At 69.6% G+C, this 57,671-nt stretch carries 46 protein-coding genes (1 of these 46 running past the window's edge); 15 read left to right on the forward strand and 31 right to left on the reverse strand.

Annotated elements, in window-relative coordinates; translation table 11 throughout:
* Positions 1 to 393: 393 nt before the first annotated feature.
* The 5 genes from Vau01_RS57160 (at position 394) to Vau01_RS57180 (ending at position 3,782) form a co-directional block, all read left to right on the forward strand.
* A complete protein-coding gene (locus Vau01_RS57160; RefSeq protein ID WP_204011545.1) occupies positions 394 to 891 on the forward strand; it encodes an RNA polymerase sigma factor in 498 nt (165 codons plus the stop codon).
* A gap of 20 nt (positions 892 to 911) precedes the next feature.
* Entirely contained in the window at positions 912 to 1,439 is a 528-nt protein-coding gene (locus tag Vau01_RS57165) for an STAS domain-containing protein (protein ID WP_204011548.1), read from the forward strand.
* A 288-nt stretch (positions 1,440 to 1,727) separates the two neighbouring features.
* Positions 1,728 to 2,078 carry a VOC family protein gene (locus tag Vau01_RS57170; RefSeq protein WP_204011551.1) on the forward strand — a complete coding sequence of 117 codons (351 nt, stop codon included), beginning with the start codon at positions 1,728 to 1,730 and terminating at the stop codon, positions 2,076 to 2,078.
* A 70-nt stretch (positions 2,079 to 2,148) separates the two neighbouring features.
* Positions 2,149 to 3,069: an NAD(P)H-binding protein gene (locus tag Vau01_RS57175; RefSeq protein ID WP_204011554.1), complete on the forward strand. Its 921-nt coding sequence runs from the start codon at positions 2,149 to 2,151 to the stop codon at positions 3,067 to 3,069.
* On the forward strand, positions 3,066 to 3,782 hold the full coding sequence (locus Vau01_RS57180; RefSeq protein ID WP_204011557.1) for a CPBP family intramembrane glutamic endopeptidase: 717 nt from the start codon (positions 3,066 to 3,068) through the stop codon (positions 3,780 to 3,782). The genes Vau01_RS57175 and Vau01_RS57180 overlap by 4 nt, the downstream gene beginning before the upstream one ends.
* Before the next feature lie 15 nt (positions 3,783 to 3,797).
* Here the strand turns inward: Vau01_RS57180 and Vau01_RS57185 are convergent, their stop codons facing one another.
* Positions 3,798 to 4,628 (reverse strand): alpha/beta hydrolase, encoded by an 831-nt coding sequence (locus Vau01_RS57185; protein ID WP_204011560.1) that lies wholly within the window; start codon positions 4,626 to 4,628, stop codon positions 3,798 to 3,800.
* A 386-nt stretch (positions 4,629 to 5,014) separates the two neighbouring features.
* Between Vau01_RS57185 and Vau01_RS57190 the strand changes: the two genes are divergently transcribed.
* Positions 5,015 to 5,521 carry a hypothetical protein gene (locus Vau01_RS57190; protein WP_204011562.1) on the forward strand — a complete coding sequence of 169 codons (507 nt, stop codon included), beginning with the start codon at positions 5,015 to 5,017 and terminating at the stop codon, positions 5,519 to 5,521.
* 43 nt (positions 5,522 to 5,564) lie between these two features.
* On the opposite strand, the gene Vau01_RS57195 is transcribed toward Vau01_RS57190, so the two are convergent.
* Entirely contained in the window at positions 5,565 to 8,159 is a 2,595-nt protein-coding gene (locus Vau01_RS57195) for an ATP-binding protein (protein ID WP_239152892.1), read from the reverse strand.
* Positions 8,160 to 8,330: 171 nt separating this feature from the next.
* Between Vau01_RS57195 and Vau01_RS57200 the strand changes: the two genes are divergently transcribed.
* Positions 8,331 to 10,091, forward strand: a complete 1,761-nt coding sequence (locus Vau01_RS57200; RefSeq protein ID WP_204011566.1) for an Hsp70 family protein — start codon at positions 8,331 to 8,333, stop codon at positions 10,089 to 10,091.
* Between the two features lie 38 nt (positions 10,092 to 10,129).
* On the opposite strand, the gene Vau01_RS57205 is transcribed toward Vau01_RS57200, so the two are convergent.
* The 13 genes from Vau01_RS57205 to Vau01_RS57265 all read right to left on the reverse strand — a co-directional run bounded on the left by Vau01_RS57205 (position 10,130) and on the right by Vau01_RS57265 (position 27,047).
* Positions 10,130 to 12,457, reverse strand: coding sequence for a RelA/SpoT family protein (locus Vau01_RS57205; protein ID WP_373320485.1), 2,328 nt, complete (start codon positions 12,455 to 12,457; stop codon positions 10,130 to 10,132).
* 941 nt (positions 12,458 to 13,398) lie between these two features.
* Positions 13,399 to 14,052, reverse strand: coding sequence for a hypothetical protein (locus Vau01_RS57210; RefSeq protein ID WP_204011569.1), 654 nt, complete (start codon positions 14,050 to 14,052; stop codon positions 13,399 to 13,401).
* Between the two features lie 301 nt (positions 14,053 to 14,353).
* Positions 14,354 to 15,334 (reverse strand): AAA family ATPase, encoded by a 981-nt coding sequence (locus Vau01_RS57215; protein ID WP_204011573.1) that lies wholly within the window; start codon positions 15,332 to 15,334, stop codon positions 14,354 to 14,356.
* Between the two features lie 9 nt (positions 15,335 to 15,343).
* Entirely contained in the window at positions 15,344 to 16,627 is a 1,284-nt protein-coding gene (locus Vau01_RS57220; RefSeq protein WP_204011576.1) for a toll/interleukin-1 receptor domain-containing protein, read from the reverse strand.
* A 158-nt stretch (positions 16,628 to 16,785) separates the two neighbouring features.
* Positions 16,786 to 18,123 (reverse strand): M16 family metallopeptidase, encoded by a 1,338-nt coding sequence (locus Vau01_RS57225; protein ID WP_204011580.1) that lies wholly within the window; start codon positions 18,121 to 18,123, stop codon positions 16,786 to 16,788.
* Positions 18,120 to 19,406, reverse strand: a complete 1,287-nt coding sequence (locus tag Vau01_RS57230) for a M16 family metallopeptidase (protein ID WP_239152893.1) — start codon at positions 19,404 to 19,406, stop codon at positions 18,120 to 18,122. The genes Vau01_RS57225 and Vau01_RS57230 overlap by 4 nt, the downstream gene beginning before the upstream one ends.
* On the reverse strand, positions 19,403 to 21,142 hold the full coding sequence (locus Vau01_RS57235) for an ABC transporter ATP-binding protein (RefSeq protein WP_204011586.1): 1,740 nt from the start codon (positions 21,140 to 21,142) through the stop codon (positions 19,403 to 19,405). Before Vau01_RS57235 ends, Vau01_RS57230 begins: the two co-directional genes overlap by 4 nt.
* On the reverse strand, positions 21,139 to 22,812 hold the full coding sequence (locus Vau01_RS57240; RefSeq protein ID WP_204011588.1) for an ABC transporter ATP-binding protein: 1,674 nt from the start codon (positions 22,810 to 22,812) through the stop codon (positions 21,139 to 21,141). The genes Vau01_RS57235 and Vau01_RS57240 overlap by 4 nt, the downstream gene beginning before the upstream one ends.
* Positions 22,809 to 22,949, reverse strand: a complete 141-nt coding sequence (locus tag Vau01_RS57245; RefSeq protein ID WP_204011590.1) for a hypothetical protein — start codon at positions 22,947 to 22,949, stop codon at positions 22,809 to 22,811. The genes Vau01_RS57240 and Vau01_RS57245 overlap by 4 nt, the downstream gene beginning before the upstream one ends.
* Positions 22,950 to 23,021: 72 nt before the next feature.
* A complete protein-coding gene (locus Vau01_RS57250; protein ID WP_204011602.1) occupies positions 23,022 to 23,162 on the reverse strand; it encodes a SapB/AmfS family lanthipeptide in 141 nt (46 codons plus the stop codon).
* A gap of 15 nt (positions 23,163 to 23,177) precedes the next feature.
* On the reverse strand, positions 23,178 to 23,315 hold the full coding sequence (locus Vau01_RS57255) for a SapB/AmfS family lanthipeptide (protein ID WP_204011608.1): 138 nt from the start codon (positions 23,313 to 23,315) through the stop codon (positions 23,178 to 23,180).
* A 159-nt stretch (positions 23,316 to 23,474) separates the two neighbouring features.
* Positions 23,475 to 26,135 carry a class III lanthionine synthetase LanKC gene (lanKC, locus tag Vau01_RS57260; RefSeq protein ID WP_204011610.1) on the reverse strand — a complete coding sequence of 887 codons (2,661 nt, stop codon included), beginning with the start codon at positions 26,133 to 26,135 and terminating at the stop codon, positions 23,475 to 23,477.
* 117 nt (positions 26,136 to 26,252) lie between these two features.
* On the reverse strand, positions 26,253 to 27,047 hold the full coding sequence (locus Vau01_RS57265) for an AfsR/SARP family transcriptional regulator (RefSeq protein ID WP_204011612.1): 795 nt from the start codon (positions 27,045 to 27,047) through the stop codon (positions 26,253 to 26,255).
* A gap of 393 nt (positions 27,048 to 27,440) precedes the next feature.
* Between Vau01_RS57265 and Vau01_RS57270 the strand changes: the two genes are divergently transcribed.
* Both Vau01_RS57270 and Vau01_RS57275 read left to right on the forward strand, forming a co-directional pair.
* Positions 27,441 to 28,451, forward strand: a complete 1,011-nt coding sequence (locus Vau01_RS57270) for a LacI family DNA-binding transcriptional regulator (protein ID WP_204011615.1) — start codon at positions 27,441 to 27,443, stop codon at positions 28,449 to 28,451.
* An 88-nt stretch (positions 28,452 to 28,539) separates the two neighbouring features.
* Positions 28,540 to 29,796: an enolase C-terminal domain-like protein gene (locus Vau01_RS57275; RefSeq protein ID WP_204011618.1), complete on the forward strand. Its 1,257-nt coding sequence runs from the start codon at positions 28,540 to 28,542 to the stop codon at positions 29,794 to 29,796.
* Positions 29,797 to 29,805: 9 nt separating this feature from the next.
* Here the strand turns inward: Vau01_RS57275 and Vau01_RS57280 are convergent, their stop codons facing one another.
* The 11 genes from Vau01_RS57280 to Vau01_RS57330 all read right to left on the reverse strand — a co-directional run bounded on the left by Vau01_RS57280 (position 29,806) and on the right by Vau01_RS57330 (position 43,696).
* Positions 29,806 to 30,642, reverse strand: a complete 837-nt coding sequence (locus tag Vau01_RS57280) for an NAD-dependent epimerase/dehydratase family protein (RefSeq protein ID WP_204011620.1) — start codon at positions 30,640 to 30,642, stop codon at positions 29,806 to 29,808.
* A gap of 10 nt (positions 30,643 to 30,652) precedes the next feature.
* Positions 30,653 to 34,576 carry a discoidin domain-containing protein gene (locus Vau01_RS57285; RefSeq protein WP_204011627.1) on the reverse strand — a complete coding sequence of 1,308 codons (3,924 nt, stop codon included), beginning with the start codon at positions 34,574 to 34,576 and terminating at the stop codon, positions 30,653 to 30,655.
* 22 nt (positions 34,577 to 34,598) lie between these two features.
* Entirely contained in the window at positions 34,599 to 35,459 is an 861-nt protein-coding gene (locus Vau01_RS57290; RefSeq protein ID WP_204011628.1) for a carbohydrate ABC transporter permease, read from the reverse strand.
* Positions 35,456 to 36,421: a carbohydrate ABC transporter permease gene (locus Vau01_RS57295; RefSeq protein ID WP_204011629.1), complete on the reverse strand. Its 966-nt coding sequence runs from the start codon at positions 36,419 to 36,421 to the stop codon at positions 35,456 to 35,458. Before Vau01_RS57295 ends, Vau01_RS57290 begins: the two co-directional genes overlap by 4 nt.
* Positions 36,421 to 37,764, reverse strand: a complete 1,344-nt coding sequence (locus Vau01_RS57300) for an ABC transporter substrate-binding protein (RefSeq protein WP_204011630.1) — start codon at positions 37,762 to 37,764, stop codon at positions 36,421 to 36,423. Before Vau01_RS57300 ends, Vau01_RS57295 begins: the two co-directional genes overlap by 1 nt.
* Before the next feature lie 195 nt (positions 37,765 to 37,959).
* Complete coding sequence (locus Vau01_RS57305) at positions 37,960 to 39,117, reverse strand: ROK family transcriptional regulator (protein ID WP_373320483.1); 1,158 nt, start codon at positions 39,115 to 39,117, stop codon at positions 37,960 to 37,962.
* Positions 39,118 to 39,307: 190 nt separating this feature from the next.
* Positions 39,308 to 39,775: a S26 family signal peptidase gene (locus Vau01_RS57310; protein ID WP_239152895.1), complete on the reverse strand. Its 468-nt coding sequence runs from the start codon at positions 39,773 to 39,775 to the stop codon at positions 39,308 to 39,310.
* A complete protein-coding gene (locus Vau01_RS57315) occupies positions 39,772 to 41,637 on the reverse strand; it encodes an ABC transporter ATP-binding protein (protein WP_239152897.1) in 1,866 nt (621 codons plus the stop codon). The genes Vau01_RS57310 and Vau01_RS57315 overlap by 4 nt, the downstream gene beginning before the upstream one ends.
* Positions 41,634 to 42,182, reverse strand: a complete 549-nt coding sequence (locus tag Vau01_RS57320) for a TlpA family protein disulfide reductase (protein ID WP_204011632.1) — start codon at positions 42,180 to 42,182, stop codon at positions 41,634 to 41,636. The genes Vau01_RS57315 and Vau01_RS57320 overlap by 4 nt, the downstream gene beginning before the upstream one ends.
* Positions 42,183 to 42,264: 82 nt before the next feature.
* Complete coding sequence (locus Vau01_RS57325; protein WP_204011635.1) at positions 42,265 to 42,456, reverse strand: hypothetical protein; 192 nt, start codon at positions 42,454 to 42,456, stop codon at positions 42,265 to 42,267.
* A gap of 145 nt (positions 42,457 to 42,601) precedes the next feature.
* On the reverse strand, positions 42,602 to 43,696 hold the full coding sequence (locus Vau01_RS57330) for a ParB/RepB/Spo0J family partition protein (RefSeq protein WP_506020709.1): 1,095 nt from the start codon (positions 43,694 to 43,696) through the stop codon (positions 42,602 to 42,604).
* A 206-nt stretch (positions 43,697 to 43,902) separates the two neighbouring features.
* Between Vau01_RS57330 and Vau01_RS57335 the strand changes: the two genes are divergently transcribed.
* A complete protein-coding gene (locus tag Vau01_RS57335; protein WP_204011641.1) occupies positions 43,903 to 45,216 on the forward strand; it encodes an AfsR/SARP family transcriptional regulator in 1,314 nt (437 codons plus the stop codon).
* Here the strand turns inward: Vau01_RS57335 and Vau01_RS57340 are convergent.
* Positions 45,211 to 47,304, reverse strand: a complete 2,094-nt coding sequence (locus Vau01_RS57340) for a tetratricopeptide repeat protein (RefSeq protein WP_204011643.1) — start codon at positions 47,302 to 47,304, stop codon at positions 45,211 to 45,213. The genes Vau01_RS57335 and Vau01_RS57340 overlap by 6 nt on opposite strands.
* A gap of 492 nt (positions 47,305 to 47,796) precedes the next feature.
* Here Vau01_RS57340 and Vau01_RS57345 point away from each other — a divergent pair, with 492 nt between their 5' ends.
* Complete coding sequence (locus Vau01_RS57345) at positions 47,797 to 48,357, forward strand: Hcp family type VI secretion system effector (RefSeq protein WP_204011645.1); 561 nt, start codon at positions 47,797 to 47,799, stop codon at positions 48,355 to 48,357.
* Between the two features lie 100 nt (positions 48,358 to 48,457).
* On the opposite strand, the gene Vau01_RS57350 is transcribed toward Vau01_RS57345, so the two are convergent.
* Entirely contained in the window at positions 48,458 to 48,904 is a 447-nt protein-coding gene (locus Vau01_RS57350) for a TetR/AcrR family transcriptional regulator (protein WP_239152899.1), read from the reverse strand.
* Between the two features lie 66 nt (positions 48,905 to 48,970).
* Positions 48,971 to 49,342 carry a winged helix-turn-helix transcriptional regulator gene (locus tag Vau01_RS57355; protein WP_204011650.1) on the reverse strand — a complete coding sequence of 124 codons (372 nt, stop codon included), beginning with the start codon at positions 49,340 to 49,342 and terminating at the stop codon, positions 48,971 to 48,973.
* A gap of 74 nt (positions 49,343 to 49,416) precedes the next feature.
* On the opposite strand from Vau01_RS57355, the gene Vau01_RS57360 reads away from it, so the two are divergent.
* Positions 49,417 to 50,424 (forward strand): zinc-binding alcohol dehydrogenase family protein, encoded by a 1,008-nt coding sequence (locus Vau01_RS57360; RefSeq protein WP_239152901.1) that lies wholly within the window; start codon positions 49,417 to 49,419, stop codon positions 50,422 to 50,424.
* Positions 50,425 to 50,526: 102 nt separating this feature from the next.
* Here the strand turns inward: Vau01_RS57360 and Vau01_RS57365 are convergent, their stop codons facing one another.
* Positions 50,527 to 51,525 carry an NADP-dependent oxidoreductase gene (locus tag Vau01_RS57365; RefSeq protein ID WP_204011652.1) on the reverse strand — a complete coding sequence of 333 codons (999 nt, stop codon included), beginning with the start codon at positions 51,523 to 51,525 and terminating at the stop codon, positions 50,527 to 50,529.
* Positions 51,526 to 51,545: 20 nt separating this feature from the next.
* On the opposite strand from Vau01_RS57365, the gene Vau01_RS57370 reads away from it, so the two are divergent.
* The 3 genes from Vau01_RS57370 to Vau01_RS57380 all read left to right on the forward strand — a co-directional run bounded on the left by Vau01_RS57370 (position 51,546) and on the right by Vau01_RS57380 (position 56,039).
* The gene (locus tag Vau01_RS57370) at positions 51,546 to 54,005 is read left to right on the forward strand and encodes an Hsp70 family protein (protein ID WP_204011655.1); all 2,460 of its coding nucleotides are present in this window, start codon (positions 51,546 to 51,548) and stop codon (positions 54,003 to 54,005) included.
* A gap of 90 nt (positions 54,006 to 54,095) precedes the next feature.
* Positions 54,096 to 55,112, forward strand: coding sequence for a 2OG-Fe(II) oxygenase family protein (locus Vau01_RS57375; RefSeq protein WP_204011656.1), 1,017 nt, complete (start codon positions 54,096 to 54,098; stop codon positions 55,110 to 55,112).
* Positions 55,113 to 55,154: 42 nt separating this feature from the next.
* Positions 55,155 to 56,039 (forward strand): PhzF family phenazine biosynthesis protein, encoded by an 885-nt coding sequence (locus tag Vau01_RS57380; RefSeq protein ID WP_204011658.1) that lies wholly within the window; start codon positions 55,155 to 55,157, stop codon positions 56,037 to 56,039.
* Positions 56,040 to 56,096: 57 nt separating this feature from the next.
* On the opposite strand, the gene Vau01_RS57385 is transcribed toward Vau01_RS57380, so the two are convergent.
* Positions 56,097 to 57,671: the 3' portion of an AfsR/SARP family transcriptional regulator gene (locus Vau01_RS57385; protein ID WP_204011660.1), read on the reverse strand. Its footprint extends 1,206 nt past the window's final position; the window shows 1,575 of its 2,781 coding nt (coding positions 1,207–2,781); the start codon falls outside the window, past its right edge — the gene reads right to left on this strand; the stop codon is at positions 56,097 to 56,099.

Genomic DNA, 57,671 nt, shown 5'->3' on the forward strand with positions numbered 1-57,671 from the left:
CCCGGCCGCGTACATCCGTGCGGATTGGCCGACCGCGGCGGCTACCACCAGCTCGAAAACCTGGTCGTCGGTGTAGCCGGCGACTCGGGCGGCGGCGAAGTCCGCGTTCTGGCTGCGCGGCTGGCGGTCATCTGGGCCGCCAGCATGTAGCAGTCACGGGCGGCGGGCAGATCGCCGGACTGTTCGAGCAGATGGGCGCGGACGCCGGGGTGGACGCCGACCGGCGTGCCACCAAACCGGCCAGCGTTTCCAGCCAGGGCGTTAGATACCAATCGACGCAATCTGGCGCCGGCAGGTGCAAGACCAAAGATCTGCCGTTACGGTGGCCAAGAGCAGCCCAGGACCCCGGCGGCAGGCCTGGTATCGCCCTCCATCGAACGTCCGGGGTGTCCAATGACGGTGCACGGAGTACGCCCCCCGATCCGGCAAGGCGTCACATCCGTTCACCGCGAGCGGGCCTTCGGTGTCGAACTGTGCCGTCGGCACGCCGAGGCGCTGGCGCTCGTGGCGTCGGTCATCCTCGCGAACAACGACGCCGCGGACGAGGTCGTGAGCGACACGATCGCGGCTGCGTGCCGCTTCGTCGACCGGCCCGACCCGCGCGAAGTCACCCACGCCCAGCTCGCCAGATCCGTGTATCACCGCTGCGTGGGACGCCTTGCCAGCCGTGAACGGTTCTTGTGGGCCTGGCCAGAACGTGACGCCGACGACTGCCCGAGCTTCGGCATGTCGGCACTGACGACGTTACCCATCAGCCATCGGGCAGCGGTTGCGCTTGTCCTGTTCGGAGATCACGATCTTGCGCAGACTGCGACGACTCTGAGTCTGCCGCTCACCGTCGTGACAGGTCACCTTCGGGACGCTCTGGTGAAGATCCATGCCCAACTGTGACCCGCTCCCGAGGTGACATCGTGGCCCTCTCATCCCAGCCACTTATCAGCATCGTGGCGCGGCCCAGCACTCCCTACGCATGGATCCGGCTGGTCGGTGATATCGACTCGGCGGCGAAGCCGGCGTTGGCCAAGGCCATCGAGCGGCTGAACCTCTTGCCGCTGCGCTACGTCGTCATCGACCTGACGGCCGTCGGGTTCGTATGTTCGACCTTCGCCAACTTCCTCGACGCCCTTCACCGCGCCCACCCGCACGCGGAACTGGTGCTACACCACCCGCCCCCAATGGCTGATCTCATCATCGCGGCGACAGACCTGCACAAGATCGTGACGACGAGTGGCCAGCAGGTGTCACCGGTGACATCTCCTGCCGTCGTTCCCCGCACGACGGGGATCGTGGTGTCCAACACCCAGCTCCCTGAGGCCGGTGGCAGCGCGGTACGAGGGCAACCGATCCACTGGGAAGCGATGAATCTGCAACCGAGCCGAACCCACGACTTCGGCAACACCGGCCGCACCGCGCCACCCGGTATGGGTCGTTGTCGATGAGATCCTGCGCCGCGGTGGGCTTCGCACGTGAGAGGCATCCGCGCTGACCAACTCGACGAGGGTTGGGGCGCCGTCCGTCGGTAGTGACGCCGGCTCGTACCCCAACGCCGTGGTTGAGGCACTCAGCGGCACGTTCAAAGCCGAACTGATCCACCGGCGCGGCCCCGATAGGGTACGAGCACAGGCACTACGATCAGACCAACACCTCGGCGTCGATCGGCGCCGTTACCCGGCTCCAAGGTCCTCCTGGATTGCTCACGGAGTTCGGCATCGGCTGAGGAGGCAGACGTGGCGGTAGGGATATTTGCAGGCATCCCGGTCCGCGACTATGGCACTGCCCTGGAGTGGTACAAACGGCTGCTGGGTGCCGAGCCGGCCTTCTATCCGAACGACATCGAGGCGGTTTGGCAGCTGGCCGAGGATCTGTACGTGTACATCATCCAGGACCCCGGCCGGGCCGGCGGTGCGGTCAGCATGATCTGGGTCGACGACCCGATCGCAGAGGTTGCGAAGATTTCTGGTCGTGGCCTGGAGCCGGTCGATGTCGAAAAGCACGGCTCGGTTCGGAAGTACGTGTTCCACGACAGCGACGGCAACGAGATCGGAGTCGGCGGAGAGGTCTCGACGCCCGAACAATAGCTGGCCACACCACCTCAACCTGATCGCCCAAGTTATGTCAATCTCGGCGGCAACGGGGTAGTGGGAGTCCGTGACGAAGACGGTTCTGGTAAGCGGTGCGTCCGGTTTCATCGGCTCCCACGTGGCGGCACGCTTGGTCGAGGAGGGTTACCGGGTGCGTGCCATGACCCGGCGCCCCCGGGACTACCACGGCGCGGGCGAGCCGGTCGAGGCCGACGTGTCCGATCCCGGCACCCTGGCGGCGGCGTTCGCCGGGGTCGACGTGGCCTACTACCTGATCCATTCCCTGGGGTCGGACGACTTCGAGCAACGCGACGCCGACGCCGCCCGCACTTTCGCCAAGGCGGCCGGCGTGGCCGGCGTGGAACGGATCATCTACCTCGGCGGTCTCGGCGCGAACGACGGCGAGCTGTCGGCGCATCTGCGCTCCCGTCGTGAGGTCGAGACGATCCTCAAAGCCGGCCCGGTGCCGGTGACCGTGCTGCGCGCCGCGGTGGTCATCGGCCACGGCGGCATCTCCTGGGAGATGACCCGGCAACTCGCCGACCGGCTACCGGCGATGGTGACCCCGCGCTGGGTACGCACCCGGACACAGCCGATCGCCCTGACTGACGCGGTCCGGTACCTCGTCGGGGTGCTGGAGCCGGCCGAGGCCCGGGGCCGGACCTACGAGATCGGCGGCCCGGAGGTGCTGCGGTACGTCGACATGTTGCAGCGAGTGGCAAAGATCCGTGGCAGTCGGCTGCCGAACCTCACCGTGCCGCTGCTGACACCGCGCCTGTCGTCGGCATGGCTGAAGTTCGTCACCGACGTCGACTCGGCAACCGCCCGCAACCTGGTCGACTCGATGACGACCGAGGTCGTCGTCCATGACGACGCCATCACCCGGCTCGTACCCGGACCGCCCGTCGGCTACGACGAGGCGGTGCGGCTCGCTCTGGCCGACCGGGAGCGCGCGGCTCGGCACGACCGGGCGCAGGCGGTGCGATGACCCCGACCTGGCTGGCGAGCGCCCGACGTGCCGTGGGACCGTCGCTGATCGACCGGGTCGAACGTGACCACCACCAGACGGACCGAGAGTTCCGCAGGCGCCGCATCGTGGTCGCGATCACCCTGGTGGCCGGGGCCGTGCTGCTGGGGATCTCATTGTCGGTACGCCCGGGCGATGACATCTTCTACCTGCTGACCGGGTTGGTCGCGCTCACCTGGGTCGGCGGAGCGCTGCTGTCCGGACCGCTGCATCTGGGACGGATACCGTTTCGTGACCGGCTGCGGCGCCCGATCGTCACGCCGATCGTCACCGGGCTCGTGTTGGCCGCCGTCTTCGTGGTCGGCTCCCTCATCGTCCGTGAGCTGCAGCCGCTGCGCGAGCTCGTCAACAACGTCCTGGCCCATGCCCGGTACGGCGCCATCGTGCCGATCGTGGCCGTCACGGTATTCAACGGCGTGGCCGAGGAGGTCTTCTTCCGCGGCGCGCTGTTCGCGGCGATCGGCCGGCGTCACGCCGTCCTCATCTCCACCGCGATCTACGCCGCGGCGACGGTCGCGACCGGCAATCTCATGCTGGTCTTCGCCGCGTTTCTGCTCGGCCTGATCCTGGGCCTGCAACGGCGCGCATCCGGTGGCATCCTCGCCCCGATTCTGACCCACATCACCTGGTCGACGACGATGGTGTTCGCGTTGCCTGCCCTGATCCGCCAGTAGAACGCCGGAGAAGCTTCAGCCCGTCGGTGCATACCTGGTCAGGAACGTGTCGATGGCGCTGTTCACCTCGACCGACGCTTCATCGGTGCCGCTGAAGAACGCGATGCCGTGTCGGCTGCCTGATACGACGAGTAGGTTGCGTACATTCCCGGGCGTGGCGTCGTGGAGCTGCCGGACGGCGTCGGCGGCGCCTCGATCGTCTTGTGCCGCGATGTACAGGACGGGCGCGGCGAGCGTCTTGACGGCCGCCTCGGCGTCTTCGCTCTGGAAGACCCGGCTGCTGGAGACGCTGATCACCCCAGCCACGGGTGGCTTGACCACCGAGGCCGCGATCAGCGCCGCTGTGCCGCCCCGCGACGTGCCGATGAGAGCGATCCGGCCGGCTCCGGCCTGTCGGAGATAGGCGATCGCAGCCACCACGTCACCGGAGTTGGTCGCGTCACCCGCGGAGGTCGAACCGCCCTCGCCAGCGAAATCGAACGCGAGAACCCGGTAGCCGCGACCGGCGAGGATCTTGGCGTACGTGGTGAAGCTGCACGAGTCCATTCGACGCTGGGGTACGAGCACGATCGCAGCGTTCCCCGTGCCGAGTACATAACCCACGAGCCGAGCGCCGCCGGAACCGGCGAAGGCCACCTGCCGGCCGGCGAGCGCCGCGTCGCCGCATGGCCCTGCGGGCGACGGGGGGAACCCGGATGGCGACCCGGTCCAGGTGGGCGACGCCGATGTCGGGCTGACGGCGCTGTCCCCCGCCTCAGGCCGGCCGTCTTCGCAGCCGGCCGCCAGCATGCTGGTCACCACCGCAAGCACGCCGAAGATCTTCCGAAGAGCGGAAAGCCTGACCACGATGTTCCTCCCCCGCGACGCACCCCTGCGTCTCAATGGGAGACCGACGAACGTCGAACACGGTTGCGCTGCCACCCACCAGAACGTCATGGACAGCAAAGTTCCGAGCTCAACTGCCCGCATGGACCCCGCATCGCCGCCATCGTCCGGAACCGCGCCCGCGACACCTCCCGCTGCGACCGAATCCCCAGCAGATCAAGGACCGCCAGCTGACACGGACTGTCGAAGTCGACCGCCTGCCACGGAGCTACTGACCGAGTTGGGTACTCCGCGCCGCCGTTCTCGGTAGTTTGCACGGATGTCGCTCCCGGCCGCGTTGCCGAGACTCGACCACCAGAACCGCCGGGCCGCATCATGGCCCGGCCCGACACTGGAGGTCCAGGATCGTGCCTCGAACGACATGGCGTGCCCGCCTCGTGGGTGCCGCCGCCGCGCTACTGATGTCCGCCGGCCTGCTCACCGCGACCGTCGCACCGGCCTCGGCCGCAATCACCATCGGTCCGGCCTGCGGCTACAAGGAGGGCGTCTACAACGTCTGCCTGACGATCACCCAGGTGAACCTCACCGGATACGACGTCACCGTCGGCTTCGACCGCTACATGTCCAAGGCCGACGCCGACGCCCTTCTCGGCTGCCCGGACGGCAGTGCCATGTTCGCCGCCATGTGGCGTGACGACAGCGCCCACTCGGGGAACTTCCGCGGGTACGTCCCGCTCCGGCCCGGCTCTCCCAGCAGCGGAACCAATCCCCCCGGGCTCTTCGCCGACTTCTTCCAGGCCAACATGTTCCTGAACCGGCATCGCGACAGCGAGAAAATATTCGCCGAGGTGACGTACCACGACTGCCGCAACGACATCTGGTACACCTACGCCACCGGTTCGATCTTCGTCTGATCAGCGGGGCGGCACCCGATCCGGGTGCCGCCCCCGGGACCGGTCACGGGCCGGGCGTAAGGCCCAGGTCGGCGGCGCGGGCCGCCACGTCGCGGCGGGTGCGGCTGCCGAGCTTGCCGAGCACCGCGGCCACGTGACTGTCGACGGTCCGGATGGAGAGGACCAGCGCGTCGGCGATCTCGGCGTTCGTCAGGCCCTCGATGAGCAGTCGCATGACCTGGGTCTGGCGTCCGGTCAGCCCGGCCGGATTGCGCCGCGTGCGCGGTGCGGGGCCGCGCGGGATCCGGCTGACCCCCAGGGTCTTCAGCCGGGCGCGGATCTGCCGGGCCAACGGGGCGGCGCCGATCGCGTCCAATGTGGACAGTGCGACCAGGTGGTCGGCGGGGTCGGGGCTCTCGGACAACGCCAACGCGTACTCGTACCGGAACCCGGCCGCGTGCCACACGTCGGCCGCCTCCCGCCACCGGCCGTCGGCGAGCAGGGCGTACGGGTGACGCAGGCCGTGGTGACGCACCGGGCGGCCGTACCGGCGCAGCCAGTACACCAACTCGGCCTGCCTGGCGAGGACGCCGAACTGACGGGCCTGCTCGTACGCCTCGACCATCTCCGCCTCGACCGACGTCGGGTCGCCGTCGAGCGCCAGCGCCTCGGCCAGCGCCGTCGTCGCCGGCGCGATCCACTGGCTCTCCCTCATTCGCAGCGCGATGTCGCGGGCCTCGCGCAGCAGGTCGACCGCGCCGGCGTCACCGCGCCGCGCCCGGGCGCGCCCGATCACGATCAGCGCGTTGCACCGTGAAATCGGCCAGCCGTGCGACTCGCTCGCGGCCTCCGGCTCGACCAGGGCCAGGTCACCGGCGGCGAGGTGCACCTTGGCCAGGGCCGCCCGCAGTGACCACAGATAGGTCGTGAACTCCACCCGCTCGGCGTACCCGATGGCCTCGGCCGCGTGCGCGCGGGCGTCGTCGAGCCGCAGTTGGACGACCTCGTGCTCGATCAGGTTGAGATAGGCCCGGCAGGCATTCTCCGGCTCGTCCGCGTCGAGCGCCACGCGCAGGCTCTCCCGCATCCGGGCGAACGCGTCCGGGTGCTCCATCCGGAACAGCGTGTTGGCGAGGCTGTTCAGCGCGTGCGAGAGTACGGCCGGGTTGTCGCGGCCCAGCGCGATGGCGCGTCCGGCCGCCGAGATGGCGTCGGCGTCACGGCCCGCGAGCGTCTGAAGCTGCGCCCTGTTGCTGAACGCCATCGCCAGCAGGTCGTCGTCGCCCGCCGGGCCCAGAACGGCGATCGCCTCGTCGGCGGCGGCATTCGCGCCGTCCGGGTCGCCGGCCCACCAGCACAGGCGGGACAGCCATCGCAGTGTCTGCCCGCGCGAGCGCGGGTCCGCACCCCGGCGGAGCGCGAGGGCCCGGCGGATCGCGGCAAGCGTTTCGTCGATGGCGGCCCCGATGACGTAGTCCTCGACGGCGAGCGCCTCCCAGAGGTCGGCCTCTGTCCCCGCGTCCCATTGCCGTGGCTGGGTGAGGACCAGCCGCAGGTGCGCGGCGGCCTCGCGGTGCGCGCCCGCCGCCACGGCCTCCCGCGCCGCAATTTGTCCATAGTGGACGATCGTGTCGGTGTCACCCGCCTGGACCGCGTGATGGACGACGCGCGACACCTCGACCTCCGGCTGGGCGAGCAGTGCCGCGAGAACGACGCGGTTCGCGACCACCCGTCGCGTCGCCGGCATGGAGTCGACCACCGCGCGCCGGGTCAGCTCGTGGCGAAAGGTCACGTGACTCGGCGTCACCGTCAACAGGCCGCGCCGCTCGGCGCCCTCGAGCAGCGGCAGGCCCGCGGGCGCGAGCGTCTCCAGCAACGGCAACGGAACCGCGGCCGGCACCACCGCCAACTGCTCGACGACGTCCAGCGCCGCCGGGCCCAACCGGGCCGTCCGGGCGCGGACCGAGTCGGCGATGGTGACCGGCACCGCGCTGACGTCTCCGGCGGCCAGGATCTCGGTGACGAAGTACGGATTGCCGGCCGTCACCGCGAACACCTCGTCGGCGTCGGTCCGGCTCCAGCGGGCCCGAGCGCCCAGCGCCCGCACGGCCTCGCGACTCAACGGCGCCAGATGCAGCCGCCGCGTCCGCTCCTGCCCCGCCGCGAGACCCAGTACGTGCCGCAACGGATGACCGGTCTCCACCTCGACGTCGCGGTAGGTCAGCACGAGTGCCAGCGGCAGCCCGGCGATCCGCCGCACCAGGTACCGCAGGGCGTCGAGCGTGCCCTCGTCGGCCCAATGCGCGTCCTCGATCACGAGCACCGTCGGGTTGGACGCCCACCCGAACTCGTCGCGCAGCGCCTGGAGCACCTCGTCCCGGTCGCCGCGGCGCAACGCCCGGGTCAGGGGCGCGCCCACCCGGCCGGCGAGGTCTCGCAGCGGCCCGAACACCCGGGGTGTGGCGAGGTCGTCGCAGTAGCCGACCAGGAGCCGGCCGCGCGACGGCAACAGGTCCGGGATCGTCCGCACGAGGCTGGACTTGCCGATCCCGGCCTCCCCGTGAACGAGCACCACCGACCCCGACCCGGCCCACGCCTCCCGGACGGCCGACCCGAGAGCCAGGCACTCGTCGTCACGCTCCACCATCGCGACGCTCACGAGGGGCATTCTCGTGCGAACCGGATCCGTCGACGCACATCGCTGTCGATGTTCCGATACGACGCATCTCGACGGTGCTGCCGGGCGTCCGGTTCGGTCGAAGCTGCCCCTTTTCACCGGCCCGATCGGGCAGCCGGTAGGGCGGGCGCGTGCCCACTACAGTCCTGCGGCGTGGGTGGGTTCCGGCTGGCCGTCGATTACGGCAGTTCGAACACGGTGGCGGTGCTCGGGTGGCCCGACGGCCGGGTCCGGCCGTTGCTGTTCGGCGGTTCGCCGGTGCTGCCGTCGGGCGTCCACGTCGACCAGGGCGGGCGCTTCCTGGTCGGGGCCGACGCGTACCGGGCCGCCCGCCTGGACCCGGCCCGATTCGAGGCGAACCCGAAGCGTCGCATCGACCAGGAGACGCTGCTGCTCGGCGACGCCGAGGTGCGCGTCGTCGACCTCATCGGGGCGACCCTGCACCTGGTTGCCACGGAGGCGACCCGCATCGCCGGAGTGCCCCCGGGACAGGTCACGGTGACATATCCGGTCGCGTGGGCGGGGCCGCGCCAGGCGAAACTGGTCGCGGCCGCCCAGGCGGCGGGACTGGGCGGGGTGACGCTGGTACCCGAACCGGTGGCCGCCGCGACGTACTTCGCGAGCCGCGGCGCACACGGGGACCTTGTGGTCTACGACCTGGGTGGCGGCACCTGCGACGTGTCGATCGTGCGTTCGTCCCCGGACGGTCTTCAGGTGTTGGAGTCCGGTGGCCTGGACGATCTCGGCGGCCTCGACCTGGACCAGATGATCCTGGAGCAGATCGGCGCGGCGGTCGCGCCGATCGCTCCGACGCAGTGGGCCCGCCTGACCGCGCCCGGCACGCAGGCCGACCGCCGCGAGGCGATGATCCTGCGCGACGACGTCCGCAACGCCAAGGAGGCGTTGTCGCGCCACCCGTCCGTCACCGTGTTCGTGCCGCTGATCGACCGTGACGTCGTGGTGTCGCGTGAGGCGTTCGAGCGTGCCGCGGTGGACCGCCTGAGCCCTTCGGCCGATCTCACGCTGGCCGTGATCCGGCGGGCCGGCCTGGACCCGGCCAACCTCGCCGGACTGTTCCTGGTGGGTGGCAGCACGCGCGTCCCGGCGGTGGCCACGCTGCTGCATCGCCGTACCGGCATCGCCCCCACCGTGCTGGAACAGCCGGAACTCGTGGTGGCGGAGGGCGCGCTGGCCCCACCGGCGCCGATCCCACACAGCGCGCCGCCCGTATCGCCACCGCCGCCACGATCGGTTACGCCGCAACAGGCTCAGCTCCCGCCAGCGCCCCACCGGCGACGTCGTATGTGGACGGCCACCGCGGCGGTCGGGCTGGTCGCGGTCGTCACGGCCGTCGTCGTCCTCCAGGCAAAGCTCGGGGACGACGGAGGTCGCCAGCCGCCACCGCAAACCTCCCAATCACAGTCCCAGTCTCAGCAACCAGCGTCGAAGGCGTCCGTCGTGGCCAGCCTCCCCGACCCCTGCACGATGGCCGCCGACCTGAAGCAAAGGCACCAGTTCACCGCACCCACCGCCACCTCCTCGCCCAGTAAGCGCAGCTGCGAGTGGCACTTCATCTACGAGGCCGGTGCCGGCGGCCTGCAGATCGACCTCTTCCTGGACACCGATGCGGGCAGCCGTGGGCTTTTCCGGAGCAAGCGGAGCCCTTCGCCGAGCTCGGACGAGGGCAGCCCGGAACCCATCTCCGGGCTGGGCGACGAGGCGGTCCTGTTGCGCGAGCAGATGGCCGAGCTACAGCAGGGCACGCGGCTCGTCATCCGCGACCGCAACGTGCTGATCGAAGTGATGTGGTACGGCTACGCCCCACCCGACCAGGACCAGCGCCGGTTCAGCTTCGAACAACTGCGCACCGATGTGGTCGCCGTCGCCCGGGAGATACTGTCCAAACTCGGCTGAGCCCCTCACTCCGAACCGACGGAACCGGACGATCGAGATCAATTGTCTGCCGTCACGCGGTAGGCGTCATAGATCCCCGACAACTGACGGACCGCGACCAACAATTCGCGGAGTCGGTCCGCGTCGGAGACCAGGAGTATGAATCGACAAACGGCTACGCGATCACGTGTGGTGACAGCCGTCGCGGAAAGAATCTCTGCCCCGCTCGACAGCACGGCACTGATCTCGTCCAGAATCCCGACCCGATCGAGGCATTCCACCTGAACCGTCGTGGCCGGGCCGGAGCCTCTCAGGCTCCACTGGACATCCACCGTCTGTTCCGGCCTGCGCTCCGCCGCGACGTTCGCACAGTCGGCCCGATGGACACGTACCACCCCCGTTTCGTCCAGGTACCCAATGATGCTGTCGGGTCGTTCCGGCGTGCAGCAGCGAGCCAGTTCAATCTCGGGTTCATCTCCGTCGGCGACCACGCCCGCATCCGACGCCGGGCCACGTGCAGGCGGGCGACGCGTCGGCGTAACGGTCTCGGCGACGTCCTCAACGATGCCCTCCTCGCCGCCGTAGGCTGCGACCAGCAGATCGACCACTGACTGCGGCGTCACCTGGCCCTCACCCACGGCCGCATAGACCGCGGCCTCGTCGGCGAGGTTCAAGGCGCGCGCGATGGCGTTCAGGGCATCGGACGTGAGGAGGCGCTGCATCGGCAGCCCTCGCTCGCGCACCGCGGTCAGAAGCGTGTCCTTGCCCACCTCGATGGCCTCTTCGCGGCGCTCCTTGTTGAAGTGCTGCCGGATCTTGGTGCGCGCCCGCGGGCTCTTGACGAACCCCAGCCAGTCCCGCGTCGGGCCGGCGGTGTCCGATCTCGAGGTGAAGATCTCGATGACGTCGCTGTTGCCGAGCACTGTCTCCAACGGCACCAGCTTGCCGTTGACCTTCGCGCCGATGCACTTGTGCCCGACCTCGGTGTGCACCGCGTACGCGAAGTCGACCGGCGTCGACCCCGACGGCAACGCGATCACGTCACCCTTCGGCGTGAAGACGTACACCTCCTGGCTCGACAGGTCGAACCGCAACGCATCGAGGAACTCCGACGGATCGGCCGCCTCCCGCTGCCAGTCGAGCAACTGCCGCAGCCACGTCATCTCGTCGATGCCCGCGGGCGGGCCAGCGGTCGTGGTGGCGTTCCTGGTCTCCATGTACCGCCAGTGCGCCGCGATGCCGTACTCCGCCGTACGGTGCATCACGTACGACCGGATCTGCATCTCCACCGGCTTACCGGTCGGACCGATCACGGTGGTGTGCAACGACTGGTACATGTTGAACTTCGGCATCGCGATGTAGTCCTTGAACCGGCCCGGAACGGGCTGCCAGTTCGCGTGGATCACACCGAGGGCGGCGTAGCAGTCGCGCACGCTGTCGACCAGGATCCGCACGCCGACCAGGTCGTAGATGTCGGCGAACTCCCGCCCACGCACGATCATCTTCTGGTAGACGGAGTACAGGTGCTTCGGCCGCCCGCTCACCTCCGCCTTGATCTTCGCCGTGCGCAGGTCGTTGCCGACCTTCTGCGTCACCTGGCGAAGCACCGCGTCCCGCACCGGCGAGTGCTCGTTGATCAGACGGTGGATCTCCTCGTACCGCTTCGGGAACAGCGTTCCGAAGGCAAGATCCTCCAACTCCCACTTGAGTGTATTGATGCCGAGCCGGTGCGCCAGCGGCGCCAGGATCTCCAGCGTCTCCTTGGCCTTCTGCTCCTGCTTCTCGCGCGGCAGGAACCTCAGGGTGCGCATGTTGTGCAGCCGATCGGCCAGCTTGATCACCAGCACCCGCGGGTCCTTGGCCATCGCGACGACCATCTTGCGGATCGTCTCGGCCTTCGCCGCATCGCCCAGCTTCACCTTGTCGACCCTGGTGACGCCGTCGACCAGCAGCGCGACCTCGCCGCCGAACTCCGACCGCACCGACTCCAGCGGGTACCCGCACTCCCCGATCGTGTCGTGCAGCAGGGCGGCGGCCAGCGTCGTGGAGTCCATGCCGAGGTCCGCCAGGATCGTGGCGACGGCCAACGGATGCGTGATGTACGGATCCCCCGACGGCCGGTACTGCCCGGCATGCAGCTCATAAGCCTTGTCGTAGGCCTTCTGCAGCAGCCGCAGATCGCCCTTCGGGTGCGACGACAGATGCGTCGAGATGAGTGGCTCCAGTACCGGACTGATCCCCTTGGCCTGCCACGGCGCGTTGAAGCGGGCCAGGCGGGCCCGGACCCGCCGCCCGGTGGGCGTACCGAACAACCCGAAGCCTGCCCTGCCCGGGCTGTCCAGCCCTGTCCCGGAATTCCCGGGTGCGGAAAGGTCGACCGCGGGCAACTCGTACAGGGTGCCGTCGGCGGTCCGTATCGTGGCTTCGCGCAAGCCGATCCGGACCCGCCTCACCTCGCCTTGCGTGGTGGCCACGGTATGGGTGTGCGAATGTCCGTCGACCGTCGTCGAGACATCGAGCAGAAGTGGGACCGTTGCGGGAACCTGAATGGCCGTCAGCTGATCGCCGCTGACCTCGCCGACCACGAGATAGTTGCCGTCCCGACGCAGCCCCAACCGGGCCGTGCCCACCGTCCCGGATATCGCGACCGCGTCGGCGGTGTGAAGACCGGACGGAGGTGGAGCCGGAGCGAGGGCACGTCCCGTTCCCAGATGTTGTGCCACGACATGTGACAGCTGCCAGCCGGTGACGGAGGAGCGGACCTCGTCCGGCAGCCGCGGCCAGGCGCCGGCCAGCCATTGCGCGACACCAGACCTGCCTTCTTGAATGAGGGCGTACAGCGCGGGGCGAAGGGCATGATCGATGGCGGAGCCATCGCCGACGACTGAGCGGCCGCCGCTCGGAGCATCGTCGTCGGGCCGTCCCTCGGCCGTATTGCCGCCGTCGGCCACTGCGGAAACCGCGAGCCAGGTGACGTGCTCCTCGAGCCGCAGCGCCGGCGCAATCGCGGCGTGCACGTCGGCAATAACCCGCTCCACCTGGTGGATGGGGTTGTCCGGTGCCGCGCCGCGGATCTGGGCTCGCAGCCGTGCGCGTAGAAGCGGTAGGACGTCCGGGTGCAGCACCACCGCGTCGGCGGACCGGATCGCCACCCAGTCGCTGAACCAGAGGTCGGCTTCGGAACCGACATCCAGAGACGGCGCCACGGTCAGCCGCATCGCCCGCATGAGCTCCGGCTCGATGCGGGTGGCCGTTGAGAGAAGGGTTGCCAGCAGTGCCGCTCCGGGCGGCGGCTCGACAGTCTCGATCGACGGCAGCGGGGAGGACATCATCGCAACCGGGTACTGACCGAGCTCGTGGTCGAGGTGCGGTCCCAAGCCACCAGACTCGCCCGCTCCCGCAGCCACCGCGGCCACCGCGACGGCGGGTACGGGACAAGACCCACGACGGCGGAGGCCCGCTGCGCGACGACCGTCAGGAAGCGGATCCACTCGTCCTGCGGCGGGCCGGGGGGACAGTTCGGATGGACGATCGCGCCGAAGTCGCTCAGCAGGAGTATCCGCGTGCCTGGCGCCGATGGCTGATACCTGACTCGGCGAGCACCCGGACGCAGCGCCACTCCTCGCAACGGCGAGCCGAGGAAGTACCTGACATCGACGCTGTTGGCGCCCAGCAAACGGCGGACCTGCTGGACGAACACGCTCTGATCGCGGGCGAACGGCCGCATGCTGTCGCTCCGGTCCACCAGCAGTTGGGCACCGTAGCGCATCGTTCGCTGCGCGTGCCTGGGAAGCGTGGGCACCGGAAGGCGGTTCGCCAACAGGTCGACCACGGCCGGCACGTCGAGGTCACCGTCCGGAACGTCGCGACCGAGCAGCAGTTGGATGATCGCCACACCGGACCGCGGCGGCAGCAACGAGGTGTGTGGAGGAACGGCGCTGAGCGACGTGGGATCCGCACGCGGAAGACTGATCTGGCCCATGTCGACCTCCGTCGGTCGTACCTGGCCGACCGGCGTCAACAATGGCGCGTCGCGCGGCTCGGGATCGACGCTGGGAGCCGGCCCGGTCTCGCCCGCTTCGGACGGTTGGGGCGAAGTCACGGACGGGGGGTGGTCATCCGGTGGAAGCTGCGCCGCGCGTTGAACCACCTGCCCGCCGGCCACCTGTTCGGACGGACCGATCGGTGTTGACGACGGGACGGGCGCCAGTCCGAGGAGAGACGCGATGAAGTCCCACTCCGACTCCGTCGCGGGTCGGAGTGCCGCCATGGCTGTGGCGAGGTCACCAAGCCAGGTGTCGCTGGTCATCTTCGATTCCGGGTCGTTGCGGTTTGATCAACACGAACTTGCGAAGCAGCGGCCACACGTCGTCGGTCGGACCGACGCCCAGGTGTCGGCAGGCGCGCAACGCATCGAGGAACTCGGCAGTGCTGGCCGGCCGGATGCCGTGCATGCGAGCCTTGTCTCTGGCCTCGATCACAGCCTGCGCTACTTCCCGAGCCAGCGCTTCGTGACTGTCGGTCCACCCTTCGCCGTAGGTGGTGAAGTGCTCCTGTGCGATGGTGACCAGCCGGTCCGCGTCGGGTGGATCCAGCCAGAGGACCACGCAGCGGCGCAGAAACGCCTCGGGCAGCTCCCGCTCCTCGTTCGTGGTGATGATGATCAGGTGGCGGGCCGTGTCCGTCGGCACCGGCCGCGTGCTGGGTGCCTTCCGGACCTCCAGGTTGAGCTCCGAGATCACGAACGAGCTGGACGACAACGGCACCAGGATCCCGTTGGGCAGGTCGGGATCCGCCTTGTCGATCTCGTCGATCAAGACCACCGCATGATCAGGCGACCGGTCGCGGTTGACCTCGGCAAACGGCTGCAGCGGTGGATGACTGGTCGCCGTCTCGGCGCCACGCCGCTTCGCGGACTCCGGATCGAACGCCCACCACAGCGCGCCTGGTTCGATGTACGCGGAACTCGCGAGATCGCGGATGCCGGATTGAGCATCGGCGAGCCTTCGGACCGCGTCGAACGTCCACAGCAGGTCCCGGGCCTGGCTGCGCGAGGTGATCACATGTTCGTAGTAGCGCCAGTTGCGCTGCCTGGCGACGTATGCCGCTACCGTCGACTTACCCGACCCGGGGCTGCCCCGTAGCAGCAGCGGTCGCCCGGTGGCGAGGGCGACCCGCACGGCCATGTCGAGCTCGGGTGGCATGACGTACACCAGACCGTCGTGCCGGTCCGGAAAATCAAGCGGTGCGCTGGTGACCGTCATCTGGCTCCCTCACCGGTTCCGAAGTTGCATCAGTGCGCGAACATTGCGACGGGCTGCCAGCTCGTCACCCGGCTGTAACGGCGGGCTCAGAACCTGGACCGGGCCGAGCCCCCACCCGTTCGAGTCATCGACAGCTGGGGTGTCCTGCCCGGTCAACAGCAGAACGACGATGCCGCGGTGCCTTTCACGAACGATCCGCAACGCCGAGATCACTGACTCCAACGGCACGCCGGCCGGGTCGACGATCAGGTAGGCCGGCTCATCCATCGGCGCGGCATCGGCGAGGGTCCACGGCGGCTCTATCCCGAGCAGGTCCATGATCGTCTTCTCGTAATGGCAGACGAGCTCCTCGACGACATCCTCACCCACCGGCGTCGCTGCGACCTGGCGCCAGTGTTCGCCGCGGCACGTAGCCCGGTTCAGATAGTCGTCAGCAGTCTCCTGCTTGTGCGCATTGAGCGCGGTCACCACCACCGAGTCCTGCTGGACCGCCAGGTGCGACGCCGACACCAGATGCCGTGCCGCCTCGCCGCTCACCCACGTGAACGCGACGTCTCGAATGAGCTTGTCGAGCCATTCGCGACCCATGAAATCGCAGATCACGCGGACAGCGCGATACGCGTGCCGGCTCATTCCCTCATCGAGCAGCTGGTGCGCGAGGAAGCGGCTCCCCTCATGGAGTTTCACCAGGCGCACGTCCTCTTCGGCGACGCCCAGTTCCCGGGCGCACTCGCCGAGCTTGTCCTGATCGCCGACCAGGGTCAGGAAGAAGGAAACGCGGTCGGCCCAGCGCCGCATCTGGGTCGTCTCCGCCTGCCGTGGAGGAAGGCGTGCGAGTCGCTGCGTGATGTCATCGGCCAGCGCCTCGGGGTCGCCGAACCCGGTCGGCACGAGCCGAGCGAACTGGAGCTGCCGCAACTCGCTGAACCCCGCTGCCGCCACGTCGCTCGGTTGCAGGTCGCCGACCAGCACCGGGATGACGGCCACGGGCGAACCCAGGGCGCGCCGCCACATCAGGATGGTGATCTCTCGCCGAACCCACGTTGACTGCAGCGCGTCACGCGTCAAGAGCAACACCGCTGCATGACAGTCGGCCAGCCAGTGGGTGAGCACAGATCGCCAGTCCTGGCCGGGACGTAGCTCGTCCTTGTCGACGAGGACCTGATAATTCTTCTCTCGTAGCTGAAGACAGACCGCATTGCGGACCTCGTGCGCAAAAGGGTCATGACTCGAGTGGCTGATGAAGACACGACGCTGGCCTGGCGGTGCAGCGTCGCGGTCAGTGCCGGCCACGTAACAGATTCTGCATCATTACGCCGCCGCCGGCGGCGCGGGCCTCCACTCCTGACGAGATGTCTACCACCGCTGGCGGAACCGGCACCTCGCTGTCACCAAAACGCCCAGGCTGAATCGCGAATCGTTGTCATGGCCCCGCAAAAAGCGAACATGATTCAATTTCGCCACGCCGTTGCGTCGCCGATCACGACACCGGCGCATCGGCCCGGGGCCAGGAACTCCATGGCCGCCGCACCGACGTCGTCGACCGTGACGCCCTCCAGCCGCGCCGCGTGTGCGGCGGGCCAGCCAGCGTCCAGGCCCGCCGCGGCCAGCGTCAGCAGGCTCGACGCCAGGCCCGCCTGCGTTGCCGCGGCAAGTTGCTGGTTGCCTATGGTGTATTGGCGGGCGGCCGCCACCTCGGCGGCGGAGGGCGGCCGGGTGCCGAGGCCGGCCAGCTCGGTGCCGATTTCCGCCAGTGCAGGTTCGACGACCTCGTTGGCGGTGTCGGTATCGATCAGGATGGCGGCACCGCCCGGCGTGTGCTCGAAGGCGGAACGCACCGAGTAGGTGAAGCCCTGCCGCTCACGCAGGTTTGCCACCAGCCGGGAGGAGAAGTATCCGCCCAGGATCTGGTTTGCCAGTTGCAGCGCCGGATACCGCCGGTCCGGGTACGACACGGCCGGCGCACAGAGCCGGATCTGCGAGAGGACGGCGCCTGCCTGATGCACCAGGGCGGGCTCCGCGCCGCCGATCGCGGGCGCGGGTGCCAGCTCGGCGGCGACGCGCTCGGATCGCCAGTCCGCCAGCGTCCCGGCCGCCGCTTCGACAGCGGCGTCCGGGTGCAGGTCGCCCACCACCACCAGGATCGAGCCGCGCGGCACGACCGCCCGGCGGTGCAGCTGCCGCACCCACTCGACGTCGATGGCCAGGACGTGTGCCGGCTGGGGTATCGGCCACCCGAGCGGATGGTCGCCGTAACAGTGCCGCCGACGGGCTGCGCGCGCTCTGAGCTGCGGTTGGGAGCCTTCGGCCTGGCGCTGCTGGGCGCACCGGTCGCGGTCGCGGGTGAACGTCGGCTCCGGATACGTGGCGCCGGTCAGCACGTCGGCGACATGGTCCAGCAGAAGCGGGAGGCCCGACGCCGGTCCGTGGCCGGCGACCAGCAGCCGGATCTGGTCCGCTTCAGCGGCCAGAGTCCCCCCGATCGAGCCCAGTTCGGTCTCCATCCGATCCCGGTCACGACGCGCGGTGCCGCTGAACAGTGCCGTCGCCAGCAGGTCGGCGCCGGCCAGATGAGTGGGGTCCGGTCCGGCGAAAGGTACGTACAACCGCAGCTCCACCGTGGGTGCCGTGGCCAGGCGGGCGGCCAGCACGCGAAGGCCGTTGTCCAGCACGACGTCAGCGGTTGCCGGCGGCTCGGCCGGCCGCCGCGGCCGCAGCGGAGGCAGTGGACGCGGTCCGGGTACGGTCCGGCCGATCTCCCACGCGCTGCGAAAGCGGGTCGGGTTCACCGTCCGGCCCCCGGCTGCACCGTCAGGATGGCACGGCAGCTGCCCACCAGGGCCTTGGCGGCGGCGGCGACTTCGGTGGCGGTCACCTCCGCAACCAGGCCGGGCAGTTCGGCGACCAGTTCGGCCCGACCGAACAGCAGCTCCGCCTGCCCGAGCAGGATGGCCCGCGCCGGCACGCTTTGCATCTCCCGGTGCAGCATCGTCGCCAGCCACGGAGCGACCCGACCCAGCTCCGCATCGGCAGGACCCCGCTCGGCCAGGTCGGCCAGTTCCTCGTCGACGGTGTGCGCCAGCTGGTCGGCGGGTGTCCCGCTGCGCTCGATGGCCGTGATGACGAGGGTGTCCGGGTCCCGCACCTCGAACGGGCGGCCGAACAGCCCGCAGGCCGCCGAGACCTGCATCGCCCCCGGGACATCGTGCACCGTGCGCCGCACCAGCCGAGAACCGTGCCCGCCGCCGAGCACGGCGGCCAGTACGACGTTGGTCAGGTACTGCTTCAGATCCGTCTCGGGATCCGGTAGCCGGTATCCGATCGCCGTGGCCCGCATCGGCGCGAGCGGGTCGACCCGCTCGTCGCGCCGGTCCGACCCGGGAAACGGCTCCGCCAGGACCGGCCGGTCCGGCACCGGTCGGGCCGGCACATCGGCGAAGTGCCGCTCGGCCAGCTCGACGACGTCGTCGACGGCGAAGTCACCCACGACGGTGAGAACGGCGTTGGCCGGCGCGTAGTACGCGTCGAAGAAGGCCGCGCAATCCGTGAGGGTGGCCCGGTCGAGGTTCACGAAATCGCCGTATCCGTTGTGCGTGTTCGCGAAGCTCCGGTACAGCACCTGCGGCAGCGGAATCCACGGGAACCCGCCATACGGTCGGCTGAGCACGTTTCTCCGGATCTCTTCCTTGACGACCGCGACCTGGTTGCGGAGGTTCTCCTCGGTCAGCAGCGGCGCGCGCATCCGGTCAGCCTCCAGGAACAGCACCCGTTCCAGCGCCTCGGCGGGAGCCGTGTTGTGGTACGCGGTGTGGTCGGGATGCGTGGAGCCGTTGCAGGAACCGCCCACCGCCTGCACCTGCCGATGGTGTTCCAGCTTCGGGAGACTTTCGCTGCCCTGGAACATCAGGTGCTCGAAGAGGTGGGCGAAACCCGAGTAGCCGGGCCGTTCCGAACGGAATCCGACGCCGTAGTGGACGGCAACACCGATCACCGGCAACGCCCGGTCCGGCATCAGCAGGACGCGCAGGCCGTTGGCGAGCGACGCACGCACAGGCGCTTCCATCCCGCTCATCGCGCCTCGATCGGCTCTGGTGCGGGCGCCGGGTTCCAGTGCCCGACCAGCTCGGCGTAGCGGCTGGACCGGCCGAGCAGGTCGTCGTGCGTTCCGTGGTATGCGCGCGTGCCGTCCAGCAGCAGCACCCGTCCGGCGCGGCGGGCGGAGCTGATCCGGTGGGCGATCACGATCAGCGTGCCGGACCTGCGGACGAATGCGTTCTCCGCGCGTGCCTCGGCCACCGGGTCCAGGTGACAGGTCGCTTCGTCAAGGATCAGCACCTCCGCCTCGGAGAGGTACGCGCGCGCCAGCGCCACGAGCTGGCACTCCCCTGCGGACAGATCGGTGGGTGCCAGGTTGGCGTCGTAGCCGCCGAGCCGATCGACCAGTGGCCGGAGGCCGACCTCGTCCACCGCCTGGTCAAGGGCCGCCGGCTCCGGATGGGGACGCAGGTAGCAGAGATTCTCGCGGATGGTGCCGGCAAACACGTATGCCTCCTGCGGAATGAGGGTTACCGCACGCCGCACGTCGGCGGTGGCCATGGCGTCGAGTGGCGCGTCGCCGAGCCGGATCTCTCCCCGGTCCGGCCGCAGTGTCCCGGCGAGCAGGTTGGCCAGAGTGGACTTCCCGATCCCGCTGGAACCGACGATGGCGAGATGGCTGCCGGACGGTACGGTCAGGTCGAGCTCGTGCAGCACCGGTTCGGACCGCGGGCCGTATGCGAAGGTCACCCGGGCCAGCCGCAGCTCGTAGCCGTCCGGGGTGGCCGGGTGCTCCGGCTCCCGGACGTCTGATGGCGCCGACGCCTCGGCCAGCCGGCGCAGGGTCACGGCCAGCCGGAGCCCGGATGCGCCCACGGTCTGGGTGGCCAGCCGAACGGCGGGCTCCAGGCCGGCGGTGACGTAGGTGACCGCGCCGACGATCTCGCCCGCGGTCGCGCCGCGCCGAAGCAGCCATGGTGTCCACGCGAGAACCAGGATCAGCGGCAGGTACGCGCCGAGCGAGGCGGTCAGGTTGCGTGCCGCGGCACCCCTGCCCATCGCCCGCGCGGCGGCGGCGGACGCGTCCATGTGCCGACCGACGCGGTCGACCGTCAGCTCGACGGCACCGCAGGCGGCCACGTCCCGGGCGCCGGCGACCGCGGTGCCGGCGCTGCTCGCCACGGTCTCGTCGGCGAGCACGACAGCCCGCTGGCGGGCGATCAGGGTTCGCATCAGGCACCCGAAGAGCACCAGAGATCCGATCACGGCGGGAACCGTGAGCACGGCGATCGCCGGGTCCAGGGTGAGCAGTCCGGCCGTTGCCGCGAGCACCGTGAACAGCACCCGCCGCAGGTTCATCAACAGGCCAGCGAGCACGTCCCGGACGGTTTCCACCTGCTGGGTCAGGCGGGACACCGCGGCGGCGTCCAGACCGTCGACGCCGGCGGACGCCCGATGGAGGGTGCCGCTGACCACTCGCTCCAGCGTCGCATCCCGTACCGGCTCCACGACGCTCGCGAGCGCCGGGAACGAGGATCGTGTGGCCAGGGCGGCCAGGCCGTGCACGCCGAGCAGCGCCGCGAGCCAGCCCAGTCCGGCACCGGACCGGCCGGCCAGAAAGCCGTCGTCGATGGCGCGGGCCACCAGGTGCCCGCCGAGCAGTGCCGGCAGCGCCTCCAGCGCGGCCCAGCCGGCCACCCTCGCCAACCCCTGGGGCTGCGTGCGCAGGTCGCCGAGGAGCAGGACCCAACCCCGCCGAGTGGCCGGATTCATGGCACCGTCTCCGGTTCGAAGAGCCGCCGGTAGTCGGCGTGCGACCACAGTTCCTCGTGGGTCGCGAGCGCGCGTACCCGTCCCCGATCCAGCCAGGCGACCAGATCTGCGCGGGCCGCGGTGGTCATCCGATGGGCGACGATCAGACGGGTCCGGCCCCGCAACGCCTCGACCAGCGCAGCGCTCACCTCGCGCTCGGTTATCGTGTCGAGGTTCGACGTGGCGTCGTCGAGGATGATCAGCCGCCCACCCTGGGTCACGGCGCGGGCCAGGCCGAGCCGCTGCGCCTCCCCGCCGGACATCGGAGTGTGGGCCAGCGCGGTGTCGTAACCCGCCGGCAACCGGGCCACGAACGCGTCGGCCTGTACCGTGCGCGCGGCCCGCTCGACGTCGTGCCGCTGCGCCTGCGGCCGGCCCATCGCCAGCCCGTCCGCAACGGTGTCGCCCAGCAGGACGGGGCGTTCGAAGGCGTAGCTCACCTCGGCGCGCAGGGCCGCAAGGGACAGCTCCCGGAGCGGCACACCGTCGAGCAGTACATCGCCGCTGTCCGGTTCGATCAGCCGGCCGGCGACCGCGGCGAGCACCGATTTGCCGGTACCTGAACGGCCGACCACGGCCACCGAGCATCCGGCCGGCAGGGCCAGGTCCACCGCGTCCAGGAGTGGCTGGTCATGGTCGTATACGGTCACCGCCCGCAGAACGAGCTCACCCGATCCGGCGGGCAACGAGCCGGTGCCTGCGCTCATGGCCGGAACGTCGTGGACCTCCTGGAGGCGGCGTGCGTTCGCACGGGCGCGGGCGACGCCGAGGAAGACCCGGGTCTGTCCGAAGAACCCGAGGGCCAGCAGCACGTACCCGGCCGCAGCCAGCATCTGACCAGGAGTGATCCGCCCGCCGCCCAGCAATACGCCGGCCACCGCGAGCACGATGACCTGCATGGCCGGCGCGAGGAGTCCGGACTGCCAGCCCACCCGACCCTGCGCGCGCCACATGCCGTAGCCCAACGAACGCAGGTCGGCCGCGGGCGCGAGGACCCTGGCGATCTCGCGCCGCTCCGTACCGCAGGCGCGGACGGTCCGGATTCCGGCGAGTGCGTCGCTCAGCCGGCCGGCGATGGTGCCATAGGTGATCTGGTAGCGGACGACGAGGCCGCCGAGCTCGGTCACGAAGGACCGGATCAGTGGCACCCCGACCGGCATGCCAACCAGGAACGCGGCGGCCAGCCACGGGTCGATCAGCAGCAGGGCGACGAGGCCGCCGGCGGCAACCAGCATCGACGACAGGCCACCGGCCAGTCCCGGACCGACGGCCGCCACCTCCGGCGCGCTGCTGACGATGCGGCTGACCACGTCGCCGGTGCCGAACCGGCGCTGACCGCCGGCGCCGAGGGCCAGCACGTGGCGCAGCAGCCCACGTCGAAGGTGGACCGTGACCATGGCGGTCGACCGGGCGGTGACCACCTGGCTGAGAATCTCGGCGGTGACCAGCAGGGCGAGCACGGCGGCGAGCATGGCGAGGGCGCCGGGGCCACCTTCTCCGGCGAGCTGGGCATCGACGGCGGTGGCGACAGCCGCCGGCAGCAGGAGGGCGCCCACCGCGCCGGCACCGGCCAGCGCGGTGAGCAACAGGTTCGCGCCGATTCCGGCACGAAGGACGGATGTCAGCGTCATCGGGTCGCGGCGAACTGGGCGCAGCCGAAGCTCGCTGGGCACAGGATGGTGCTGACGTAGCTGGTGAGGGTGAGGGGTCCGGAGCCGTCACCGCTGGACACGACCTCCAGCGCCTGCAGGTCCAGCAGGTACCACATGCGATGCCTCCTCCATCGAGCATCCACTGTGGAGTGACGACCCTCCACAGTGGATGACCATGACGCTTGGTTCTACGGGATGCAGAGCGCGATGCTCCACGTGCTCAGCAGGCAGAAGGACAGGCTGACGGTGCTGAAGATGGGCCCGGCGCTGTCCCCGCCGGCGTGTTGCGACGGGCCGTCCATCTGTTGCAGGTTCAGGACAAACGACATCGATACTCCTTCGGATCAGCTGGATTCGGGCTGGAAGCAGACGAACGTGGACAGCGAGCTCGCGCACAGGAGAAAGCTCCACGTGCTGATCATGATGTGCGGGTCCTCCGACGACTGGTTGTCGATAGCTTGAAGGCCCAGGACGAACGACATCTAGATCCACCTCCGTGGTCTCGAACGGCTACTCACTCGGCACATTGCAGAAGACGGTCCAGGTGCTGATGCACAGCACCCAGCTCGGATTGCTGGGGCTCTGCACGCCGTCCTCAGACTTGAGGGATTGCAGCTCCAGAACGAATGACATGGTTGTTCTCACCTCCCTCCCGCGGCTCCGGTCGGCACCGGGACCGGTCTCCGGCGCGCCGTCCGATCGAGGAACGGCAGCATCGCCGAGCCGCTGTCCGCGGCGTGTAGGGCGAACAGCACGCCGGCGTTCCCGGTGGCCAGGTCCATGGACAGGCGCAGCAGCTGGTCCCCCGGGAACGCCGCGGTGCCCCGGTAGTCGAGCGCGTGCCAGGCGAACCGACGTCGGTGCCGCTCGATCAACCCGTCCAGTTCGAGGTCGGCACCCGGCTCCCGGTCGGCATACGGCGCGCAACCGCGCAACCGCGCGAGAAAGCCGATGAGCCCGGCGCGGCCGTTGAACAGACCGGAGCCGATGACGAACTCCGGTTGCGCCGCCAGACGGATACCGTGCAGCCGCGCCAGTAGCTCGTCGTCCGGCGCGTGATGCAGGTACTCCTGGAGCACCATACCCACGCCCGCGCTGCCCGAGGCGACGTACGGGAGTATCCGCCAGCCCTCGTTGACCTGGATCGAACCGTCCTTTTCGGACCGGATGCAGTACCGCAGATCCCGGTCGAGTGCCTGCCGTGCCAGCGCGAGCCAGCGGCGGTCATCGGTGCGCTCGTACAACCGCAGCAGGAACAGGGCTTGACCGGTGGCACCCCGCATGAGTCCGGCGCGGCCGGTCGGGGTGACCGCCGTGCCGCTCTCGTCGACCTCCGGCAGGGCCGCGAGCCGGCCGGCGAGCAGGTCGCCGATGTCCAGAGCGAATTCATCCAGAGCCGCGTCCCCGGTCTGCTCCGCGAAGTGCAACACGTTGAGCCCGACGCCCGCCAGGCCGCCGAAGAGGTCGCTCGGCAGGCCCTCGAGCGGCGTACGCAGCGCGCGGTCGAGAACCTCCGCCGCATCTGCCGGCCGGTCGAGCTGGTCCAGCGCGAACGCGATACCGTGCAGGCCGTCGTAGAAACCGGCGTGCTGGTCGACCCGGCCGTCCCGGACGGCGCGCAGCAGCCACTCCTCGTGCTCCGGGTAGGTGCCGTTTCCGCTCCGCCCCAACGCGTACAGCACGCCGGCGGCACCATGCGCCAGGCCGAACCCGTTCGTTGCGAACTGCTCGATGTCGCCCGGGAAGAGCCGGTCCGGGCGGTCCGGCGTTGCGCTGGTCAGGATCGCGGACGCCAGCGACCCGCAGAGTCCGGTCCAGTCGGGTTCTGCGGAGTCCAGGGTCGCGATCAGGTCCTGGACCCTCCGGCCGCCGTCGCCCGGGTCCGGCCCGGCCGTAGGTAGGTCCAGCATGTCGAGTACCCGCTGTGCGTACCCGGCCGGGACCGGATACCGTTCGACCACCGCGTCGGCGAGGGTCCGCGCCTTGCCCGGATCCAGGTTGAACAGCATCGTCAACGGCAGGAACATCGCCAGTCGCATGCATGCCATCGCATACAGGTCAGCTGCTGGACCGGTACGGCCATCTGTCGGGACGTAGCCGGGAGCGCCCACACCGACATTGGGCGCCTCGCCGATCCGGTAGGACATTTCAAAGTCGATGAACGCGATCCGGCCGTCCGGCCGCACCATGACGTTGTTGGGATGCAGATCGCCGAAGACGATCCCCCGCTCGTGCAACCTGCCCAGCACGGCCTCGACCTGGTCCAGCAGGCCGAGAATCCACTCGGTGAATTCGGCGACCGCCGCCGCGTCGCTCTCCGCCCGGATCAGCGGGAACCGCTCCAGGGCCGCCTTCTGCACGGTCTGACCCTCGACGTACTCCTGAACGAGGAACCGGTGCTCCCACAGCTCGAAGTCCTCGAAGCAGTCGACCACCTCGTCGACGTCGGCGAGGCTGCGCAGAAACGCCATCTCCCGTTCGAGCCGGGACACCGCGTCCGCGCCGTGCGGGTCGAGTCCGGCGAACGGGCGGGCCTCCTTCAGCACGACCTGGTCACCCGAACGCCGGTCCCGAGCGAGGTAGATGCCGCCGCCGTTGGAGAAGTGCAGCGCCCGTTCGATGTCGAAGGGGAACCCGGCCGGTGGATCGCTGCTACCCAACGCCGCCCGGTGCGATTCCAGGAAACCGGGGACAGCCACCCACTCCGGTGTCGAGAAGACGGGCGTGCGTCGGTCCGGCACGAGGGTCCCGGACGGGTCTTCGATCGCGGGAACCGGGACATCCGAATCCCGGCAGTAGCGCCGGGCGAAACCACCGTAACGCACGTACAGCGGGCCCTGGTCCCAGCGCAGGTCGCTGAGAATGTACGGGCCCCGCCGGCCGGCCAACAATCCGTTCAGATCGTTGAGAACCCGTTCCAGAGCCACCTCGTTCGGTGGGTAGATCGTGATGAACTTTCCGCTACCGCTCCGCTCCGCGTATTTGAGGTTGCGGGCGATCAGCAATCCTTTCGTCGGCAGGAACTTGAATGCGATCCGCTGCTCGACGCAATAGTCGTACACCACCGCCAAGACGTCCTGGGCGTCGCTCAGACACGTGGACACATGGATCTTCCAGCCTTGCGGAGGCAGGATGGCATCCGCCGGAGCCAGATAGAGCCATGTGTCTATCGACCCACCTTTCCAGCCCTGAGGCATGCCTCCCAGCGTCTGCCGGAAACTTGAGCCGGTGACGTCCCAACGTTCCGGGGAGTCGTAGAACAAAGGATCCGCGAAACAATACTGCTGGTAACGCATGTCCATGCCACCAGCATCGCAGCGGGCGCTCCATCGCGGTCATTCCGCAACTCCACGCCGGCCCTGTCGCTGGTATATCGCGAGTACACGCATGGTCGCAGACGACTGGTCGCGAATGGCCGGCTACGGAACCGCCACCGGAAAGGCGGTGTCCAGCTCGTGCAGCGTCTCCAGCGTGTCCGCTTCGGTGAGGATGGCGCGCTGAGTGCCCCGCAACAGGCGGCCCGGCTCCATGCCGAACTGGCGTCGCAGAAGACTGTCGACGTCGGCATACACCTGAAGTGCCTCCACCTGTCGGCCGCTGTGATGCAGAGCGACCATGAGTTGGCAGTGCAACCGTTCCCGCAGGGGATGCTCGATCGTCAGCCGCCGCAGTTCCGGTATGAGATCCTGACCATTGCCCAACCGCAGGTCAATCTGAATCCGCTTCTCCAGCGTGGTGAGGTAACGCTCGACAAGCTGGGCGAGCTGAGGGCACGTGCGGGGATCGAGGCCGGTGTTGGCGAGGGGTTGCCCCTGCCAGTACGAGAGCGCGGTCTGTAGCAGTCCCCTCGCCGCGACCTGGTCGCCGGCGTCCAAGGCTCGCCGGCCCTGGCCGATGACATTCTCGAACCGGTCGAGGTCGAGTTCGTCCGGTCCGACCTCGATAAGGTAACCGGGCGGTTCGTGCCGAAGCCGGTGCGCGTCATCCTTTCCGAGCGCCCGGCGTAGGTGCCAGACATACGTCTGGAGGTTCTTTCTCGCTGAACTTGGCGGCCCGACGTCCCAGAGGGTGTCGATCAAGCCGGTCACCGGGACCAGACTGTTTCGGCGCAGCAGTAACAGCCCAAGCACGTCGCGTTGCTTTCCATGACGGATGCGCCTTTGGCCACCCCGGTCGTCGCGCACGTCGAGGCGACCAAGTACATAGAACCGCATCAGAGCCCCCGTCTTGCCGGCCACGGCCGGCCGCCGGTGGCCTCGACATGCGGTCGAAGGTAGCCGACGCGGCCACCGACGGTCCTTTCAACGGTCTTTCCCCCGACGCAAGGTGCCTCAAGAGCCCGGACGGCGATCGAGTCAACGATCACGGGCGCCGATACAACGGCAACGGGTCGACGACCGCGATCCGGAGGTGCCCGGTTCACCCGACATACGCAAATTGCGACCGCTTCGTTCGTCACCACGACCCGCGACGTTCTCGGCCGGGAGTTCGGCCGCCGGAAGGACGGGGGACATCCGCCAGCTGACCCGGCTCACCAGGCCATCGGTACGTCCGTCCGGGCCACCTGCTCGGCGGTAGGATGCGGCGGACGGCGGAAGGGGACGGCGGTGGCGGCTCGCGGCGACCGGCCACGGATCGGTCAGGTCGCAGATCTTGCGGGCGTCAGCGCGACCACGGTTTCGCACGCACTCAACGGCCGACGGCCGGTGTCAGCGGCGACGCGAAAGCGCATCCTGGACGCGATCGAACAGTTGGGCTACCGGCCGAACGTCGTCGCTCGCGGCCTGCGGGCCGGGCGCACGATGACCATCGGGCTGGTCATTCCGGACATCACCAACCCGTTCTATCCCGTCCTGGCCCGTGGGCTGCAGGATGTGCTCGGACCGGCGGGGTACGACGAGATCGTCACCAACACGAACGGCGAGCGCGACCTGGAACGACTCGCGCTGGACAAGATGATCTCCCGGCAGGTCGACGGCATCGCGTTCGCGGTCTTCCACACCCACCCCGACGACCTCCGGCCGGTCATCGACGCCGGCATCCCGGTGGTACGGCTCGGTGGCCGCCAGGCACAGCCGGGCGTCGACCTCGTCCACAGCGACGACGAGAGCAGCGCGGCCGAGGCGACGCGCCACCTGCTCCGCACCGGTTACCAGCAGATCGCCTTCGTGTGCGGCCCAGCCGCCGAGGGCCCGGCGGCCGAGCGGGTGGCGGGCTACCGCGCGGCGCTGCAGGAGGCGGGCCACGCCGTCGACCCGGACCTGATCGCGTACACCGAGTTCAGCCGGGCGGGCGGTGCGGCCGGTGTCGGGGGCCTCCTGGATCTGGCCCGCCCGCCGGACGCGGTCCTGTGTGCCAACGACGTGATGGCGATCGGCGCGCTCGACGCGGCCCGCGAGCGGAGCCTGCGGGTGCCGGACGACCTGGCCGTGATGGGCTTCGACGACATCGAGGCGGCGAGCCTTGTGAGCCCTCAGCTGACCACGATGGCCAACCCGGCCCGGGAGATCGGCCAGGCATGCGGCCGACTGCTGATCGACCGCATCTCGGACGCGGTCGGCGGCGATGCCACCGAGGTCATCATCCCCGCCCGTCTGATACGTCGCCAGTCAGCCTGATCGGTCTCTCTTGACTTCGACCGCGTCGGGAGTAGATTCCGATCAGTCTTAACGTTTTGCTGACCCCAAATCGGACTGGCGGCAGCGTATGACCACACCGTTGCCGGAAACCCAGGCGCCCTGGCCGGCCCGAGACGGCCTGCGCATCACCGGTGTACGGCCGATCGTCACCGCGCCTGAGGCGACCCTCGTCGTGGTACGCGTGGATACCTCCGACGCCGGCCTGTACGGCCTCGGTTGCGCCACCTTCACCCAGCGGTACGGCGCTGTTGCCGCGGCCGTGGAGCACCTGGCGTCGCTGGTGATCGGCCGGCACCCGGCCGACATCGAGGACATCACGCGGATGCTGCACCTGTCGTCGTACTGGCGCAACGGGCCGGTGCTCAACAGCGCACTGTCCGGTGTGGACATGGCGCTGTGGGACATTGCCGGCAAGCGGCTCGGCGTCCCGGTGTACGAGCTGCTGGGCGGGCGGGTCCGCGGGGCCGTGCCGCTATACACGCACGCGGGCGGCGCGAGTATCGAGGAGACCATCGAGCAGGCGCGGGGTTTCCTGGCCGAGGGCTACCGGCACGTGCGGCTCCAGGTCGGCGGCCCGGGACTGGGCACGTACGGCGCACCCGGCCGGGCCGGCGGCTATCCGGACGCACCGTACCCGGACGGCTGGGACGTCCAGCATTACCTGCACGCCACTCCGGCCCTGTTCGAGCGGGCGCGGCGGGAGCTGGGCGACGACGTCGCGTTGCTGCACGACGTACACAGCCGGCTGACGCCGAAGCAGGCGATCGTGCTGTGCCGGGCGCTGGAGCCGTACCGGCTGTTCTTCGTCGAAGACCCGGTGGCACCGGAGCACTACGACCGGCTGCCGGAGGTGCGCGCCGCGGCGCCGGTGCCGATCGCGGCGGGTGAGCAACTCTCCTCGGTGGCGGACGCCGCCCGCCTGGTGACGGGCGGCAGCGTCGACCTGCTCCGGTTGCACGTCTCCGCGGTCGGCGGCCTCACCCCGGCACGCAAGCTCACCGCGCTGTGCGAGCTGAGCGGCGTGCAGACCGCCTGGCACTCGCCGGCCGACGTCTCACCCATCGGCCTCGCCGCCAACCTCACGCTCGACATGACGAGTCACGCCTTCGGCATCCAGGAAGGGCACGCGTACCCGGAGGCTGTCCACGAGGTCTTCCCGGGCACGCCACGTCCGGTCGGCGGCTACATCACCCCCTCACCGGACCCGGGGTGGGGCATCGACCTGGATGAGGCGCGGGCCACGAAACACCCGCCACGCCGATACGCCCATGAGCGCTGGGCGGCCCGCGTCCGCCGTCCGGACGGCGCGCTCGAAGCACCCTGACCGCCCGGTTCACCGCGCAGCCGTTGGCCGCCAGCCGTGTGCCGGGACGAAGCCGAGCAACTCGCGGCTCAGCCGGGTGGAGATCGGCACGGCGAACCCGTCCAACGGTTCGGTGCGGAGAGACGTGGGGTAGTACCGGCTGAGCAGTTCGGCGGTCGGCGCCAGCGCGACGGTGTCGGGCGCGGCTACGTGGACGACGGCGTGGCCCTCGAACGGCCGGACCAGCGCGGTGGCGACCGCGTCCGCGGCGTCGCGCGTGTCGATCCAGCCCCACAGACCGCCCCGGTGGTCGCCGAGGTTGGCCTGGACGAGCGCGACGTGGTGACGCAGCCGCTCGCCGGTGCCGATGAACGGGAACCGCAGGCTCACGGCCGGAATCCCGAACCGGTTGCTGACCGTCGCCGTGACCAGCTCGCCGACCTGTTTGGACAGACCGTACGGGTCGTCGCCCACATACGGGTGGTCCTCGGCCACCGGCACCCGTAGCGGTGCGGCTCGGCGCCGCGACCACGCCAGCCCGAGGGCGGAGAGGCTGGAGACGTACACGATCCTGCGCACGCCGAGCGTCCCCGCCGCTTCGAGGAGGTGGTACGCGGCGCCGACGTTGTTGTCGAACACGTCGTCGTGCCCCGGGTTGGGGATGGCGGCTGCGTGCACCACGGCATCGACGCCGGAAAGCAGCCGGTCGAAGCCGGAGGCGTCGCGCAGGTCGCCGGCGACGGTGTCGTCGGCCGGGCCGGGCGGCGGCGTCCGGTCGTGCGCGCGGACGGTGTGCCCGTCGGCGTGCAGCCGGGTGACCACCGCCTGACCCAACATGCCGGCACCGCCGGTGACCAGGACCTTCACCCAAGCCTCCTCATGCCACGGCCGCGGGTGCGAAGTTGGCGGTCAACTCCTGGGCGCCGACGACGGTGAACGTGTACTCCGGGGAGGTGGAGACCTCCGCGTCGCCGATGGTCCAACTGACGAAGCGGAAGCCGGACGCGGCCTCGGCCGACGCGGTGACCGGGGCCCCGGGTTCGTAGAAGCCGGGCCGGGTCTCGTTGCCCGTGAGCCTGACCGTGCCGCCGCCGGCGGGAGCCGCGGCGGCGGTGACGTTGTGCTCGACAATATTGATCACCATCACGTTGTGCAGTGTCGTGCGCCCGACGCTGGTGGTGCCGTTGTAGCGCATGAGGTTGACAACGGTGACGTTTCCGCCGGACACCTTCACGGAGTAACCGTCGGTCCCGAGGTTGTCGGTGCCCAGGTTGAAGACCGTGACGTCGCCGGAGTTCACGACCAGCCCGTTGTGCAGGCCGTAGCCGAACACGTCGACGACGGTCAGCCGGCGCGCACCGTCGACGGTGACCAGGTCGGCGTACTTGCGCGTCCAGCCGTCGATCACCTGCGGGAAGAGATCCCGTCCGAGGACCCAGTTGGGCAGGTAGAAGCCGGTCCGCACGAAGGTGTTGCCGTTGCTGAGTACACCCTCGACCCGCCCGTGGTCGCTCTTGCCGACGGTCACGCCATGCCGCACGAACGTGCCTTTGATCTTGCGGACCAGGAAGTGGTCGTTGCGGTACATGGACATGTCGATGGCGTTCCACGCGTTGGGCAGTCCGATGTTGACGGCGTACGTATGGCTGCCCTGGCCCCGGATGGCGTAGGGGTAGGGAACCAGGCCGCCCGGCGCGGCGGGGTTGTTTTCCGGGTAGAAGACACGCAGGCCGCTGACCCCGGCCCGCTCCCCGCGGAGCGTGATGGCGGCCTGGTCGGTGTCCGGGTTGGCGGTGCCGTGGCCGGCGAAGGACATCAGTACGGTGCCACCGCTGCGCCCGTCCTCGTCCCGGTTCGGCACGGAGGACGCACCGCGCAGCTCGACGCCGGCCGGCACGACGAGACGCCCGTCGAGCCGGTACCAGCCGGCCGGGAGGTAGACCACGCCGCCACCGTCGCGCCCGGCACGGTCGAGCGCCCGCTGGATGCCCGCCGTCGCGTCCCGCGCGGGGAGGTAGCCGTTGCCGCGCGGGGTGTGCACGTCATACAGGACGGCATGTCTGGGTTTGACTGTGGCGGGTGGCGCGTCCTCGGCGGGCACGGTGCCGGCAAGCTGGTACACGGTTCCCCGTACCGCGCCGGTGAGCCGGGTGTCGGTGAGCTTGACGTAGCCACCCCCATTGTTCACCACCGCGGCCTGGCTGCCTTCCAGAACGCTCGCGGCCAGCGACAGTCCCCACCGGGCGTCGAACTGGTCGACCCGTAGGGCGGTGTCGGTACGCACGAGCCGCACCCGCTGGAAAATGCCGGTGAACTCGGCCCGCAGTCCCTTCACCACGTGGATGCCGACGTTGTAGTCCGCCGCGGACAGGTCGGCGAACTGGTCCCACTCCAGATCGCCGAAGACGAACCCGGTGCCGTGCGCGCGGGTCCACGCGTCCAATGCCGTCCGTCGCGGCGGGTTGTACCCCGCCGGGGCCTGGGACCAGTAGGCGTTGCTGAACTTGACGCTCTCCCAGGTGCCGACGTCGGCGCCGTTGTAGGCCTCGACGCCTCTCAGGAGCGCGGTGCCCTTGACGTTGCGAACGGTCGCCGACTCGTGGACCTGCCCGTTGCCGGGCGGACGGCCCCGCTCGTCGCGCATCGTGCTGACGCCGATGCCCCGGTACGAGTTGAGCATGGTGACGTCGGAGACAGTGCTCATCATGTAGTTCTCGTCGCCCGCCCAGGAGCTGCCCGGGATCTCGAACGTGAAGTTGTAGGGCACCGGGGCGGTCGCGCTCTGTCGCGGGTAGTACGTGGTGACACCCACGACGCCGGCGCTGCCACCGATCCGGAACAGCACCGGTCCGTCGTCGCCGGCGGGAAGGTCCGCGCTCACCACCGTGCCGTACGGACCACCGCCCTCGTCCGGGTCGCGACGGTCGCCGCGCAGCGTGCAGAAGGCCGGTACCTCGACCGTGCCGGTGACCCGGTAGGTGCCGACCGGCAGCCAGACCGTCCCGCCGCCCCCGTCGTAACAGTCGTACAGGGCGGCCTGGATCGCCGCGGTGGCGTCCCGCTTCCCGGTGTGGTCGGCGCCGTAGGCGGTGACGTCGAAGTCGGCGACCACCGCGTCGGTGTTCGGATACCTGGTCTTGACCAGCTTCGGCGACGGCTCGACGACGCGCTGCTCGCGGACCTGGAACCCGGCCACATCGAAGCTCGTGAGGCCCGTGGCGTATCCGGTGAGGTTCAGCCGGACGTACCGCGCGTTCGTGGTGGGGAACCGGGTGCGGGACGACCTGGTTCCCGGCGCGCCGGAGTGGCCGACGGCGGTGTAGCTGGTGCCGTCGGTGGAGATCTCGACGGTGTAGTCGGGCGAGTAGGCGCTGCCCCACTGCACCAGCACGTCGTTGACCCGCCGGGCCGTGCCGAGGTCGGCGCGTAGCCACTCGCCCCCGCCGCCGTTCCCGCTGGTCCAGACGGTCGCTACGGCACCGTCGTTCGCCGCGGCCGGACTCGAACCGGCGGCGCTGCTGCTCGCGGTGAGCGAGCCACGGCGGGCCAGGTCGGTGTCGACGACCGAGGCGAGGAAGGCCTGGTGGGCTTCGTACAACGCCCGCAGCGCCGCCACCACCTGCGCCTCGGTGGTCGAGGCGTCGTCGAGCACGCCTCGCGCCCGGGCGATGGCCGACGCGAGCGTCGCCTTCGACCCGGGCTGGTACTGGCCGTCGCGGGTGCCTTCGCGCGCCGCGTAGTGGGTCAGACCCGCCGCGGCGACGAGGTCACGCAGGCCGGCCTTGGCGTCGAGCTGGCGCGGGACGACGGTCACCCGTACGGCGGCCACCGTGAGCTCGACCGGGGAGCCGTCGTGGGCGAGGCGGAAGTCCGAGCCGTTGCTGCGGTTGGTCAGGATGGCGTCGTCGAGGACGAAGGCATGGGTCTTCCACGTTTGACTGTCCCCGTAGGACACGACCGCCGACGGCTTGAACTTGTCGACGAGCTCCTCGCCGGGCGAGTCGTAGTGCAGGAAGAGCGAACCGCTGCCCGCGTCGAGGTAGTCGACGCTGACCATCACGATGTCGTTCGTGTTGTACGCGTAGCTGTCGGCGACGTTCATGTACAGGTAGTTGGTGCCCGGCGGTGGCGCGGCGGCGTTGGTCCGCCAGAATCCGCGACCGGCGACCGTACCGGTGACGAGGCCCGCCTCGTTGTCGCCGGCCCGCGGGCTGAGGCCGGTATCGGTCGCGGTCGGTCCGAGGGTGGCCTGCGGTCCGGTCGTCGTCATCCGCACCTGGGCGACGGTGATGTCCGACGGGGCTCCGCCGGCGACCCCGGCGAGGAGCACCTCACCCGCGAGCGCGTCTCCGTCGAGCCCGACCGCGGCCAGCCGCCAGGCGTTCGTGCCGGCGAGATCGGCGACCGTCTTCGTATCGCCCGCGGCGGTGCGCAGTGTCAACTGCCCACTTCCGGCGTCGTGGTAGGTGACCACGACGACGATCGACGCCTCCGACACGCTCGACGCGTAGCCGGGGTCGGCGGTGATGCCGACGTACGTCGTGCCCGCCGCGACCTGGGTCTGCCAGTACGTCCGGCCGTCCAGCGTTCCGGTGCGCAGGCCCGCCGGGTCGTCACCGGCGCGCACCGCCACGCCGAGCGACACCGCGTCCGGACCGAAGTCCGCGCCGATGCCGCGCGGATACATGACCGGGCCCGGCGCCGCGTGCGCCGCACCGGCGGGCGCGGCGAGGGCGGTCACCACCAGGAGGACCGGCCAGATGAGGGACCATCGCCGACTTTCGGGACGCCTTGTTCTCACGGGTTGCCTCCGGGCTCGGGGCTCAGGCCTTCACGGCACCGATCAGGCCGTTGACGAAGTAGCGTTGTGCGGCGATGAACAGGATGATGACCGGCACCACCACGATGAGGGAGCCGGCCATCAGGACGTTGTAGTGCAGTACCGCGCCGGACTGCAGGTTCTGCAACGCGATGGGCAGGGTGTAGGTCTCCGGGTCGTTGAGCGAGACCCGCGTGAGCAGATACTCGTTCCACGTCGGTATCGCGGTGAGCACGGCGATTGTGATCAGGACCGGCCGGGACAGCGGCAGGTAGATGGTGGTGAAGATGCGCAGTTCGCCGGCGCCGTCGACGCGGGCCGCCTCGCGCAGTTCACCGGGGATGGCGTCGAACGCGTTGGTCATCAACAGAATGGCCAGCGGTGCCGTGCCGTTCACGAACGGCAGGATCAGGCCCCAGTGGCCGCCCAGTAGCCCCAGCTTGTTTTCCAGCAGCACGATGGGCAGCAGCACGGTCACACCGGGCACGAACAACAGCGCGAGAAACAGTCGGTACAGCGCCTTCCGCCCGGGGAAGCGGAGCACCGAGAACGCGTATCCGGCCGCGGAGTAGACCACCAGCACCAGGAGCACGGTCCACCCCGTGACCTTCAGGCTGTTGAGGAAGTAGTCGAAGAACTGCAGCTCGTTCCACGTCTCGACGAGGGTGCGCAACGTCGGGCGGTGCGGGATCAGGTGCCCGCCGGCGACCACCTCGGACTGGTCCTTGAACGCGGCGGACACCATCCACAGGAAGGGGTACAGGCTGATTGCCGCGTACAGCAACAGCAGCGCGCCGACAATGATTCGGGCCACCACAGTGGACAGTGACAAGTGGACACTCGGCCGGCGGGTCCCGGTGCTCACGTGAGCCTCCGCAGTGCCCGCATATTGATCGCGGCGAGAACGAGTGCCCCGAGGAACAGCATCCAGCCCAACGCGCTGGCCAGGCCGAGCGTCGGGCTGAGCTGAGACAGAAAGGCCAGCTTGTACGTCTGGAGGCCGACGACGTTGGTGTGGTTGCCGGGCCCGCCGTTGGTCATGATGAGGAACGTCTGGAACCCCTGCAACGAATCGCGCAGGGCGAGCAGCACGACGATCGCCGTGATCGGCCGGAGCAACGGCCACAGGATGCGTCGGGCGACGTGCCACGGGCCGGCACCGTCGACGCGCGCCGCTTCGACCAGCGACGGGTCCACCGCCTGGAGGCTGGCGAGGTACAGCATCATGGCCACCGGCACCGACGTCCACACGGTGATCACGATGAGCGTCGGTAACGCGGTCGTCGGGTTGCCCAGGAAGCCCTGCGGCTGCTGGAGACTGCCCAGGCCGAGCGAACCCAGCAGGAGGTTGATCGCGCCGTCCGGTTGGAGCACGTACACCCAGGCGAAGTACACGGCGATCCCGTTGGTCACGTGGGGCAGGAAGTACACCGAGCGCAGCACGGTCTTCAGGCGCCGCACCGAGTTCAGCAACAGCGCCAACGGAAAGCTGACCAGGACGGTCAGCACGGGTACCGCGATCATCACCCACATCGTGTTGAGCGCGGCCTGGTGCACGATCGGCGCGTACTGGGGGTCGGCCCACAACAGGTCGGCGTAGTTCCGCAGGCCGACCCAGCGCCAGTCCGGCGTGAACCCGTTCCACGAGGCGAAGCTGAGCGAGAACCCGTACACGATGGTGTAGACGCCCATCACGGCGAACAGGGTGATCGCCGGCATGACGAACGCGACGCCCCAGGCGGTCTCCGAGCGGCGGTACCTGGTCTTGGTGCGGCTCGGGGCCCGCCGGGTCGGCGACGGGCCCTTCGCGATCGTCGATACCGCCATTACTGCTTTGCCCAGAAGGAGTCGATCTGTTTGGTCATCTCCGCGCCGACCGCCGCGGCGCTCTTCTTCTTCAGCGGCGTGAAGTCCATCAGCGTCGAAGCGACCGGGACCCCGTCGTACGCGCTGGGCCGGTACGAAGTGTCCCCCGGGTTGTACGCCGAGGGGCCGGAGCCGAACGCCTTGATCATTGCGCCGAGCACCGGGCCGACCGCGGCGTCGGGGTCGGCGCCGAGGTCGGTCGGCGGAACGTCCAGCGCCGTCTTGGCGAACGTGGCCGACACGTCCTTCTTGGCCAGATACTTGAGCCATTGGACGGCGCCGGCCCTGTTCTTGGTGGTCGCCGACACCGACACGCCGGTCAGGGTGAACGGCGCGAGGCTCAGGTTCTTGATCGCGCCGTTCGCCGGGGCCGGCACCGGGAACGTCACCACGTTGCTCGGGTCCATCCCGTTCTGCGCCAGGAACGCGAGGGTGAACGTGCCGCCGATGTCGAATGTGGACTTGCCCTGTGCGAACGCCAGGTCAGCCGCGTCGATGTCCAGGCTCTGCGTGCCCGGCATCCAGTACGGAGTGACCTGCCCGTAGGCCTCCAACACCTGGGTGCCTGTCGGCGACGAGAAGTTCTGGGACTTGTCCTTCCCCCACAGGGCCCGGAACCTGTCGGGACCGAGCATCCCGTACGCCATCGGCTGCATGAACCACTCCAGCCCGGTGGTAGGGGCCTTGAGGCCGATGGTGACGCCGCCGTTGTCAGGGTGCTTCGCCTTGACCTTTCCCAGGGCTGAGACGAAGTCTTCCCAGGTGGTCGGGGACGTGGTGACGCCGGCCTCGGTGAGCCGCTGCTTGTTGGCGTAGACGATGCCGAACGTGCCGATCGTGAGCGGAACGCTCCACCGCTGGCCGACTTTGATGCCCTTGGTCTTCTCGTCCTTCGCCAGCGACTTCTGGTAGAACGCGTCGTTGACGAGGCCGTCCTGCCGCACCTGGGGCAGGTAGCCGTCGAGCCAGGCGTCGTCGACGTCTTTGGCCAGGTCGGTGAGCAGGCCGGCGGCGCCCCAGGCGAAGTCGTCGCCGGTGGTGTGCACCTCGAAGAGGTCGGGCAGGTTCTTCGTCTGTGCCGCGGCCTGCACCTTGGTCACATACGCGTCGTCGGGTGTGTATGCCTCGACCTTGACGGTGATGCCCGTTTCCCGGGCGAAGCCCTCCGCGGCCTGCTCCAGCGCCTTGACGTGGGACTGCTTGAAGGTCCACATCGTCAATGTCTTGCCGGACGAGCTGTCGTCCGGGTCATCGGTGCACGCTGCGGTGGCGGCGGTCAGCGCCAGTACTACCAGGACGGCCAACACCGGCCGCCGTGCGCGTCCTACGTGTGTCATCACGGGTGCCGAGCCTTCACATCGTGGGCGCCATAGACGTACGCCACTGTGGCCCGGAATCTAAATCGAATCGATGGAGCGTGTCAACGAGATCACGGCTACTTTGCCAAAACGTTAAGACCGCCCCGGACCTCGGCGAACGCGTCCGGCCCGAAGGCGTGGTCAGCCCAGCAGCAGCGACTGCGGCTGGACCGACAGGATCTGGTCGAGCACCAGGCAGGCGGCGCCGATCGCACCGACGTCGACGCCCAGCGCGGTCGTCGTGACCACGGTCGGGTGGATCCGCTCGACGAACGGGGAACTCTCCACGATGCCGGGGACGATGGCCATGAACCGGTCCGCGAGCAACGGCCAGATCGGTCCGCCGAAGACGATCATCTCCGCGTCGACCAGCGTCGCGGCGGCACTAACGCCACGCCCCACCCGGACCGCCCACCGGTCGATGATCTCGCCGGCAATGACGTTGCCGGCCGACGCGTGGCGGCAGAGGTGCCGCAGGCCCTCCTCCGCGTCCCGCGGACCGGTCGGCGTGAAGACCGGATCCAGAACCCCGTGCTCGATCGCCTCGGCGACCAGAGCGTTGGTGGTGCACGCGGCGTAGAGGCCGCCGACCTCGCCCGCGTTGCCGGAGAAGCCACGCACCACCACGTCGTCGACCACCAGCCCCATCCCCGAACCGGTGCCCAGGTAGAAGAACAGAAAGTTGTCCGAATTCCTGGCCGCACCGGCCCAGCGTTCGGCGACAGCCGCGGCGATCACGTCCTTGTCCAGCAGGACCGGCATTCCCGTGGTCTCCGCAAGGTAGTCGCGTAGCCGCACCCGCCCCCAGCCGGCCAGCTCGGGTGGCGCGATCACCAGCCCGGAGGTCACGTCCACCGGTCCCGGCGCGGCTATGCCCAGCCCGAGGACCGTCTCCCTGGGCACCCCGGAGTCGCTCACGAGGGCATTGATCGACTCGCTCATCTCGGTCAAGGTGTGGTCCGGGTCGGCCGCCTCGGGGGTGGGACGCTGCGCGCGAGCGACGACCTTGCCCAGCAGGTCGAGCACCACCAAGGTCACCACCGCGGGATCGAGGTGGACGCCGACCGCGTACCGCGCGCGGGCGTTGACCTGGAGCAGTCGTCGCGGCTTGCCACTGCCGGAACCGCTGCCGGAGCTGGTGCCGACCTCATGGGCCAGGCCGGTGTTCAACAAGCGGCGGCAGATGTTCGACACGGTCTGGGCCGACAGGCCGGTGGCCTCGACAAGTTCCACGCGGCTCAGCCCGTCAGGCACACGCCTGATGGTGTCCAGTACCACCGACTCGTTGAAGTCGCCCATCCGGGGCAGGTTGGTGCCGCGCCTGGTCGGCGACCGCTTGTCCACTGTCCCCCCGGAACGGTTGGTACCTGATGAGGTTCTCCATCGAATTGATTTATCGTATCAGTCGGTGTCGTACCCGCTCCGCCGCCAGCGGACGCCCGTCGGCAATGGCGTCGGCAATGGCGGCGAGGGCCGTGGCACCCGCCGGTCAGGAACGGCTCATGGTGCGTAGCACGACGCCCAGGAACCGGTCCTCGGCGACGTAGCCCCAGTGTCGTGAATCGCCGCTACGGGCCGGGTTGTCGCCGAGAACGACGAGTCGCCGGTCGGGTACGCGACGATGGCCGACCATGCCCGACACGGCTTCCGGTACCGGCTCACCCGCTACCGCCGCGACCCTCTTGATCAGCCAACGGGCCGGAGCGCCGTCCGCGGACCCGGTCCACTCCGGTCGCTGGAAAACCACGAGTTGACCGGTGCGTACGGTCCGCAGGCCGGTCCGGCGGACCAGAACGCGGTCGCCGTGCCGCAACGTCGGTTGCATGCTCGGGCCTTCGACGGTCACCACCACGAGGTGACGATGAACGACCACGCAGGCGACGGCGATGACGGTGCCAGCGAGACCTGCCGTGCCGATCACCATGCCGACCACCGTGCCGACCACCGTGCCGGTCACGGCGAAGCTCCCTGTACTGAAGCTCCCTGTACTGCGGCTGCGGTGTAGCCCCGCGCCTGTTGTTCGAAGAGCCCGGCGTAGGTACCCCGGTGGGCGATCAGGTCCGCGTGCGTGCCCGCTTCGGTGACCACACCATTGTCGGTGACGATGACCCGGTGCGCGTCGCGAAGCGTACCGAGCCGGTGCGATACCAGGAGGCTGGTGCGTCCGGCGCGGTACTGCCGGATCCTGGCGTGCAGCTTCGCCTCGGCGGCGGCGTCGAGGCCGGAGCTGGGTTCGTCGAGGATCAGCAGGTCCGCCGCGCCGCGGAGGAACGCCCGGGCCAGGGCCAGGCGCTGCCACTGGCCGCCGGAGAGCGCGACACCCTCGTCGCCCTCGTCGCCCTCGTCGCTGTCGTCGGACTCGGCGACGTAGGAGCGGCTCAGCATCGTCAGGTAGCCCTTCGGCAGTGCGGACACGACCTCGTGCACGTCGGCGTGCCGCGCCGCCGCCTCGATGGCGTGCGTGTCCTCCAGCGCGTCCACGTCGCCGAGGCCGATGTTTTCCGTGGCGGTGAGGTCGTAGGTCATGAAGTCCTGGAACACCGCGCCGATGCGGGCGCGTAGCGCGGCCGGGTCGACGTCGCGCAGGTCCACCCCGTCCCAGAGAATCGCGCCCCGGGTGGGATCGTAGAACCGGCACAGCAGCTTCACCACCGTGCTCTTTCCCGCGCCGTTCAGGCCGACCAGACCGATCGTCTGTCCGTGCGGGATCGTCAGCGACAGCCCCCGCAGTACCCATTCCTGGCCCGTGGTGTAGCGGAACCACACGTCCCGGAACTCGATTCCGCGACGCATCGCCGGCAGCTTGGCCGGCGTCTGCGATACACCGAGTTCCGGTGCCGCGCGGATCACGTGCAGGTAGTGCTGGAACATCAGCAGCCGCTGGTGGATCATCGCCACCTGGTGGACCAGCCAGTTGAGCGACCCCTGGACGCCGGCGACCGCGGCGACGAACATCGCGACGTCACCCGGACTCAGCCGACCGTCGCCGGCGGCGATGATGGCCCACACCAGCCCGGCGCCGGCCGTGCCGGCGCCGACCAGACCCAGGCCGCCCTGTACAAGGAACTCGCGGATGTCGGTACGGCGTTGCGCGCGGTGAACGGAGTACATCTGCCGCAGCATCCGCAGCCGGAGGAAGTCACCCACGCCGAACAGCCGGATCTCCTTCGCCGCCCGGTGATCGGACAGCAGGGTGGCGTAGAAAAGCTGGCGGCGCTCGGCCGGGCCGACCTGCCACATCATCGACGCGCGCCGGTGCGACAGTGCGAACTCCGCCACCACCGACGGCGCCGCCGCGACGATCACCAGAATTGCCATGGGCGGGCTGAGCACGGTCAACGCAGCGAGAAATCCGATGCCGGTCAATACCGACTGGCCGATGCCCATGCTCCCCTCGGCCACGGCGGCCGGTGCGGTTGAGCTGGCCTGTTCAGCGAGCCGCAGACGGTTCAGGAACTGCGGATCTTCGAACCGGCCGAGGCCCGGAAACGTGTTCACCGCCGAATACAGACGGTCCTGGGCACGGACCGTGACGCGTCGTTCCAGTTCCGCCCGCAGGTACTGACCGGCCTGCGGCAACACGGCGGCTGCCGCGCCGGCGACCACGAGGCCCGCGGCGAGCAACAGGAGTCCGGCCCGGGGTGGTGACGGCGAGGCCACGAGATCGAGCACCAGTTTGGTCAGCCACGCCGCCGCCACCGGATTGGCGGCGGCGGCCAGCGTCACGACCAGTTGCAGTGCCACCTGCGTTGGGGCGGCCCGCCATGCCAGCGCCCAGGCAGGTCCCAGGGCACGCAGAGCGTCCAGACCGGGGCTCACGCCTGCGACAGGGCGGGAAGCGCGTCGAGTTCCGATCCACTGGACACCACCGAACCGTCGTCGACGACTGCCAGTGCCGGATATCCCCGCACCCGCAGAGCTGTGCCCACCGGTCCGTCGTGCGGCTCCACGACGACGTTCGCCACCGCGGTCGCCTGCGCCACGAAGGTGTCCCGGGCCTCGTCGGCCCGCTCCGTCACGACGACGACAAGGACGTTGTCGCGACCACCGGGGAAGGTGGCCGCGTACCGGAGGAATTCCGGCAACCGCTCGACACACGGCGCACAGCCCGTGGAGAAGAAGCCCACCGCCGTCGGCCCCGCCAACTCGCCGGCGGATACGACACTCCCGTCGACGGTGGTTGCGGTGAAAGTGCCGAGGGGAGAGCCGGCCGGAGCCATCACATCCGCGTCGGGTCCGCCACCCGGACGCTCGGCGAGCGCGGTGTCGTGTTGCCGCAGCCGCCTGATGACCCCGTACGTCAGCACCAGGTTGAGCAACCCGAGCAGTCCGCAGAACACCACGCCAGCCAGGTACGGCGTCATACCCACATTCCCTTCGTCACCTCACCACCGACCGGGCCCGACGTGCGGGGCGGCCGGATGACCGGCCGCCCCGCACAACGGATCAGCACCAACGGCGGTAGTACTTACACGTACCGACCCACTGGCAACCGTTGCACTTCCAGAACCTCCGGTACTCGCTGCATCCCACGTAGTCGCAGACGTCGCCCCAGTAGGAGCCGGAGCCGCTGCAGGAGCAGGGATCGGCCTTCGCGACGACATGCGGAGCGAACACGTTGAGCAGTCGGTCAGCCATCTTTTCGACACCGCGGAACATGAACCACCAACCCTTGTCTTCGAGGTACGAACGGATCGAAGCTGCGTGCGCTGATCAACGTCGGGTAGACGGTAAACGCGGGTCCGCACACCGACAAGACTTTCGACGGTTGACCGGGCGGCGCTCAATCCGCGGCCGTATCGGTCAACGCTTCCAACCGGTCGGCGAATCGCAACCACTCCCGTGCGCACGACCGGGCGAGCTCGGCGACCGGGTAGGCACAGTGGGCCGGAAGCCCGTCGAGCACCGGCTCCCACCGGTCCTGGCCCATCAACCGGGCGTCCAGCCACCGAAGCAGCGACCGGCCCTGTGCCGTCATCCGCAACGACGGGTCCGTCCGCAGGCTCCGGAGAATCTCGGCCGGCTCGCGCGTGGGATCGCGGCGCCGGCGGAACGTGGTCCGTCGGCCGTCCACCCTGTCGTGCCCCCCGTTGTTGCCGTCGGCGGCGGGGATGCGCACGCGCGGCTGCGCCATCGGGACGGGATCCTCGCCACGGCCCAATCGGGCCCGGACGTCGCGGACGGTTCCGGTCGAGATACCGGCCGCCCGCGCAACCTCCCGCAGAGACGCATCAGGGTGCCGGGCGATGATCTCGCCCGCGGTCCGGCGGCCCTCGGCGGTGCTGAGCGGACGCACCCGGCCGTCACGGCCCCGACGGAAATTCTGGTCACGCCCGGGGTCGGCCTGGCGGCGCCGTAGCGCGCCGACGGTGCTGGCCGCGAGACCGGTCACGACCGCGACCGCCCGGTTCGACCACTCCGGGTGGTTGCGCAGGATCCGTGCCGCGGCGGCTTCCCGCTCGGCCCGCGACAGCGGGAGGCCGTGCGCGATGTTGGCCTTGACGGCCAACACGAACGCCGCGTCATCGGTACCGTCGAAGAACCGCACCCGGATCGTCGCCGCGCCGAGAAGTTGCGCCGCACGGAGGCGGTGCATTCCGTCGATCACCAGCATCGTCGGTCGGTGCACCAGGATCGGTGGCAGCTCCGTCTCCGCCTCCGCGAGAGCTCGCACATGGTCGAGCTGTTCGCCGGTGAACCGCGGTGAGATTCCGTCTCGCAGCGCGGCCACCGGAACGTCTTCGACGGCGCACGTATCGGATAAGTCAGACGACGACTCCACAGCACTCCCCCGGTTTCTGCGCAACCGATCCCATCCGGCCGGTACCGGGCTCGCCTGTCCCGGCGCGCGACGATCGGTCATGATCTGCGGCTTCATCGTCGAACCGGTCGACTGCGCCGGTGCTGACAGGGTGCTGACACGCGGCGGCCACGGCCGCCTGAGCACGGCGGGGCGACGTGCAACTGCGTGGATCGGCCAGTTGCACACCCGATCGGGCGCACATGCCACGCGGGTCCGGCCGGGCGACCGGAACGGCCGGACCCGGACCGTCCAAGGAAATTTTCTCCGCGTAGCCTGCGGGGATGTGGTTCCGGGTGCTCGGGCCGCCGGAGATCGGGGTCGCTGGCCGGCTCCTCCCGATCCGACGCCGGCGGGAACGGTACCTACTCGGCATCCTCGCCCTCGATGCCAACCGGGCCGTGTCTGTGCACCGGCTCGGTGAGTTGTTATGGTGCGGCAGCCCACCCGAGAACGCACGCCGGATCGTGCAGAGTCATGTGGCGCGGTTACGGTCGGTCCTGGGCGCGCACGAAAGCCATCGGCACGGTGTCACCCTCGAAACCAACGGGTACGGGTATGTGCTGACGACCGATCCCGATCGGGTCGACGCGCAGCGGTTCCAGACGCTTCTCGCCCGTGCCACCGCCAGCGACCTGGGGGTCCGGGCCGGTCTGCTGCGCACGGCTCTCGACCTGTGGCGCGAACCGCTGCCGCCGCCGCCAGAAGAGGTGCTCTGGTGGCGAATCTTCGGTCACCTCGACGAGCTGCGCGCAACTGCCTACGAGGACTGGATCGCGGCCGGCCTGCAGCTCGGCGACGGCGACCGGCTGATTCCGGAGCTCGCCCGGCTCGTCGGCATCTATCCCACCCGGGAACGGCTCGTCGAGATGCACATGATCGCGTTGGAGGCGGCCGGTCGAAGCGCCGACGCGCTGGCCGCGTATGCGCGGGCGCACGCCGTTCTGTCCGGCGAGCTCGGCATCGAGCCGGGGCCGCGACTGCGGGAGCGACAGCTCGCGATCCTGCGCCAGACAGGTCGGGCCGACTCCGAGCGGGTGGCCAGGGTGAACGGGGCCGCCGCATCGACGCTCGGGGCGCCTGCCCGCCCGGCACCTGCGCCGCAGCGGTCCCGGTCCTCCGTCGCACCCGCGGAGACGCCGGCCAGGCGCGACACCGTCCGCTCCGCCACCGGCGACCAACCCGCCATCACCGTCACGGCCGTCCCCGGCACTGACACCCCGGGCACCGTCGGGACCAGCAGGGCCGCCCTCGCCCGGCACTGGGCGGGCGGCGAGGCGGGCGCTTTCGTCGACTTCGCCCAGACCTGGCATGCCGCCGGACAACCGCAGCGGGCACACGCGCTTTACACGTCGGCGCTCGTGCTGGCCACCATCGGTCACAACCGTTACGAAGCGGCACGCGCCCGCATCGGGCTCGGGCACGTGTGTGCCGCGATGAACGAGCCGACGCAGGCCCGGCAGCACTGGGCGCACGCCATCGAGCTGTACCGCGCCCTGGACCTGCCGGACGACCACGCCCTGCACGCCTGCCTGGACCTGATTCCGATGGTCCGGACCACCGACGCCGACGGCGTGCCGCCGGTGGAACGATCATGAAGTCAGCGGATGGCCTTGGTGCGCCATCGTGGCCCGCGTCGCCGCGGCCTCGCGCGAATCTATCTCGTCGAACGTATCCAACGCGGCGCGCCAGGCGCGGCGGGCCCCGTCCGCGTCGCCGACAGCATGGTAGGCCTCCCCGAGGCGAGCCGAAACCTTCGCACCGAGATAACGTTCGCCGATCTTGTCACACAGCGTGAGAGCCCGCCGGTAGTGCTCAATCGCGGTCTGGTAGTTGCGCAGGTGCTGCTCTATGTAGCCCAGGCTTTCCCAGGTGTACGCCTCACCGTGCAGGTCGCCGGCCGTCTGGAAGTACTGCAGGCCCTGCCGGCACAACCGCAGCGCAGGTTCGTGGTCGCCCAGCAGAGCGTGATACCAGCCGACGGTGTTGAGGGCGCTGCCGGTCTGGGCCGCGTCTTCACCGAACGGGATCAGCATCAGCTTGGCCTGCGCATGAGCCAACGCCTCGGCGAAGCGGCCGGCCTGCTCCTCCCCCCAGGCCATACCACCGTGACAGCGGGCCTGCTCGATCACGTCACCAGCCTGCTCGTACAGCGACAGCGCCTGCCGCATCTGCACGCGGGCCTGTTCGTACCGTCGCAACCGGATGGCGGACTGGGCCAGATCACGGTGCGAGTAGGCCCGCCGTGCGAGGTCACCGAGTCGATCGGCCGCGGCGAGAGCGATGGTCTGCACGTGGAACCACTCGTGCCAGCGGCCGGCCCGGTTGAGGTACGTGGTCAGGCACCAGGCCAGGTGCCAGGTGTGCAGGTCCAGACCGCGTGACGCGGCGAGCTCCACCGCGTCCAGCAGCGTGGTGATCTCCTTGGCGAACCACGCGGTGGCGGCGCCGTCGTCGATGAATCGCTCGCGTGCGGTTTCCTCGGTTGGTTCGTCGGGACTGATCGCCAATCGGTGCGGATAGATCTGTCGGTCGGCGGCGTAGGCCGAATGCAGGTGGTAGTCGAGCAGCCGGCGCACGGCTGCGTCCGATTCCGACGCGCAGTCACCGTCGCCGACCAGTTCGCCGGCGTAGGCGCGCAGCAGATCGTGCGTCGTGTAGCGGGCCGGCTCATGCTCGCGCACGAGGTTCGCGTCGACGAGCACGTCCAGCAGCCGGCGCGCTTCAGCCAGCGGAAATGCGGCCGCGGCCGCAAGCGCGGCGGTGGAGACGGACTCGCCGACCTGTAGCTGGAACAAGCGGAAAACCCGGGCGGCGTCGGCGCTGAGCGCGCGGTAGGAGAGCGAGAAGATCGCCCGCAGATCGCTGGCCCGGTCGCGGCCGGAGAACGCTTCGAGGGTCCCTCGGGCCGAGCGTAACTCGTCGGCGAGGTACGCCAACGACGGGTTGCGGTGACCGCACACCCGGGCCGCGGCGATCGCCAGCGCGAGCGGCAGCCCGCTGCACTCGTCGATGATCGCCTGCGCGGCGTCCGGTTCGGCGTCGACACGTTGCTCCCCGATGCGCTGTGTGAGTACCTCCCTCGCCTCATCGTGGTCCAGCAGGTCGAGCTGCAAAAGGTGCGCACCGTCTGTCACGGCCAGACCGTTCATCGGATCGCGGCTGGTGACGACGGCCAAGCAGCCGTCAGCGGCGGGAAGCAGCGGCCGTACCTGCTCGGCGTCGCGGGCGTTGTCCAGCAGCACGAGCATGCGCCGGTCGGCCAGCAGGCTGCGGTACAGTCCGATCCGGGCTTGTAGCTCCGAAGGCATGTCGTCGGCCCGGACATGTAACGCGTCCAGGAACGTGCGCAGCGCACCGTCCGGTTCGACCGGACGACCGTCGGGAGAGAAGCCGCGCAGGTTCACGTACAGCTGCCCATCGGGAAACTGGCTCGCCGAGCGCCGTGACCAGTGGATCGCCAGTGCTGACTTGCCCACGCCCGCTGTTCCGGTGATGACGACCGCCGATCGGGGCGACGCCCGATCCGGCAGCAGCGTGTTCAAGGTCTTCAGGTGGTCCGAACGCCCCGCGAAAGGAAGGTCCGCCGGCAACTGGCACGGTACGGGCCGTCCCGACGCGTAACGTTGCCCGTCGGGTGCCGGAGCGGCCATGCGCAGCTTCGCGAAGGATTTTTCCGTGACCACGGTCGCTCAGCCTATCGACCGGCGCATGCTGACCAGGTATCCGGGCGAGGCCGTTACGTCCGTGCCCGACCGTGGCGCGGCACCACACAGTAGCCAGCTACGGAGCAATGTCGGTCGTTGCACTCCCCCACGACTCTGACGTAGCCCCAGCGCGGGTTCTCCCGAGCCGGCCGCAGCACCAGCTCGCGGTTACCAGGCCGATCACCATGGCCACGAACGCCGACCCAACCATGATCGCCAGCACGATGCCTTCTCACCCGCGGTTCCCTCGAGTGTCCAATCGGTCGAGTGACGGAAGCGGATCCGCGGCCGCATCATGCCAACCCGGATTGCAGCGCGGTTGCACCGCGGCTCCGCAAGGACCGGCCGGTTCAGTGCCAGTTCGCGTGGCCGGAATCCGACACGACGCAACGCTGGTCAGGCGAACCCGGACGGCGCACGGTCGTTCCATCGACGCACGTCCGGATGCGGGCGGCCGAAGGGACAGGGGAAATGAGTATGAGGACATCGATGAAGAACCGCGCGGTGGCGTCGGCGGCGGCGCTGGCCGCAGTGCTGGCCGCGGTGGCGTTCGGGGTCGCTGGCGCCGATCCGGGTACGCCGGCCACGGCGGCGGCGGCAGATACGGCGGTGCGTGGCGGGATCGTCCTGGAGGGTGCCGCAGGCGAGGGCACGGCGATTGCCGGGGGCATCGACGTAACCACCTTCTCCGACGCGGTCACCGTGCCCGTCAGCGCCGGCGGGGGCGGCGCCGGGCGGCCCACACTGACCGACCTACAGGTCAGCGGCGTACTGGATGCGGCGTACCCGGTGTTGTTCCGGTTCGCCACCACCGGCCGGCACGTGCAGACGGTGGTGCTGACCGTATGCACGGATCCGAAGCGGTGCGCGGCGACGGCCTACGTCGAGGTCGATCTCGCCGACGCGGTCGTTACGAAGGTCGCGATCGGCCCCGACCGCCAGGTCGACTTCTCGCTCGCGTTCCGGCAGATCACCTGGAAGTTCCTGCGGAACGGGGTGGTGGTGAGCCAGAGCCAGTTCGGGCCGGTGTAGCAGCGGTACGACGGGTTCGTCATCGATCCGCCCGTGGGCCGGGACGCCGTCGATGATGGTGATACGTCCGCCGTCTCCGCAGGTTGGCCAGTCGGACTGGTCAGATGGAGCGCCGTGGCGGGCGAACGCGATCCAGCGGGCCTGCATCCAGTTCGACACCCAGGTGGTGGTTGGCCCGCGCATGACCGGCACCGCTGCGCAGGAGTGCCGCGAAGACACCGCCGCCCGCGGCGTCGCAGTTCGTGAGGAAGGTACGCACGATCCGTTCGCCGAGCCTGCCGACATCGCCGTCGAGTAATCGACCGACGAGCCCGTCGAGGTCGAACGGGACATCGATCACCGCCTCGGCGAACAGGCCTGCCTTGCTCCCGAACCAGTGATTGACCATCGCCGCATCGACATCCGCACGAGCAGCGATCGCGCGCATCGTGGCGCCTTCGTAGCCGTGCTCGACGAACACTTCACGCGCCGCATCGAGCAGGGCCGCGCGCGTGTCGACCCCATCCGGCCGGGGTCCACGTCGCTCCTGGGTCAAGCCGTCGCTCACGTCGAGCATTCTCCGGCCCTCTCCGGGCCGGTTTCAACGAGTGATGAAATAGCCGTGCAGTCCCCGTCAGGCTGGGGCCGGCGCGTTCGCTGGGAAGCGGTCGATGTTGCGCTCCACCCAGACGCGTAGCGCGGTCAACGGCTCGCACGCGTCCCGGCCGAGGGGGGTCAGCGCGTACTCCACGTGCAACGGCACCGCCGGATAGATGGTGCGGGTGACCAGCCCATGCTCCTCCAGCCGGCGCAGCGTGTGGGTGAGCACCTTGGGGCTGATGCCCTGCAGGCGGCCACGGAGATCGCCGAAGCGCCGCGGGCCGTCCTCGAGTGCGCCGAGGGCCAGCGCGCTCCACTTGTTGGCCAGCAGGTCGAGCATGTCGCGGCAGGGGCAGGCGGCGGCGTAGGCGTCGCGGGGGCCGCACTCCTCGATCGACAGGGACATGCCCGCCATCGTACTACCCGATGGGTACTACTAGCCCTTGATGGTTACTACCCCCCTGGGGATACCGTCCGGGCATGAGCGAAATGATGCGCGCGGTCGGATACCGCGAGAGTCTGCCGATCACCGACCCACGGAGCCTGATCGACGTCGAGGTGCCGGTCCCGGAACCCGGGCACCACGACCTGCTCGTCCGGGTCGAGGCGGTCTCGGTGAACCCGGTCGACGTCAAGGTCCGCGCCGGCAACGACCCGCGCGGGCAGATCAAGATCCTCGGCTACGACGCGGCCGGCGTGGTGACCGCGATCGGCGACGGAGTTACGCGGTTCGCCGTCGGCGACACGGTCTGGTACGCCGGCTCGATCGACCGGCCGGGCACCAACGCCCAGTACCACGTGGTGAACGAGCACGTCGTGGGTCACAAGCCGGCGAGCCTGTCCTTCGCCCGAGCCGCCGCGCTTCCGCTGACCACCATCACGGCGTGGGAGACGCTCGACTCGTTCACGCTGGACGCGCGCAAGCAGCCCGGCGGCACGCTGCTGGTGGTCGGCGGCGCGGGCGGCGTCGGATCGGCCCTGATCCAGCTCGCGCGGGCCCTCACCGACCTGACGGTCATCGCGACCGCGTCCCGACCGGAATCGGCGCGGTGGGTCACGGACCTGGGCGCACACCACGTCACCGACCACCGTGACCTGGCCGCATCCGTACTCGCGGTGGCTCCGCAGGGTGTCGACTACGTGCTCACCGCGTTCTCGGCCGGCAATATCGGCGACTTCGCCCAGCTGGTACGACCGTTCGGGCACATCACGGCGATCGACGATCCGGCGGGGCTGGATCTGCTGCCCCTGAAGGCCAAGAGCATCTCGTGGCACTGGGAACTCATGTTCACCCGCCCACTGTTCACCCCGACCGACCCGGCACAGCACGAGCTTCTCGAACAGGCCGCCCGGCTCGTCGACGACGGGCGCGTGCGTACCACCGCGACCACCGAACTCGGACCCATCAACGCCGCCACCCTGCGCGAGGCACACGCACTCGTCGAAAGCTCGGCCACCATCGGCAAAGTCGTCATCGCCGGCTGGTAACCGCCGACAGGCTCGCCCGTTCCTGGATCCAGGCGTGTACGCCCGCCAACTACTCGACGAGGTAGTCACCCGACCGGTCGACACCACCCCAACGCCGGTGCATTACAACTCGACTACGACCTTGCCCTTGGCGTGGCCCTGTTCAAGGTAGGCGAAGCCGTCGGCGATCTGCTCGAACGGGAAGACCCGGTCGGTCACCGTCTTCAGCGTGCCCTTGTCGACCAGGGCGGCCAGCAGGTCGAGGTCCTCTCCGCTCGGGTGCATGAACATGTACCGGTAGCCGACGCCCCTGCGTCGGGCCTGGCGACGGATCGTGGCGCTGGCCGCCCAGAACGCGACGGCGAGCAGCGGGCCGGCACCCAGGTCTACACGTGCGGTGGTCGGTTCGGGGACTCCCGCGATCGAGACCGTTCTGGCTCCCCGTTTGAGGATGGCGAAGCTGTCCGGCAGGTCCTGTCCCCCGGTCAGGTCGAGGGCGCCGTCGTAGTCGGCCAAGGCGTCCTTGAACCTCTGCTTCCGATAGTTGACAACCGTCGTCGCCCCGAGAGACCGCACCAGTTCTTCGCCGCGGGGTGACGCCGTGGTGGCCACCTCCGCCCCCATCCAGACGGCCAGTTGGATTGCGTAGGTGCCGACGCCCCCGGCCCCGCCGGAGATGAACACCCGGTCGTCTGCGGCGACGGCCAGTTCGCGCAGCGCCTGCAGGGCGGTCAACCCGGCCAGCGGCAGCCCGGCCGCATCGGTGAAGTCCAGTGACTCCGGCATCTTCGCCACGTGAATCTCGTTGACCACGGAGTAGGGGGCATAGGCGCCCAGCCTCTTCTTGTCCACCCTGGCGAACACCCGGTCTCCTTCCGCGAAACGGGTGACGCCGACACCCACGCCCTCGACCACACCGGACAGTTCACTGCCCGCCACCCGCGGCAGGTCGAGGCGGTTCACCAACCGCATCTTGCCTTCGCGGATCTTGTGGTCGACCGGATTCAGCCCTGCAGCCCGCACCCGGATGAGCACCTCGCCGTCGCCGGCCACCGGTTCGGGGACATCACGCAGTTCCATGGCGTTCGCGTCCCCGTACCGGGTCAGCACGTATGCCCGCATGTCAAGCCGCCCTCCCGCCGTTGGAGCCCAGTCCGGAACAGGTTGTCACACCTCGGTCCACGGCGAGGATCTGTAGTTCGGCACCCGGAATGACCTCGGCCATCCGTCGGAACTCGGGGGCCGGCTACCGGCCGACTACCATCGATGAGGTGGACGGAGTCCGGCTCGGTGTCGACGTGGGGTCGTCGAATACCGTGGCCGTGCTGACCGGCCCGGACGGCGTGGTGCGGCCGGTGCTGTTCGACGGGTTCGAATTGCTGCCGTCGGCGGTTCTGCGCGACGAGAACGGGGTGTTGCACTGCGGGGTGGATGCGCTGCATCTGGGTCGTACCCGGCCGCAGGCGCTGGAGCTGTACCCGAAGCGGTGTGTCGACGATGGCACGGTGCTGCTCGACGGCGTCGAGGTTGCGGTGCCGGCCCTTGTCGCCGCGCTGGTGAGGCGGGCGGTCGCCGAGGCCGCTCGGGTCGTCGGGCACCAGCAGGTTGAGGTGACGCTCACCTACCCGGCCGGGTGGGGTGAGCGCCGGCGCTCGGTGTTGCTGGCCGCAGCGGGGTTGGCCGGGCTGTCCCGGGTGGCACTGGTGGCTGAGCCGGTTGCCGCCGCCGCGCTGTTCGCCGCAGCCGACGGCGGTGGGGTGCCGGTGGGGGGTCACGTCGTGGTGTACGACGCGGGCGCGGGCACGTTCGATACCGCGGTGCTGCGCCGCACGCGGGACGGGTTCGACGTGCGTGCCCACCGTGGGCTCAGCGGTGCCGGCGGTCTCGACGTGGACGCGGCGGTCGTGACGCACCTGGGCCGGCGGTTCGGCCCGCGGGATACCGGGCGCTGGCAGCGTCTGATCAGCCCGGACGCCGACGGCGACCGACGGGCCGCCCGGCAGCTCTGGAGTGACATCCGGGTGGCCAAGGAGATGCTCTCACGCGCGGCGTCGACGGAGATCCATGTGCCGCTGTTCGACGAGGCGGTCATTCTCGGGCGTGAGGAGCTCGAGGCGCTGGCCGGGCCGGTTCTGCAGCCGACCGTACAGACGACGCGGCAGGTGCTTGACGACGCCGGACTGCGTCCAGCTGAGGTGGCTGGATTGTTTCTCGTCGGTGGTGGGTCGCGAATGCCGCTGGCGGCGACGTTGCTCCACCGTGCGCTCGGTATCGCGCCGACTGTGCGGGAACGTCCGGAGCTCGTGGTCGCCGAGGGCAGTCTGCGTGTGCCCGCCGTCTCGCTGTCGACATTGGTGGACGAGAAGGAATCCCGTCCCGAACCCGAGCCTGTCATGCCGTCGTCCGAGGCGGTGACGTCGACGGCGCGAGTCGCCGATGCATCTGACGGCCCACCGGAGCCGGCGGCATCCGGACCGAAGGCGAAGCGTCGGCTCCTGATCGGCGCGGCTGCGGTGGCGATCCTGATCGCCGGGCTCTTCCTGATCAGGCCACTCACCGGCGCCGGCTCGGGTGTCGGCCGCGGGGCCGGGCCGACGTCCAGCGCGCCTTCGATCACACAGTCCGCCAGCGTCACCGGTTCCGGATCGGTGGCCATGCAGACCGGCCTTCGGTTGCAGGGCCACACCAAGGACGTCACGGGCGTGTCGTTCAACCGCGAGGGCACACTGCTGGCCACGTCCAGTGTGGACAACACGGTCCGGTTGTGGAACGTGGTCACCGGTCAGACGGTCAGGGTTCTCGATGCCGGTCAGGGCTGGTTCCTGGACGCGGTGGCCCTCAGCCCTGACGGGAGCCAGGTCGCAGCCTCGAACTTCGGGCCGGGTGGAGGTGCCCGGATCGTGCTGTGGAACGCCAACACCGGTGAGCGGGTGCGGACCTTCGGCGCGACCGACGGCAACGGCTGGTTCGAGGACCTGGCATTCAGCCCGGACGGCACGCTGCTGGCCGCCGCCATCGGGCTCGGCAAGGACTCCACCCGCAACGAGGCTCAACTTTGGAACCCGGCCACCGGAGCCCAGGTGGCACGGCTGCAGGCCAGTCCCCGGCATACCGTGATCGGTGTGGAGTTCAGCGCCAACGGCGAGGTGTTGGCCAGCACCGGATACAACACCGCCTCCGACGAGCTCGACGGTGAAGTAGTGCTGTGGGACGTCAGGCAGCAGAGTCGGCTGGCCAGTCTGCCGGGCTCGCCGAGCAGCCCGGTCTTCAGTCCGGACCCGTCCCGTCTGGCCGTAGCGGACAGCCGCGACGGGAAGGTTCGGATGTGGGACCTCGCGGTGGGCAGATACACTACCGAGTTCGCCGGATGCACCGGACTACCACTCGCGCAGACGTTCAGCGCCGACGGCAAGGTGCTCGCCACCAGCTGCGACAAACAACGGATGGGACTGTGGGACGTCACGGGCAACCGACCGTTGGACGTCATCGGCGGCGGGCCGGCCACTCCGTCGATCGCCTGCTTCAGCCCGGCCGGCCGGATTCTGGCCACGGTGGACAGGACCGCCGCCTGGATCCAGCTGTGGAGCGTGGGAGCGGGCTGAGTTGCTCGGCTGTACTTGTCGCGGCAGCTTCGCGGTCGGCGATCAGGTCCAAGGGTGTCGGCGTAGGATGCCCGGATACAAGGTGGTGAGATGCGCATGGGCGGTCGCGGGCAGCTCGGGGTCGGAGAGCGGGCCGCCGACTTTGTCACGGGCGGTCCGTCTGGTGTGCCCGCGCGGTTCTACGCGTACGCGGGTGGCCGCCCGACGGCGGTGGTCTTCTGTGATGCGGAGAGCGATCCGCGGCTGGTCGATCTCGCCGGCCGGCTGGCGGTCCGTGAGGATGTCGCGCTGTGCTGTGTGGCCCCGAACGGGGCTACTCGTGTGGCGGACGTGCCGATGTGGTCCGATCACGACGGTCTGGTCGCCGAGGCGTACGGGGTGACGCCACGGGAGTTGACCGCGGTGGTGCTCGACCCAAATCTGCGTGTGGTCGGTGTCGTTGTCGGAGATCGCTTTGTCGACCGGGTCGTCGAACTGCTCGACGGCGCGGCGTACCACGATCGCCCGGTGGAGGTGGTGGCGCAGGCTCCGGTGCTTGTGCTACCGCGCGTCCTTCACGCGGCGTACCGGGACAGGTTGATCCGGGTGTGGGAGAGCGACGGCGGCGCCGACACCGGAGTGGAGCGGGCGGGGAACGACGTCCCGGATGCGAGCGTCAAGCGGCGTCGCGATCACACTGTCGATGACCACGCCCTGCTGCGGGAGTTGACCTCGGTGATTGGCCGCCGGGTGTTCCCTGAGATCGGCAAGGCGTTCGCGTACCGCCCGACCCGCTTCGAGGGGTTCAAGATCGCCTGTTACGACGCGGCCACCGGCGGCTTCTTCCGGCCGCACCGTGACAACCTCACGCCGTCGACGGCGCACCGGGTGTTCGCGCTCACGTTGAACCTCAACGACGACTACGACGGGGGGCAGTTGCGCTTTCCCGAGTACGGCAACCAGCGCTACCGACCCGAGGCCGGCGCGGCGCTCGTCTTCTCCTGTGCCCACCTGCACGAGGTGCTCGATGTGACCGCGGGACGGCGCTTCGTGCTGTTGTCGTTCCTTTACGCCGCCGCCGCTGGTGATCCCCGACGCACGGTCGCCGACAGGAGCCCGTCACGCTGACCGTAATGTCGGCCGCGTGGACGCCGTGGATACGATCGCCGGATGAGCCGAGAGTACGCGTTCGTCATCGCTGACGTCTTCACCCAGACGCCGTTCGGCGGCAACCAACTCGCCGTGCTGCCGGACGCCCGCGGCATATCACCGGAACGGATGCAGGACGTGGCACGAGAGTTCGGCTACTCCGAAACCACATTCGTACTTCCGCCGGACGACCCTCGGCACACCCGCCGCGTGCGCATCTTCACTCCGGTCACAGAGCTGCCCTTCGCCGGTCACCCGACCGTCGGGACGGCGTCGGTGCTTGCGACACAGGGTTTTGTCGATCCGGATCTGACGATGGTTCTCGAGGAGGGTGTCGGCCCGGTTCCGGTGGACGTCGACGGCACGTTCAGCCGCTTCACCATCACCGCGGCCCTACAGCAACCGGCCGACGAGCCGCCGCGCGCCGCCCTCGCAGCCGCGTTGTCACTGTCCCCAAAGGACATCGAGGATTGCTGGTTCGCCGATCTCGGCGCCGCCTTCTGCTACCTGCGGTTGGACACGGCCGGCACCGTCGACCGGGCCGTGCTCGACCGCGCGCAGTGGGCAGCGAAGGTCGCGGATCTGTGGTCGCCGAACCTGTATGTGTTCGCCGGTGACTTCCGCGACGGCGGTCGGGTCTACGCCCGCTGCTTCGCGCCGGCGGTCGGGGTGGAGGAGGACCCGGCCACCGGCTCGGCCGCCGCCGGGCTGGTCGCCAGCCTCGCCCTCCGCAGCACCACCCCCGACACCGAAATCCACCTGCAAGTGGACCAGGGAGTCGCCATGGGACGCCCGAGCCTGATCGACACCACCGCCCGAACAGCCGGTGGCCGGCTCGAACACGTCACGGTCGGCGGCTTCACCACCGTGGTCGCCACCGGCACGATCAACCTGCCCGACCCCTGACCGCCGTTTCCACCACGACGTGCCCGAGATCAGCGCGGTCCTGTGCCATGAGGTTACCTACGGGTCGAGGTGGTGGAGTTTGGCGCGGACGGTGTCGGCGTCGGGATGGTCGAGTTGGTCGAGGATGGTCAGGGCCTGCTGCCAGGCGGTCCGGGCGGCCTCGGTGTTGCTGGTGATGTGGTGGGTCTCGCCGAGATTGGTGAGGGTGGTGGCTTCCTCGTAACGGTCGCCGAGGCTCCGGTACAGCTCGATGGTGTGCTGATAGCAGGTGATGGCCTCGGTGTGCTGGCCGAGGTGGTGGTGGGCGTAGCCGAGGCTGTCCCACGCGGCGGCCTGCATGGAGCGGTCGCCGAGTTCCTGGAACAGGGTCAGGGCCTGTTGGCAGCAGGTCAGGGTCTGCTGGTGCTCGCCGAGGAGGGCGTGGTTCCAGCCGATCGCGTTGAGGGCCAGGGCCTGCCCGCGCTGGTGGTCGGCGACCCGGTACAGCTTCAGTGCCCGCCGCGCGTGGTCGAGGGCCTCGGTGCGACAGCCCTGCCGCCCCCACACGACGGCGAGGCCGACGTGGGTGTGAGCCTGCCCGATCCGGTCGCCGGCCCGGTCGTACAGGTCGAGGGCCTGCCGCAGCAGGGTGTGGGCGTCGTCGAAGCGGCCCAGCCGTCGGTAGGCGCGGGCGAGAAGGCGGTGGGCACCGGCCTGCGCGGTCGGGTCGGCCAGCCGGCCGGCAGCTGCCGCCGCGGCGCGTCCGGTGGCGGCCTGATCGTGCCAGTGCCCCCGCCGGTCGAGGAAGGTGTCGAGGGCCCAGGCCAGTCGCCAGGTGTGGGAATCGAAGCCGGTGGCGGCGGCGTGCTCCACGGCGGCCAGCAGCGCGGGACACTCGGCGGTGAACCATTCGAAGGCCCGCTCGTGGTCGGCGGGTGCTTCGGAGATGACCCCGGGTCGAGGTGGGGTAAGGCTGATCGGATCCCGGGCCGGGTACAGCAGCCGTTCGGCGGCGTACGCGGTGTGTAGGTAGTGATCCAGCACTCGGTGTACGGCGGCGCGTCGCCGCCGGTCGGGGTCGGTGGTGCGGCTCAGGTCGGCGGCGTATGCGCGGAGCAGGTCATGGAAGGTGTACCGGCCGCGGGCGTGTTCGGTGAGCAGGTTCGTCCGGGCCAACTCCGCCAGCAACGTGCGCGCCCGGTCGAGGGGCAGGGCAGCGGCGCTGGCGGCCGCCGGGGCGGCGATGTCCGGGCCGGGGTGCAGGCCGAGCAGCCGGAACAGCCGCGCCGTGTCCGGGGTGAGGGTCCGGTAGGACCAGGAGAACACCGCCCGCAGGTCGGTGGTGGGGGTGTCGCCGGTCGACAGAAAGCCGAGCCGGTCCTGGGCGTCGTGCAGGTCGGCGGCGATGGCCGTCAGTGACCGCTGGGGTTGGGTGGCGGCGTTGGCCGCGGCGATGGCCAACGCCAGGGGTAGCCGCGCACAGCAGGTGATGATCTCGTCGACCGCGTCGGGCTCGGCCGCGACCCGGCGGATACCGATGCGCCGGGCGATCAGGTCCCGCGCCTCGTCAAGGGTGAGCAGATCCAGGGGAACCGGGTGGGCGCCCACGGTGGCGACCAGGCCCGACAGGCGGTTGCGGCTGGTGACCAGGAC

Origin of the sequence: Virgisporangium aurantiacum, assembly GCF_016863635.1 — a bacterium.
Taxonomy (GTDB): domain Bacteria; phylum Actinomycetota; class Actinomycetes; order Mycobacteriales; family Micromonosporaceae; genus Virgisporangium; species Virgisporangium aurantiacum.

Excerpts from the sequence above, each read along its gene's own strand:
- Vau01_RS57320 (WP_204011632.1), bottom strand. The coding sequence starts at position 42,182 with ATGACGCCGTACCTGGCTGGCGTGGTGTTCTGCGGACTGCTCGGGTTG.
- Vau01_RS57250 (WP_204011602.1), bottom strand. The coding sequence starts at position 23,162 with ATGTCGTTTGTCCTGAACCTGCAACAGATGGACGGCCCGTCGCAACAC.
- Vau01_RS57230 (WP_239152893.1), bottom strand. The coding sequence starts at position 19,406 with ATGAGCGGGATGGAAGCGCCTGTGCGTGCGTCGCTCGCCAACGGCCTG.
- Vau01_RS57160 (WP_204011545.1), top strand. The coding sequence starts at position 394 with ATGACGGTGCACGGAGTACGCCCCCCGATCCGGCAAGGCGTCACATCC.
- Vau01_RS57275 (WP_204011618.1), top strand. The coding sequence starts at position 28,540 with ATGACCACACCGTTGCCGGAAACCCAGGCGCCCTGGCCGGCCCGAGAC.
- lanKC (WP_204011610.1), bottom strand. The coding sequence starts at position 26,135 with ATGGACATGCGTTACCAGCAGTATTGTTTCGCGGATCCTTTGTTCTAC.
- Vau01_RS57245 (WP_204011590.1), bottom strand. The coding sequence starts at position 22,949 with ATGTGGTACCTGCTGGACCTGCAGGCGCTGGAGGTCGTGTCCAGCGGT.
- Vau01_RS57365 (WP_204011652.1), bottom strand. The coding sequence starts at position 51,525 with ATGCGGGCATACGTGCTGACCCGGTACGGGGACGCGAACGCCATGGAA.
- Vau01_RS57380 (WP_204011658.1), top strand. The coding sequence starts at position 55,155 with ATGAGCCGAGAGTACGCGTTCGTCATCGCTGACGTCTTCACCCAGACG.
- Vau01_RS57265 (WP_204011612.1), bottom strand. The coding sequence starts at position 27,047 with ATGCGGTTCTATGTACTTGGTCGCCTCGACGTGCGCGACGACCGGGGT.
- Vau01_RS57325 (WP_204011635.1), bottom strand. The coding sequence starts at position 42,456 with ATGGCTGACCGACTGCTCAACGTGTTCGCTCCGCATGTCGTCGCGAAG.
- Vau01_RS57305 (WP_373320483.1), bottom strand. The coding sequence starts at position 39,117 with ATGGGCGACTTCAACGAGTCGGTGGTACTGGACACCATCAGGCGTGTG.
- Vau01_RS57210 (WP_204011569.1), bottom strand. The coding sequence starts at position 14,052 with ATGGGCCAGATCAGTCTTCCGCGTGCGGATCCCACGTCGCTCAGCGCC.
- Vau01_RS57295 (WP_204011629.1), bottom strand. The coding sequence starts at position 36,421 with ATGGCGGTATCGACGATCGCGAAGGGCCCGTCGCCGACCCGGCGGGCC.
- Vau01_RS57375 (WP_204011656.1), top strand. The coding sequence starts at position 54,096 with ATGCGCATGGGCGGTCGCGGGCAGCTCGGGGTCGGAGAGCGGGCCGCC.
- Vau01_RS57235 (WP_204011586.1), bottom strand. The coding sequence starts at position 21,142 with ATGAATCCGGCCACTCGGCGGGGTTGGGTCCTGCTCCTCGGCGACCTG.
- Vau01_RS57355 (WP_204011650.1), bottom strand. The coding sequence starts at position 49,342 with ATGTCCCTGTCGATCGAGGAGTGCGGCCCCCGCGACGCCTACGCCGCC.
- Vau01_RS57255 (WP_204011608.1), bottom strand. The coding sequence starts at position 23,315 with ATGTCGTTCGTCCTGGGCCTTCAAGCTATCGACAACCAGTCGTCGGAG.
- Vau01_RS57180 (WP_204011557.1), top strand. The coding sequence starts at position 3,066 with ATGACCCCGACCTGGCTGGCGAGCGCCCGACGTGCCGTGGGACCGTCG.
- Vau01_RS57360 (WP_239152901.1), top strand. The coding sequence starts at position 49,417 with ATGAGCGAAATGATGCGCGCGGTCGGATACCGCGAGAGTCTGCCGATC.
- Vau01_RS57330 (WP_506020709.1), bottom strand. The coding sequence starts at position 43,696 with ATGAAGCCGCAGATCATGACCGATCGTCGCGCGCCGGGACAGGCGAGC.
- Vau01_RS57345 (WP_204011645.1), top strand. The coding sequence starts at position 47,797 with ATGAGTATGAGGACATCGATGAAGAACCGCGCGGTGGCGTCGGCGGCG.
- Vau01_RS57215 (WP_204011573.1), bottom strand. The coding sequence starts at position 15,334 with ATGACGGTCACCAGCGCACCGCTTGATTTTCCGGACCGGCACGACGGT.
- Vau01_RS57335 (WP_204011641.1), top strand. The coding sequence starts at position 43,903 with ATGTGGTTCCGGGTGCTCGGGCCGCCGGAGATCGGGGTCGCTGGCCGG.
- Vau01_RS57240 (WP_204011588.1), bottom strand. The coding sequence starts at position 22,812 with ATGACGCTGACATCCGTCCTTCGTGCCGGAATCGGCGCGAACCTGTTG.